The organism is Arthrobacter ruber, from assembly GCF_002954225.1.
Lineage (GTDB): Bacteria > Actinomycetota > Actinomycetes > Actinomycetales > Micrococcaceae > Arthrobacter_D > Arthrobacter_D ruber.
Genome location: NZ_PPTH01000007.1, coordinates 1 through 52,781, shown reverse-complemented (window position 1 = coordinate 52,781; position 52,781 = coordinate 1). Strand labels below are relative to the sequence as shown.

The following is a 52,781-nucleotide window of genomic DNA, read 5'->3' as shown; positions in this document are numbered from 1 at the left end:
GCGGAGGCCGCACGGGTCCCGCCGGGCGGGATGACGGACGGCCGGCGTCCACGCGCGGCGGACGCGGTGCTCCTGCAGCCGAGGCGCCCCGGACGGGCGGGCACACCGCGGCCGCACCGGCGTCGCGGGGCGGCGTCGCGGTGGCCGAGGCGCCCGCCGTCGCCGAACGCACGGGCGAGAAGGCATGGGCCTTCGGCAGTATCGAGCGCGAGGTCTCGCGCATCGTTGCCGGCCACCGCGTGACGGGCTTCCCCGCCGTCGTCGACGAGGGCACCTCCGTTGGCCTGAAGGTCTTCCCCGACGCGGGGCAGCAGGCGACGGTCATGCGCGCCGGCGTCATCCGGCTCCTGTCGCTGCGCATCCCGAGCCCGGCGAAGTACGTGCTGGAACACCTCAGCAACACCGAGAAGCTGACGTTCAGCCAGAATCCGCACGGCAGTGTCGCGGAGCTGATCCGTGACTGCTCGCTCGCCGCGATCGACAAGCTGGTGCCGGAGGAGCTGCCCTGGACGGAGGAGGCCTTCGACCGGCTGTACGAGGAGGTCCGGGCCGAGCTCATCGACACCGTGTTCACCGTGACGGCGACGGTCGAGCGCGTGCTCTCCAGCACCCGTCGGATCCAGAAGCAGCTCAAGGGCACCACGAGCCTCGCGCTGATCACGTCGCTCAACGACGTCCGGAGCCAGCTCGAACACCTCGTGTACCCCGGGTTCGTGGCGGCGACGGGCTATGCGCAGCTGGCCCACCTCCCCCGGTACCTGAGGGGCATCGAGGTACGGCTCGAGAAGCTGCCCACGAACGTGCAGCGCGACGGTCTCGGCACCGCGGTGATCCAGCGGCTGGAGGACGAGTACGACGACGCCGTCGCGTCCCTCGCCGCCGGCCGGCACCGCCCCGCGGCACTCAGGCGGGTCCGCTGGATGATCGAGGAGCTGCGCATCAGCCTGTTCGCGCAGGACCTCGGCACGGCCTACTCCGTCTCGGAGAAGCGCGTGCGGACGGCCCTGAACGAGGCGCTCGCCGCGACGCGGTAGGGGCCGCTACCCCGGCACGTGGGCGCCGTGCCCGGCGTCCCGCAGGGCCGCGCGCAGCTCCTCGGCCACGCGGTCCATGGTGGCGGGATCCGGGGCGACGTCGACACGCTTGACGTCGAAGTCCTGCGGCGACTGCGTGGGCCACACGTGCACGTGCAGGTGGGGTACCTCGTAGCCTTCGAGGAGTACGCCCACGCGCCCGGCGCCGAACGCCTGCTCCTGGGCCCGGCCGATCGTCTGCGCGACAGCCATGACCTTCGACAGCGTGTCGGCGTCGGCGTGCAGCCAGTGCTCGATCTCCCGGCGCGGCACCACGAGCGTGTGGCCCGGCGTGATCGGGGCGATGGTCAGGAACGCGACGACGTCGTCGTCCTGCCAGACGAAACGGCCGGGCACCTCGCCCTCGATGATCCTCGTGAACAGCGTGGGCATCGTTCCTCCTGGGATGTCGGCCGGGGTTCCGGGTACAGGTTCGGGTGCGGTGTCGGCGGACGTCGCGCGCGGTGGGACGCCGTCCGCTGACGCGCCGGTGAGTCGGGCACCGCTGCGCAGGGGTGGCGGCGAGGGACGTCCTGGGGTCATGCCCCGACGCTACCCGAGCAACTCCCGGGCGGACCAGTTCCCCGTCCGTCCGGGAGCCGGAGGTGCCGGCCCGGCCGTCAGGCCCCCGTCGCGACGGGCAGCCCTTCCGTCGTGGACCACTGCGACCACGAGCCCGGGAACAGGGAGGCATCAATGCCTGCGATGTCGAGAGCCACGATCTCGTGGGCGGCGGTGATGCCCGAGCCGCAGTAGACCGCGACGTGGCCGCGGTCGGCGCCGAGGGCACCGAAGCGGCGCCGGAGCTCGTCGGCGGAGCGGAACCGGCCGTCCTGACCGAGGTTCTCCGCCGTCGGGGCGCTGACGGCACCCGGGATGTGCCCGGCGATCGGGTCGACGGGTTCCTGCTCGCCGCGGAATCGTTCGCCGGCCCGTGCATCGAGCACGACGTCGACGGTCGAGGCGTCGAGGAGATCCGGGACCGAGACCACGGGCATGTGCCCCGCCGAGAGGTGCACCGAGCCGACGCAGTGCCGCTCCTCCCCGCCCTCGACGTCGAAGCCCGCGGCACGCCATGCCGCCAGGCCGCCGTCGAGCAGGCTGACCGACGCGAAGCCGGCATTGCGCAGCAGCCACCAGAGACGGGCCGCGGCGAGGTTGCCGGAATCGTCGTAGGCCACCACGGTGTCGCCGTCGTTCAGTCCCCACTGCCGTGCCGCTTCCTGGAGGGCATCGGCGTCCGGCAGCGGATGACGGCCCAGCCCGGGACCGCCGGGAGCGCAGAGCTGAGTCTCCATGTCCACGTACACGGCGCCGGGGATATGGGCCGCTCGGTAGTGGTCGTGACCGTGCGCGTCACCCAGCGTCCAGCGCACATCGAGCAGGATCGTCTGCGCGCCGGAGGTCATCCGGCCCTGCAGTTCCTGCACATCCATCAGAGTCTTCATCGAGATCTCCTGTCGGGACGGGCGGCCGGACCACGGCGGTCGCCGTGGCCGGCCCTGATGCAGGCCAGTCCACCACACGGCGCTTTCCGCACCAAGGACCCCGTACGCCGGAGCCCCGCGGCGCTTCGCGCCGCCGCGACCGTGTACGTCAGAGCTCGACGGTCTCCCCCGTGGCGAGATGCCGGAAGGTCGTGCCGTAGCGTTCCCCGAGACGCGTGACGTGGCCCTCGACGATACCCAGGCCCGCCGCGTTCAGCAGCGCGTCGTGGATCTGGAACGCGCTGGGCGCCCCGACCGAGATCACGAAATCCACCACCTCCGCCAGCTTGGACCAGGGTGCATGGACGGGCACGAGCAGTGTCTCCACGTCGACGCCCTCCGGGACGACGAACGAGTCGCCCGGGTGGTAGAGCGTCCCCGCGACGAGGAAGCCCACGTTGGCGATCACCGGGACCAGGGGGTGGATCAGCGCGTGCTGGCCGCCGAACGTGCGGATGTCGAAGCCCGCGGCAGCGAACTCCTCACCGCCCGCCACGGCGTGGATCCGGTCCCCGGCGGCGTCACCCAGGCCGCGGGTCACGGCGTCGGCGACGCCCGGCGGACCCCAGAGCTGCACCGACACGTCCGCGGCCAGGACGGCGACCACGCGGTCGACGTCGATGTGGTCGGGGTGCTCGTGCGTGACGAGGACGGCGTCCGCGCCCTCGAGGGCCTCCTCGACCTCGGAGAACGAACCCGGATCGATGGCGAGCACGGACCCGTCCTGGTCGAGCCTCACGCACGAGTGCGAGTACTTGGTCAGCAGCATGCGCCCAGACTACCCGCGGGCGCGCTGATAATCTTGACTCTGGTCCAGGGCACCGCCAGCGCCCGCGGGAGGGGTAGAACATGACGCCTGAGGCGACATCCGAAGCAGTATCGACGCCGGGCACAGCCGGAGCGCAGCCCGTCCGCAAGGGGTCGGAGCAGCGCGTGACGCGTCAGCGCCGCGCCGTCAGCGCCGCCCTCGACGACCTCGACGACTTCGTCAGCACGCAGGAGCTCCACCGCCTGATCCATGATCGCGGGGAGTCGGTCTCGCTCGCGACGACCTACCGGATCCTGCAGTCCATGGCGGACGACGGCCTCGTGGACGTGCTGCGCAGCGGGGACAACGAGGCGGTCTACCGTCGCTGCGCCGTCGAGCACCACCATCACCACCTGCTGTGCAGGAACTGCGGCAGGGCCGTGGAGATCGAGGCGCCCGCCGTCGAGCAGTGGGCCGCGCGGATCGCCGCCGAGCACGGCTTCACCGACACCGCCCACACCGTCGAGATCCACGGCCTGTGCCCGGAATGCTCGGCCCTGGCCGCCCGTCCCTGAGGGCGGCCCCCGGGTAGCATCCGGGCGATGACCGGTAGACGAGCCGGAGCGGACGCCTGTCAAGGGACCGCTGCCGGCACCTGCCCTCCCCCGACGGCAGTCCTCGCCCTCGGCTACGCTGAACCACGTGATACCTCCCGAGAACCCGGTCCCCGCCGCAGCGGATCGGGCCCCGGTGACGTCCGGGACGGACCACGACGCCGGCCACGTGACCCACCTCGACGCGCTGACCGACGCCGTCCGACGGTACCGGGACGCCGAGGGCGCCATGCGCGGCCGGAGCCGGGAGTCCATGCACCTCGGCAGGACGGACATGACGGCGCTGCGGCTCCTGCTCCGGGCGGGCCGATCCGGACGGCCCCTCAGCGCGGCCGCGCTCGCACGCGAGCTCGCGATCTCCACGGCGGCGACGACCGTCCTGGTCGACCGCCTCGAGAAGAGCGGCCACGCGGAGCGCCGCCGGAGCGCCACCGACGGGCGGGGCGTGGAGATCTGGCCCACGGCCTCCAGCGACGAGGAGGTCCGCTCGACCATGGGCGCACTGCACGAGCGCATGAAGGAGATCACGAACGCGCTGTCCCCCGAGGAGACCGCGGTGATCCACCGCTTCCTCGGGGACCTCGGGGTCGCGGTATCGGCGCTGGACTTCCCGTTTCCCGCCGCTGGAGGCTGAGGACCGGTACACCGGGTCGGTCGAACTCCAGGACCGATCCCGGGTAGCTAGAGAGGTTGACTACTAGATGCCCTAAGCTGTACTCATGATGACCTCGGACGCCCCGCAGGGAGCGGGTTACTGGTACCCGCCGTCCCGTGAGGCCGTGCCCGGCCGCGGTGCCACGGGCGTCGACGTCCTCAACGCCCTGAGGGCGTACCGCGTCCTGGAGAGCGACCTGCGCCGGCGCCTCAGCCAGAGGCTCAGTATCAACGAGACGGACCTCAACGCCCTGCGCCACCTGTTCGCCGCCTGGCAGCGCGACCAGACGGCGAGCCCGAAGGACCTCGCGCTCGCCCTGGGGATCTCGAGCGCGTCGACCACGCTCGTCATCGACCGGCTCGAGAGGGCGGGGTTCATCCGGCGCCGCCGCCACACCGTCGATCGCCGGGCCGTGATCCTCGAAGCCGGGGAGAAGGCGACGGCGGAGTTCCGCGCCGCCTTCGACATCGAGAAGCGCGGCGTGCTCGCCGCGGCGGACGGCCTGACCGACGACGAGACCGAGACGGTCACGCGGTTCCTGCGCAGCATGGAACAGGCCATCGCCGCCGCCGTCGACCAGTCGGATCGCTCCCCTGAGCCCTAGCCCCCGGCCGGCGCCGCCACCGGTTCGGCGGACGAAGCACCGGGCCTCCGCGATCCCCGCCTCGTCCTCCGCGCACCGACGAGGCGGCACACCAGGTAGATCACGAACGAGATCGTGGTGACATAGGGGCTGATAGGGATCCGTCCGCCCAGTGCCAGGAGGATGCCGCCCACCACCGAGGTGCAGGCGAACAGGACGCTGAGCACGACCACGAGCCCGGGCGCCGCCGTGACCTTGAGGGCAGCCGCGGCGGGCGTGATGAGCAGCGCGAGGACCAGCAGGGCGCCGACCACCTGGATGGACAGCGCCACGGAGATCCCCAGCAGCACCATGAAGAGGATCGAGAGCGCCCGGACGGGAACGCCGCGCGCCTCGGCGAGGTCGGCATCGGCGCTCGCGAAGGTGAGCGGACGCCAGATCGCGGCCAGGGCGAGGATGACGACGACGGCGCAGCCCACCAGGAGGTTCAGCTGCACGTCGTCGACCGAGACGATCTGCCCGGTCAGCAGGCCGAACTTGTTGGCTGCGCGCCCCTCGTACAGGGCGAGGAACAGGATGCCGAGGCCCAGACCGAACGGCATGACGACCCCGATGATCGAGTTCTGGTCGCGCGCCCGCATGCCCATGAGCCCGAGGACGAGCGCGGCGAGGACCGAGCCCACGAGGGAGCCGGCCACCACGTTGGCGCCGACGAGCAGCGCGAAGGCCGCCCCGGCGAAGGAGAGTTCGGCGATGCCGTGCACGGCGAAGGCGAGGTCGCGCATCATGACGAACGTCCCGATGAGCCCACCCAGCAGTCCGAGGACCGCCCCGGCGATCAGCGAGTTCCGGACGAGGGGCAGCAGCTGCGCGTAGTTGTCGAACGTGAAGACGGCGCCGACGATCTCGGAGAAGTCCATGGTCAGGCGCCCTCGTGGTGATGGGTCGTGGCATCGGGCAGGCCGACCACCACGATCCGGCCGTTGCTGTGGAGGACCTCCACGGGGCTGTCGTAGAGATCGGAGAGCACCTCGCTCGTCATGACGTCGGCGGGGGCACCGACCCGGAACCTGCCGCCGGCGAGGTAGAGGACGCGGTCGACGTAGTCGATCACCGGATTGATCTCGTGGGTCACGAAGACCACCGCGCTGTTCCGCTCGTGGCACTGCCGGTTGATGAGCGAGCTCACCGCCTGCTGGTGGTTGAGGTCGAGTGACAGCAGCGGTTCGTCACACAGGAGCACGGTGGGCTCGGTCGCCAGGGCCTGGGCCGCGCGCAGTCGCTGCTGCTCACCGCCGGAGAGCAGTCCCACGGGGGCGTCGGCGTAGGCCTCGGCACCGACGTCGCGCAGGAGGCGGTCCACGCGCTCGCGGTACGCCCTGCCCCGCGTCCGCAGCCCCCACCGGTGACCGTCGACGCCGAGCCCCACGAGGTCGCGTGCGCGCAGCGGTGTCTCGGGCGGGAACGACTTCTGCTGCGGGATGTAGCCCAGGCTCCTGCTGCCGCGCGTGACGGGCCGGCCGTCGACGGTCGCGGTGCCGGCGGTGAGCGGCTGGAGGCCGAGCAGGACCTTCAGGAGGCTCGTCTTGCCCGACCCGTTGGGGCCCAGCACGGCCAGGAACTCGCCGGGCCGGACGTCGAGGTCCAGCCCCTCCCACAGGGTCCGCTGACCGAAGGAGAGCGCTGCGCCCCGCAGGCGGACAGCCGGCGGACGTGCCGACACGTCCGGTGCGGGCGCGTGCCGGGGCGTCGTCGAGGTCATGCGGGGCGGTTTCCAGTCTGTCGGGTGCAGGGTGGTACAGGGCGGTGCGGGGGTGCTGCAGGGGATCGGGTGCCCGGATCCTCAGGACCCGAGCGCGGCCTCGATGCTATCCGTGGAAGCCGTCATCCATGAAACGTAGTCCTCCCCGTCGGGCAGCGTCTCGGTGAATCCGAGGACGGGGAGTCCCGCGTCCTCGGCGACGGAGCGCACCGCCTCGGTCTGCGGTCCCTCCGTCTGCTCGTTGTAGGCGAGGAAGGTGAGTGTGCCGCCCGCGACGAGCGTCGTCATCTCGTCGAGGACGGCGACGGGGACGTCGGTCTCCTCCTCGATGGCCTCGCCGAACTCCTCCGGCGTGACGTCCTCGAGGCCTGCGGCCTCCAGGAGGTAGGCGGGCACGGGCTCCGTCACGGCCACGGTGCCGCCGGGGCCGTCCGCCTTCAGCGCCGCGAGACGGTCCTGGACCGGCTGCAGAGCGGCGATGAACGCATCGGCCCGCTCGCGGTAGGCGTCGGCACCGGCCGGGTCGAGCCGGCCGAGCTCCCCGGCGATGGCGTCGGCGAGCGCGACCATGGCGGGCGGGCTGTACCAGACGTGCTCGTTGAAGGCGCCGTGCGCGTGGCCCTCCCCGGCGTGTCCCTCTGCGGATTCCTCGGCGTGTTCCTCCGATTCCTCGGCGTGCTCCTCCGATCCCTCGAGGCCCGACAGCTCGACGGCGTTGAGCACGGACTCCACGCCCGTCTCCTCGGCGAGGCGCCCGAGGAACGGGTCGTAGCCTCCCCCGTTCTCGATCACGAGATCCGCCTCGGACACGGACAGCTTGTCCTGGACGGTGGCCTCGTACGAGTGGGGGTCCTGGCTGAGGCTGTCCACGATCGCGGTGACCTCCACCTCGTCGCCGGCGATCGTCGCGGCGATGTCCCCGTACACGTTGGTGGAGGTGACGATGCTCAGCCCACCGTCCTCGGCGGCGCCGGGCGCCTCCGAGGCGCCCTCCCCGCAGGCGGCCAGACCGAGCGCTGAGGCGACCAGGAGAGCTGGCACGGCGAGACGGCGGGAGAAGGACATCGGTACCTCGATCAGACTAATGAGAACTGTTTACGTTAGCCACACGAGCATAGCTGAAACGCGAACGGTTCGCATCGTGCCGGAGCGGCGACTCAGGCCATCGAGGCTGCGGTGCTGCCCCCGCCCTCCCCTGTCCTGCGGACTCCCTGGTTCTGGGTGGCGTCCCGGATCTCGCCGATGAGCTGCTCGATCACGTCCTCGAGGAAGAGCACGCCGCGGGTGGAGCCGTCGGGGCCCAGCACGCGCGCCAGGTGGGAACCGGTCCGCTGCATCACCGCGAGGGCGTCCTCGATCTCGTCCCCGAGTGAGAGGTTCACCAGCGTGCGGACCTTGTTCTCCGTGATGGGCCTGCGGTACATGGACTGCGGCATGGACATGATGTCCTTCAGGTGCATGTAGCCGGTCAGGTTCCCGCCCTCGTCCACCATCACGAACCGTGAGAACCCGGTGCGGCCCACGGCGCGCTCGAAGTCCTCCGGGGTGGCGTCGGTGCGGACCGTCACGAGTTCGCCGAGGGGGACCATCGTGGTCTCGGCCGTCTGCCCGGAGAACTCCAGGGCGCTGGTGATCAGGCCGGACTCGTCGTCCACGAGTCCGCTCCTGGTGGACTCCTCGACGATCGACTGCACCTCCTCGAGCGTGTACGTCGAGGAGACCTCGTCCTTCGGTTCCACCCTGAGGGCGCGGAGGATGTGGTTGGCGGTCCAGTTCAGCGTGGAGATCACCGGGTTGACCACCCGCGCGATCATGACCAGCGGCGGAGCCAGCAGGAGCGCCGCCCGGTCGGCGACGGAGACCGAGATGTTCTTGGGCACCATCTCACCGAACGTCACGTGCAGGAACGTCACCAGGAGCAGGGCGAGCGCGAAGGCGACGCCGCCCACGAGCCCTTCGGGGAGCCCGACGGCCTCGAGGGGTACCTCGAGCAGGTGGTGGATGGCCGGCTCGGCGACCTGGAGGATCAACAGCGAGCAGACCGTGATGCCGAGCTGTGCGCAGGCGAGCATGAGGGACACATGCTCCATGGCCCAGATGGTGGTCCTGGCCCTCTTCGATCCCTCGTCCGCCAGGGGCTCGATCTGGCTCCGGCGCGCGGACATGATCGCGAACTCCGCGCCCACGAAGAAGGCGTTGCCCATCAGGAGGATGACGAGCCAGACGATTCCTGCCCAGTCGCTCATCGCGCGTCCTTCCGGGTCGTGGTGCTGCCCGCGAAGGCGGGGCGGGCCGTGGCAGGGGGGACGGCGTCATGGGAGCCGGTGCCCAGGGGAACCGACTGGTGCTCCGGCACCACGGCCTCGTCGACCTGCCCGGCGTCCTCTCCCTCGGGGACGGGCGCCGGTCGGAACTGGAGGCGGTCGATGCGACGGTTGTCCATGCGCTCCACCGTGAGGGTCCCGGCAGGCACCTCGACGGTGTCACCCGGAGCCGCGACGCGCCCGAGCTCGGCCATGATGAACCCGGCCACCGTCTCGTACCCGGCTTCGTCCGGGACGACGAGGCCGGGGATCTGGACCGTGACCTCGTCGGGACGCAGGAGGCCCGGGAAGAACCAGTCCCCCGCTGCGCTCTGCAGCACCCCGGGCTTGAGCTTGTCGTGCTCGTCCTTCACCTCGCCGACGATCTCCTCCACGAGGTCCTCGAGCGTGGCGACGCCGGCCGTGCCGCCGTACTCGTCCAGCACGACGGCGAGCTGGAGGTTGGCCTCCCGGAGCTCGCTGAGCAGCGAGTCCAGGTGCACGGTCTCGGGCACGCGCAGCACCTCGGTCATGATGGTCCCGGCGGGCAGTTCCGCGCGCTTGTGGCGCGGCACGGAGACGGCCTTCTTGACGTGCACCACGCCCCGGATGTCATCGGCGGACTCGCCGATGAGGGGGAAGCGCGAGTAGCCGGTCCGCCGAGCGGCCTCCACGACGTCGGCCACGGTCTGCTCGGAATCGATGACCTCCATGCGGATGCGCGGGGTCATGACGTCGGCCGCCGTGCGCTCGGAGAAGCTGAACGTCCGGGCGAGGAAGTCGGCGGTGCCCTGGTCCAGCGTGCCCATCTCCGCGGAGCGGCGTACGAGCGAGGAGAGCTCCGACGGCGTCCTCGCGCCCGAGATCTCCTCCTTGGCCTCGAGGCCGAAGACGTTGAGCACCTTGTTGGAGAAGCCGTTGAGCACTACGATGGCCGGCTTCAAGACGGCGGTGAAGACGAGCTGCGGACGCGCGAGCGCCCTGCCGACCCGGAAGGGCAGGGAGATGGAGAGGTTCTTGGGGACCAGCTCGCCGATGAGCATCGAGAGCAGGGTCGCCAGGATCATCGCGATGACGATCGAGGTCGAGGCGGTCAGCGCCTCCGAGAGTCCGAGGGCCGCGAGCGGGGTCTCCAGCAGCCGTCCGACCGACGGTTCCATGACGTAACCGGTCAGCAGCGTGGTCAGGGTGATGCCCAGCTGGCAGCTGGACAGCTGCGTGGAGAGCGATTTCAGGCATCGGAGCAGGGGCTCGGCCTTCGTGTCGCCCTCGTCGACGGCGCGCTGCACATAGGTCTGGTCGAGCGCGACGAGGGCGAACTCGACCGCCACGAAGAAGCCCGTCCCGAGGACGAGCAGCAGGCCGAAGGCCAGGTAGATCCACTCCACCGCTACCTCACCTCCCCGGGACGCCCGGGCAGGGCAGGCAGCGGGCCGCGTCTGAGGGGGTCCGCGGCGTCGGAGGAGAGGGCTGCTGCGTCGGAACCGGCATCGGCCGGGCGTTCCGCATCACAGGCAGGCAGCTGATGGGCAAGAGGTGAGGGTATGCCGGCGTCGAGCCGGCCCCTGGAAGGACTGTCCATAAGGTGTCCCAGTTTACCGGCTCGCGCCCGCCGCGGGCGGAGGACTTCCGCCGGGTCCGCCGCAGGCGCAATCGGACCCGGCCCCTGCGCCCTACCAGCTCTGCTGGAGCGGCCGCCCCTCCTCGTAGCCGGCGGCCGACTGCACGCCCACCACGGCGCGCTCCCGGAACTCGGCCAGCGACGCCGCGCCCGCGTAGGTCATGGAGCTGCGGACACCGGCGGTGATCGAGTCCAGCAGGTCCTCGACGCCGGGACGGGCGGGGTCGAGGTACATCTTCGACGTGGAGATGCCCTCCTCGAACAAGCCCTTCCGGGCGCGCGCGAAGACGTCGTCGCGCCGGGTCCGGTTCTGGACGGCGCGCGCCGACGCCATGCCGAAGCTCTCCTTGTAGCGGCGGCCGTTGCTGTCGGTCTGCAGGTCGCCCGGGCTCTCGTAGGTGCCGGCGAACCAGGAGCCGATCATGACCTGGCTCGCGCCGGCGGCGAGGGCCAGGGCCACGTCGCGCGGGTAGCGGACGCCGCCGTCCGCCCAGACGTGGGCGCCGAGTTCGGCGGCCGCCTGCGCGCACTCGTGGACGGCGGAGAACTGCGGGCGTCCGACGGCCGTCATCATGCGCGTGGTGCACATGGCGCCGGGGCCGACGCCCACCTTGACGATGGACGCCCCCGCGGCGACGAGGTCGCGGACGCCGTCGGCGCTCACCACGTTGCCGGCCACGATGGGGACCTTCGGATCGAGTCCGCGCACCACGGCGAGGGCGTCGAGCATCTTGCGCTGGTGGCCGTGCGCGGTGTCGACGACGAGGACGTCCACGCCGGCCTCGAGCAGCGCGGCCGCCTTGGCCCCGACGTCGCCGTTGATCCCGACGGCGGCGGCCACGCGGAGCCGGCCGGAGGCATCGAGCGCGGGATCGTAGATCGTGGAGCGGAGCGCTCCCGTGCGGGTGATCACGCCCTGCAGCACGCCGTCCCGTGCCACGGGGGCGAGCGCAGTGCGCGCGCCGTCGAGGTCCTCGAACGCCTTCTGCAGCGCGGCGGCGGGGTCGTCGTCGAACATGGACGCCTCGAACGCGGCCGGGGCGGCACGCATCACCGATTCGAGCGAGGCGAAGCGGTCCACCTCCTCGCAGTCCGCGGCCGACACCACGCCCACGCACGACCCGCCGTCGTCGACCACGAGGACCGCTCCGTGCGCGCGCTTGTGCATGAGGTGGAGCGCGTCGATCACGGTGTCGCCGGGCTGCAGCTTGAGGGGCGTCTCGAAGACGGGGTGCCGGCCCTTGACCCAGGAGGTGACCTCGGCGATCACCTCGACCGGCACGTCCTGGGGCAGCACGCCGATGCCGCCGCGGCGGGCGACGGTCTCGACCATGCGCCGGCCGGTCACGGCCGTCATGTTCGCGACCACGAGCGGGATCGTGGTGCCCGTGCCGTCGTCGGAGGAGAGGTCGACGTCGAACCGGGAGACCACCTCGGACGCGCTGGGCACGAGGAAGACGTCCGAGTAGGTGAGGTCGGTGGTGGGCGGGGTGAGAAAGCGCACGGTTCTCCCTGGATCGACGGCCGGAGGGGCAGCCTGGTGGACGGCCGGGTATACGGCCGCGAAGAGTCTAGTGCGTCGCCCGCCGCGGAGCACATCCGCCGGGCGTACGCAGTATCGCACGGCGCACCTCCGGGCGACACGCCTGATTGGATGTTGCCTACTCCTGTCACTACACTTGGACAGGGTCCAGACACGGCTTTCCGCCGAACGTGCCGCCCGCACCGCGCTCAGGGCAACTTACGGAAGAGGCGTATACCAAGTGCCAGAACAAACCAGCCACCGTCTACCTGAAGAATTCGGCGGGAACGAGTGGCTTGTTGATGAACTCTACGAGCAGTTCCAGAAGGACCGCCACTCGGTCGACAAGAAGTGGTGGGACCTGTTCGAGTCGTTCGACGCGGAGAAGTCGCCGGCCGGGAACGGCCGCCACGCACCCGACCAGGCCACCGCGCCGGCGCCCGCTGCTCCGGCGGCGCCTGGGAACAGCGGCACCTCGGCCACCGTGGACCCCCGCCCCGCGACCAAGGAGCTCCCGGTCGTGAAGGCCGAGGCTCCCGCGCCGAAGGCGTCGGGTGAGAGCCCGGCCAGCACGCAGCAGAACGGCAGGCCCCCCGTCGCGAAGGAACCGGCGAAGAAGCCGGAGACGCCGCGGGAGGACAAGCCCGCGCCGAAGCCCATCCCGGCAGAGCTGCCCGCCTCGGACCGCAACGGCGAGATGGAGGAGAACAGGGTCAGCGTGCTGCGCGGCCCGGCCAAGGCCATCTCCACCAACATGGAAGCCAGCCTGAGCGTCCCCACGGCGACCAGCGTCCGCGCCATCCCGGCCAAGCTGCTGATCGACAACCGCGTGGTCATCAACAGCAACCTCGCCCGGGCCCGCGGCGGCAAGGTCTCCTTCACGCACCTCATCGGCTACGCGATCATCCGGGCCCTCGCGCAGTTCCCCTCGCAGAACGTCTACTACGACGTCGTCGACGGCAAGCCCTCGGCCATCCAGCCTGCGCACGTGAACTTCGGCCTCGCGATCGACATGCCGAAGCCGGACGGCACGCGCTCGCTCGTGGTGCCGAACATCAAGAAGGCCGAGACCATGAACTTCTCGGAGTTCTGGCACGCCTACGAGGACCTGGTGAAGAAGGCCCGTGCGGGCAAGCTGGGTGCCGACGACTACGCCGGCACCACGGTGTCCCTGACTAACCCGGGCGGCATCGGGACGGTCCACTCCGTCCCCCGCCTCTCCAAGGGCCAGGCCTGCATCATCGGCGCCGGTGCCCTCGAGTACCCCGCCGAGTTCCAGGGTTCGAGCGAGAAGACCCTCGCCAAGCACGCGATCAGCAAGACCATCACGCTCACCTCGACCTACGACCACCGTGTCATCCAGGGCGCGGGCAGCGGCGAGTTCCTGCGCATCATCCACCAGCTGCTGCTGGGCGAGCAGGGCTTCTACGACGAGATCTTCGAGTCCCTCCGCATCCCCTACGAGCCCGTGCGCTGGAGCGCCGACATCCAGGTCGACCCGATGGACCAGATCAACAAGGTCGCCCGGATCCAGCAGCTCATCCACGCCTACCGTGTGCGCGGACACCTCATGGCGGACACGAACCCGCTCGAGTACGTGCAGCGCAAGCACGCCGACCTCGACATCCGCACGCACGGACTCACGCTGTGGGACCTCGACCGCGAGTGGCCCACCGGCGGCTTCGGCGGACAGCCGATGCTGAAGTTCCGCGACATGCTCGGCGTCCTGCGAGACGCCTACTGCCGCACCACGGGCATCGAGTACATGCACCTGCAGGACCCGGCCGAGCGCCAGTGGTTCCAGGACGAGCTGGAGCACCCCTACTCCAAGCCCAGCCGCGAGGAGCAGCTGCGCATCCTGCACAAGCTGAACTCCGCCGAAGCCTTCGAGACCTTCCTGCAGACCAAGTTCGTGGGCCAGAAGCGCTTCTCCCTCGAGGGCGGCGAGTCCCTGATCCCGCTGCTCGACGCCGTGATCTCCGGTGCGGCGGACGACGGCCTGGACGAGGTGGCCATCGGCATGGCCCACCGCGGACGGCTGAACGTGCTGACGAACATCGCCGGCAAGACCTACGCCCAGGTGTTCCGCGAGTTCGAGGGCACCCAGGACCCCCGCTCCGTACAGGGCTCCGGCGACGTCAAGTACCACCTCGGCACCGAGGGCACCTTCACCTCCGACGCCGGGAACGAGACCAAGGTCTACCTCGCGGCGAACCCGTCCCACCTCGAGGCCGTCGACCCCGTGCTCGAGGGCATCGTCCGCGCGAAGCAGGACCTCCTCGACCAGGGCGACACCTTCCCCGTGCTGCCGATCCTCATCCACGGCGACGCCGCGTTCGCCGGCCAGGGCGTGGTGGCGGAGACGCTGAACCTGTCGCAGCTGCGCGGGTACCGCACCGGCGGCACCATCCACGTGATCGTGAACAACCAGGTGGGGTTCACCACGAGCCCCACGTCCTCCCGGTCCTCGGTGTACTCCACGGACGTCGCGAAGATGGTCCAGGCCCCCGTGTTCCACGTGAACGGCGACGACCCGGAGGCCGTGGTCCGTGTGGCCCAGATGGCGTACCAGTTCCGTCAGCGGTTCAACAAGGACGTCGTCATCGACATGGTCTGCTACCGCCGCCGCGGGCACAACGAGGGCGACGACCCCTCGATGACGCAGCCCATGATGTACAACCTCATCGAGGCCAAGCGCTCGGTCCGGAAGCTCTACACCGAGGCCCTGATCGGTCGCGGCGACATCACGCAGGAAGAGGCCGAGCAGGCCCTGCGCGACTACCAGGAGCGCCTCGAGCGTGTCTTCGCGGAGACGCATGCCGCCCAGACCTCGCCCATCCCCGTCATCACCAAGGACCCGAAGGCCGTGTCAGACCTCGAGCGCCCCTACGCGCAGCAGGCCGAGGGCGGGGAGAACAAGGCGCCGCAGACGGCGATCAGCCCCGAGACGCTCGCCCGGATCGGCGCGGCGCACACCGCGATCCCCGAGGGCTTCACGGTGCACCCGAAGCTCAAGGCGCTGCTCGAGAAGCGCGAGCAGATGTCCCGCGAGGGCGGCATCGACTGGGGCTTCGGCGAGATCGCGGCGTTCGGTTCGCTGCTCATGGAGGGCGTGCCCGTGCGGCTCGCCGGCCAGGACTCGCGCCGCGGCACCTTCGTGCAGCGCCACGCCGTGTTCCACGATCGCGCCACCGGCCACGAGTGGCTGCCGCTGGACGACCTCAGCGACGACCAGGCGAAGTTCTGGGTCTACGACTCCCTGCTCAGCGAATACGCCGCGATGGGCTTCGAGTACGGCTATTCCGTGGAGCGCCCCGACGCACTCGTGATCTGGGAGGCGCAGTTCGGCGATTTCGTCAACGGCGCGCAGACCATCATCGACGAGTTCATCAGCTCGGCGGAGCAGAAGTGGGGCCAGCGCTCCTCCCTCGTCCTCATGCTTCCCCACGGCTACGAGGGCCAGGGTCCCGACCACTCCTCGGCGAGGATCGAGCGCTTCCTGCAGATGTGCGCCGAGGAGAACATGGTGGTGGCCAACCCGAGTTCGGCCGCATCCCACTTCCACCTGCTGAGGCGGCACGCGTACAACCGTCCGCGCAAGCCGCTCGTGATCTTCACGCCCAAGCAGCTGCTGCGCCTGAAGGCCGCGGCGAGCCCGGTCGAGGACTTCACGCAGGGCACCTTCCGCCCGGTCATCCCCGATACGCTCGAGACGCCCGGGAACGACGTCGAGCGGGTGATCCTCGTGTCGGGCCGGCTGTACTACGACCTCCTGTCCTCGCGGCAGAAGCTCGACGACGCACGGACCGCCATCGTCCGCGTCGAGCAGCTCTACCCGCTCCCGCTGGACGGGATCCACGCCGCCCTGGCCGCGTACCCGAACGCGGAGATCGTGTGGGCGCAGGACGAACCGGCCAACCAGGGACCGTGGCCCTTCATCGGACTGAACCTGCCGCAGGAGCTGGACCGGCGTATCCGCCTGGCCTCGCGCCCGGCGTCGGCGTCCACCGCCACGGGTTCCGCGAAGAACCACGCGGTGGAACAGGAACTCCTCATCAAGAGGGCTTTCGGCCGCCAGTAGCAAGCCGTCAGTATGATGTCGGGTGGGGCTCCGGCCCCACCCGACGTTTTTAAGGCGGGAACGGGACCCTGCCGTCACGGCACCCCGGCTCCGCCCAAACCCATCCGACTCCGTACGACGACCAGCACACCGAGGGACCAGTGGAACAACGCAGAATCCGGCTAGCAGCAGTGGGCGACGAACTCCTCGCGGGGCTCGGTGATCCACGGGCGCTCGGCTGGCTCGGACGCGTGATGGCCCGCACCCGGCCCGACGGCGCCTCCCTGGAGGCCTACAGCCTCGCGGCCCCCGGGGAGGGGACCGAGTCCCTCGCCAACCGCTGGCTGCAGGAGGCGGGGCGGCGCTTCGGCGACGGTTTCGAGAACCGCCTGGTGATCGGCCTCTCGGACCGGGACCTCGACCTCGAGCTGTCCACGGCCAGGAGCCGTCTCAACCTGGCGAACATCCTCGACGGAGCCTCGCAGATGAGCGTCAAGGTGCTCGTCGTGGGCCCTCCCCCGGGTCTGGATCCCGAGCGCAACCGCCGCCTGGCCGATCTCTCGGCCGCCTTCGGCGACGTCACCACGCGCCGCAAGCACGTCTTCGTGGACACGTTCACCCCGCTGCTGGCCCACGAGCAGTGGCGCCACGACCTCGCGTCGAACGGCGGCACCCCGGGCCAGGCCGGCTACGGCCTCATGGCATGGCTCGTGCTGCACCGCGGCTGGTTCCAGTGGCTGGACGTGCCGGCACCAGAATAAGGCACCAGCACGCCGGAAAGCCCCGGGGACACGGTCCTCCCGGGGCTTTTCGTTTGCGCAGCGACCTTATGTTTCACCGAGGTAACGAATGGGTTAGGAATGGTTCGCTGAGTGTCCGGAGGCAACGAACCTTCGCTATGCTGGCCCAGTGTGATTGCCGTCACTGCAGCAATCCGCCTCGTGGGGCATCCCTTGGCCCCTCGCGCCAAGCACAGTAAGGACTATCTCAATGCGTAATAAGCGCGCTACGACGCTCGCCGCACTGTCCATCGGAGCGCTCATGCTGAGCGCCTGTGGATCGGCGGGCGGGACGGCCGAGAGCCCGGCATCGGAAGGTGCCACGGAGAACCTGGCGACGACGATCAACATCGCGATCAGCCAGGCACCGACGGGTTACAACGGCAACACCGCCGCCACCAACTCCGTGTACAACGGCTACGTGAGCAACCTGACCACGAGCGGCTTCGCGGCCTTCACCGCGGCCGGCGAGCTGGAAGCCAACCCGGACTTCGGCACCTACGAGAAGGTCAGCGACGACCCGCTGACGATCAAGTACACCATCGACGAAGATGCTGTCTGGTCCGATGGTGTCCCGATCGACTACGACGACCTCCTGCTCACCTGGGCCGCCATGTCCGGCACGAACCCCAGCGGTGTCACGGATCCCGAGACGGGCGCCGAGTCGGACCTGTTCAAGGCCTCGTCCACCAACGGCTTCGCCCAGACCAAGATGATCGAGGGTGAGCCGGGCGACAAGGAGTTCGAGCTCGTCTTCAACGAGCCGTACGCCGACTGGGAGGCACTGCTCACCGGCGACCTGATCGTGCCCGCGCACATCGCGGCCGAGCAGGGCGGACTGTCCACCGAGGGTGACGGCGCCGCGCTCGTCGATGCCATCCAGAACAAGGACGTCGCCGCGCTCACGCCGGTGGCGGAGTTCTGGAACACGGGCTGGGACTACGAGGCGGATCTCCCCACCCTCCCGGACCTCGCACTGCTGCCCTCCTCCGGCCCCTACAAGCTGGACAACGCCACCAACGGCACGCTCACCCTCGTCAAGAACGACAAGTACTGGGGCGAGGAGCGTGCCGGCAAGACCGACACCATCGTCTTCAAGACCATCGTCGACGAGGAGGCCGTCCAGGCCCTGCAGAACGGCGACGTGGACGTCATCGACCCGTCCAGCCCCTCCGTGGACACGAAGGCCGCCCTCGAGCAGATCGGTGAGACCGTCACGGTCGACACCGGGACCTCGCTGACCTTCTCGCACATCGACCTCGACCAGCGCCCCGGCGCCGTCTTCGAGGACGTCAAGGTGCGCCAGGCCTTCAACGCCTGCACGCCCCGCGCCGACATGGTCGACAAGTTCGTGACCCCGATCGACCCCGAGGGGACGGTCATGAACCTGCGCGAGTACCAGCCGGGCCAGCCCGACTACGAGACGGTCCTCGACGGCGCCGAAGCCGCCCAGGGTGACGGTTCCGCCGACATCGAGGGGGCCAAGAAGCTCCTGGCCGAGGCCGGCAAGACCGAGCCCGTGAAGGTCAGCCTCATGTACGCCGCCACGAGCCAGCTCCGCGCCGACATGGTGGCCCTCGTCAAGGACTCCTGCGACAAGGCCGGTTTCGAGATCGTCCCGCAGCCCGAGGCCGAGTGGAGCGCCAAGCTCTCCCAGCCCGGCGCCTGGGACGCCGTCCTGTTCGGCTGGGCCGGATCCGGTCTGGTCGCCTCCGGTCAGTCGATCTACGTGACCGGTGGCGAGCAGAACTTCGGTGGCTACACCGATCCCGAGGTCGACCGCCTGTGGACGGAGATCGCCACCACCACTGACGCCGACAAGGTGCCTGCGCTCAAGACCGAGCTCGAGCAGCGCCTCGCCGAGACCCAGTACAACGTGGTGCTCTACGCCAACGCCGACATCATCGCGCACTCCTCGAAGCTCGAGGGCGTGGAGATGAACCCCACGCAGACCGGCATCACCTGGAATGCCTACAGCTGGACGAAGCAGGCCTGATCGCTCTCTCCGGATCACGCATGAGGACGGGCAGGCCCTCGGGCCTGCCCGTCCCTGTGCCCGGCCGCGCGCCAGCCAGCACCGTTTCCTAGGAGCCCCCACGTGTTCTACTTCATCGCCAAGCGATCCGTCATCTCGTTCTTCATCATGCTCGCAGCGACCACGCTGATGTACTTCCTCACGATCTCCTCCGGCGATCCCTTCGAGGACCTCGGGGAGACCAACGGACCGGAGAAGGCCGCCACGATCGCGGCCCGGACCGAGGCCATGAACCTCGACGTCCCCCCGATCCCCCGCTACTTCCTGTGGCTGCAGGACGTGGGCCACTGCCTCGTCCCCGGCGGCATCAGCTGCACCCTGGGCCAGGACCGCACCGGCGCGGCCGTCCTCCCGCAGCTCGAGAACGCGATGGGCTCCACGCTGCGACTCGTCGTCGTGGCGACCGTCCTCGCCCTCATCCTCGGCGTGGTCGTGGGCATCGTCACCGCGATCCGCCAGTACAGCGTGTTCGACTACTCGGTCACCTTCCTCTCCTTCCTGCTCTTCTCGCTCCCCCTGTTCTGGCTCTCGACGCTGCTCAAGCAGTACATGGCGATCGACCTCAACACGTGGCTCGCGAATCCACAGTTCTCGTATCTGACCATCGCCCTGATAGGGGTGATCGCCGGTGTCGTCTGGGCGGTCGTCGTCGGCGGCGACCGCCGACGCCGGCTGATGGTCTTCGGGGTCGCGGCCGTCGCCACGGCACTCGCCCTGTACCTCCTGCTCGTCACGGGCTGGTTCACCAAGCCGGGCTTCGGCCTCCTCGGGATGCTCGTCTCCGCGGCGGGTGTCGCCGTCCTCTGGACGGCCCTGCTCGCCGGGTTCCGGCGTCGCCGGGTCCTGCACGCGGCGCTCGCCGCCGCCGCGGTCAGCTTCATCGGCTATCTCGTCTCGATCCCGCTGCTGGAGAACCCCAACTGGTTCATCGTGCTGGCGCTCGTCGTCGTGACCGCCGTCGTGGCCTACCTCGTGGCCGGTGTGGTCGGTGGACCGTTCCGCGCGCAGGCCGCCAAGATCGGTGCCGTCATCGCGGTATCGGTGGGCCTCCTGATCGTGGTCGACCGCCTCCTCCAGGCGTACCCGACGCTGTCCGCGAAGGCCGGTGGCCGGCCCATCCCGACGACAGGCTCGCAGTCGGCGAACCTGGCGGGGACGTTCTGGGAGATCAACCTCGACTTCGCGCTGCACCTCATCCTGCCGACCATCGCCCTGACGCTGATCTCCTTCGCCACCTACACGCGCTACACGAGGGCCAGCCAGCTGGACGTCATGAACCAGGACTACATCCGGACGGCCCGCGCCAAGGGTCTCAGCGAGCGCACCGTGCTCGTGAAGCACGCCTTCCGCAACGCGATGATCCCCATCACCACGCTCATGGCGTTCGACTTCGCCGGCGTCCTCGGCGGCGCCGTCATCACGGAGCAGGTCTTCGGCTGGAACGGCATGGGCAAGATGTTCGTCGACGGCATCGACCACGTGGACCCGGGGCCCGTCATGGCCTTCTTCCTCGTCGTCGGCACGGCGGCCGTGCTGTTCAACATGCTCGCCGACATCGCCTACGCGTTCCTCGACCCGCGCATCACCCTGAGCTAGGACCCATCATGACCAGAAACGATTCCCCGCGGGACGACTCCCGCGCGTCCGTCGAGCTGTCGGAGATGACCCTGCAGAGCCAGGACACCGACATCGCGACGGCGACCCCCACTCGGGAGCAGACCGACCGCATCCGCACCACCGAGGCGAAGAGCCAGGGCCGCCTCATCAGGGAGCGCTTCTTCCGGCACAAGGGCGCCCTCGCCGGCATCGCCCTGCTGGCCCTGATCTTCCTGCTCGCCTTCACCTCGATCGGCTTCGCCGGCATCCCCGGGTGGTGGAACAAGGACTACGACGTCCTCGCGGACCGGTTCAACGAGGGCCGGCCGACCCTGACGCTGTGGCCCTTCAGCCTCGGCGAGCACCCCTTCGGCCAGGACGTCCTCGGCCGCGACTACTTCGCCCTGACGATGCGCGGCACGCAGACCTCGCTCATCATCGCGTTCATCGTGGGCCTCGTGGCCATGGTCATCGGCACCACGGTCGGCGCGATCGCCGGCTACTTCCGCGGCTGGACCGAGGCGTTCCTCATGCGGATCACCGACGTCGTCATCACCATCCCGACGGTCGTCATCGCAGCCGCGGTCGCCGGTATCGTCGCGAAGCACGGCATCATCCCCTTCGCCCTGTTCCTCGGCGCCGTGACATGGACCGGGCTGGCCCGGCTCGTCCGCGGCGAGTTCCTGTCGCTGCGGGAGAAGGAGTTCGTGGAGTCCGCGAAGTCCGTGGGTGCGAGCTCGGCCCGCATCATCTTCCGCCATATCCTCCCCAACACGGTGGGCGTGATCATCGTCTCGACGACGCTGGCCATCTCGAGCGCGATCCTGCTGGAGACCGCCCTGAGCTACCTGGGTCTCGGCGTCACGGCGCCGGACACCTCGCTCGGCAAGGCCATCAACGACAACCGCTCGGCCCTCACGGTCCGGCCGTGGCTGTTCCTGTGGCCCGGAGCGTTCATCATCGGCATCGCCCTCGCCGTCAACTTCATCGGTGACGGCCTGCGTGACGCGTTCGACCCCAAGCAGACAAGGGTGAAGCAGTAATGAGCACCAGTTCCGTCATCATCTCCGACGAGCAAGCGCCGGTCGGCAACGGCCCCATCCTCGCGGTGAAGGGCCTCGGCGTCGAGTTCAACGTCGACAACGAGTGGGTCATGGCCGCCGAGGACGTCTCCTACGAGATCCACCCCGGGGAGATCCTCGCGATCGTGGGCGAATCAGGATCGGGCAAGAGCATGTCCTCCATGGCCCTGCTGGGCCTCCTCCCTCGCAACGGGCGGTCCTCGGGCAGTGCGAAGATGCTCGGGAAGGAACTGATCGGAGCGTCGCAGAGCACGCTGCGGCGCGTCCGGGGCAACGACATCGCCATGATCTTCCAGGAGCCCATGACCGCCCTGAACCCCGTGCTGACCGTCGGCGAGCAGATCCGCGAGGCCGTCGAGCAGCACACCGAGCTCTCCCCCGCCCAGGCGAAGAAGCGTGCCATCGAGCTGCTGCGCATGGTCGAGATCCCGGAGGCCGAGCGCCGCTACGACTCCTTCCCCCACCAGTTCTCCGGCGGCCAGCGCCAGCGCGCCATGATCGCCATCGCCCTCGCCAACGACCCCATGCTGCTCATCGCGGACGAGCCGACGACGGCGCTGGACGTCACCGTGCAGGCCGAGGTCCTCGACCTCATGCGCAAGCTCAACAAGCGCCTCAACAGCGCCGTGCTGCTCATCACCCATGACATGGGCGTGGTGGCCGATCTCGCCGACCACGTGGTCGTCATGGAGCGGGGCCGGATCGTGGAGGCGGCGCCCACCGCGCAGCTGTTCGCGGCGCCGGCCGAGGCCTACACCAAGCAGCTCCTCGGAGCCGTGCCCCACCTCGGCTCGAAGGTGGGCGGCGTCCTCAGCGACGTCGAGGTGGTCGACGGGCACGCGAGCATCCACGAGGAGTACGCGGAGGCGGCGCTGCGAGCGCAGGCCACGCACACCGCGTCCGGCGTCGTGCCCGCCCTCGAGCTCACCGACGTGGACATCGAGTACCCCGGCCGGTTCCGCCAGCCGGCCTTCAAGGCGGTCTCGGGGGTCTCGCTCACCATCAACCCGGGCGAGGTCCTGGGCCTGGTGGGTGAGTCGGGCTCGGGCAAGTCGACCATCGCCCGCGCGGTGACCGGCCTGATCAAGACCTCCGGCGGCAAGGTCCGGATCGGCGGCACGGACATCACGGACCTCAGCGCGCGGCAGCTGCTGCCGCTGCGCAAGAAGTTCGCGATCGTGTTCCAGGACCCGGCGGCCTCCCTCAACCCGAGGCTCTCGATCGGCGAGAGCATCGGCGAGCCACTGCTCCTGCACGAGAAGCCGGGCCGCGCCGAGCTGGACAAGCGCGTGGCGGCCCTGCTGGAGGACGTGCAGCTGCCGGTCGCGTTCCGCAACCGGTACCCGCACGAGCTCTCCGGTGGACAGCGCCAGCGCGTGGGCATCGCCCGCGCCCTGTCGCTCCGCCCGGACCTCCTCGTGGCCGACGAGCCGACGTCGGCCCTCGACGTGTCGGTGCAGGCGAAGGTCCTGGAGCTGCTGCAGGACCTCCAGCGGGAACGGGGCTTCGCATGCCTGTTCGTGAGCCACGACCTCGCCGTCGTCGAGCTGCTCGCGAGCCACATCGCGGTGCTGAACAAGGGCATCCTCGTGGAACAGGGCAGCACCGAGCAGATCTTGAAGTACCCGCGCGATCCCTATACGCGCCGCCTGCTCGCAGCGGCGCCGGTGCCGGACCCGGCGCATCAGGCGCTGCGCCGGGAGCAGCGCTCCGCCCTCATCGCGGCGGGCGCCGTCGACTAGCGACGCCGCACCACGGGAAGGGATCCTCCGCGAACGGAGGGTCCCTTCCCGTGTGTCCGGGGACTGCTCAGTGGCGGAAGACGATCTTCCCGAACACGTCCCCCTCGAGCATCCGCCGGAAGCCCTCCGCCGCGTCGTCGAGCGGCAGGACGGTGTCGATGACGGGGCGCACACCCGTGGCCACGAGGAAGCGCGTGAGCCGCTCGAGTTCCTCCCGCGTGCCCATCGTCGAACCGAGCACGCGCAGCTGGAGGAAGAACACCCGGTTGAGGTCCGCGGAGGGGGCCGGCCCGCTCGTCGCACCGCACGTCACGACGGTCCCCCCGGGGACGAGCGACTTCAGGGAGTGCGACCAGGTGGCCTCGCCGACGGAGTCGAAGACGACGTCGACGCGCTCGGGCAGCCGGGCACCGGCGTCGAAGGCCTGCTCGGCGCCGAGCTCCAGCGCCCTCTCCCGCTTGGCGGCGGTGCGGCTCGTCGCCCACACACGGAAGCCCGCCGCCGCGGCGAGCGCGATCAGCGCGGACGCCACGCCGCCGCCCGCACCCTGCACCAGCACCGTGGACCCCGGTGCCGCCGGGGAGACGGTGAACAGCATGCGGTACGCCGTGAGCCACGCCGTGGGCAGGCATGCCGCCTCCTCGAAGGACAGCTCCGCGGGCTTCGGCACCAGGTTCCGCCCAGGAACCCACACGTAGTCCGCCATCGTGCCCGGATGGCGTTCGGAGAGGAGGGAGCGCTTCGGATCGAGGGTCTCGTCGCCGCGCCACTCGGGCGAGGACACGACGCCGTGCACGATCACCTCGTTGCCGTCGTCGTCGATCCCCGCGGCGTCGCACCCGAGGACCATCGGCAGTCGGTCCTCCGGCAGTCCCACGCCCTTCAGGGACCACAGGTCGTGGTGGTTCAGGCAGGACGCCACCACCCTGACCCTTCGGAAGCCCGCCGGGGCCTCCGGTACCTGGAGGTCACCGACGGTGAGGCCGGCGAGCGGATCGTCCGGGGACTGGGTGGCTGCGTAGGCGGCGCGCATGCATAAGCTCCTTCGATCATGGATGGTCGTGCTCATCCTAAGCACGCCCTCCAGGGGCGGGCCTGTTTAGGCGGGGCAGGTCGCCGTATGGGAGACTGGGGAGCAGTTCTGCACGACTGCAGTGCCTGAAGAAGAAGGAGGCAGCCATGAGCAAGCGAGCACGCAAGCGCCGCGACCGGAAGCGTGGAGGCGCGAACCACGGTAAGCGCCCCAACACCTGAGTCCAGGCGTCATCAACGAAAGAACCTCCGGCCCAGCGGGCCGGAGGTTCTTTCGTTGATACAGCTCTCGTCCCGGTGGGCCGTCAGTGGTCCACGGACTGGAGGTGGCTGATGCGGTCGAGGATGCTCGCCTTCAACGTGGTCGGCGCAACCTCGGTGCACGAGCGCTTCACGACCGACCGGATCACGCACTCGAGGTCGTGTTCCTCGGCGCACTGCGGGCAACCGTCGAGGTGGTCCTTGATCTCCACCAGGTCCTGATGGGACAGGGCCCCGTCCAGGTACTCGTAGAGCCGTTCGATCCGCGAGTCGGCGCAGTCGCCGAGACTTCCGCAATCACTCATTTCTTCATCTCCTGTTCCTTGCCCCCTGCACCTGCGGCGACCGGGGTCTTGGCACCAGCTCCTCTGGTGGCACCGAGGCCCCGCTCGTGTGCGTACTCGGCGAGCAGTTCCCGCAGGAGCTTGCGGCCGCGATGCAGCCGGGACATGACGGTCCCGATGGGCGTGTTCATGATTTCCGATATTTCCTTGTACGCGAACCCCTCGACGTCGGAGAAGTACACGGCGAGCCGGAACTCCTCGGGGATCGCCTGCAGGGCGCTCTTGACGTCGGAATCCGGCAGGTGGTCCAGGGCCTCCGCCTCGGCGGACCGCAGGCCCATCGAGGTGTGCTCGGCGGCCTTCGCGAGCTGCCAGTCCTCGATGGTGTCCGAGTGCGACTGCAGGGGCTCGCGCTGCCTCTTGCGGTAGAGGTTGATGTAGGTGTTCGTGAGGATGCGGTACAGCCACGCCTTCAGGTTGGTCCCGGGCTTGTACTGGTGGAAGGCCGAGAACGCCTTGGTGTAGGCCTCCTGTACCAGGTCCTCCGCGTCGCTGGGATTGCGCGCCATGCGCATCGCGGCGGAGTAGAGCTGGTCGACGTACTGCATGGCGTCGCGCTCGAAGCGGGCCTTCCGGTCGGCTTCCGACTCGGTGGACACATCCAACTCTGCATCTTCGGCCTGATTGCTGCCTGCGGGGGCTGTAGTATTCATCGTCCTGAAGTCTACGCGCCGGAGCTGCCGCGGCCCCGTGGGACCGTCACGCTTGACCGTCGTCGAGAGCTGGAATCCGGGTCTGTCGACCGTAGCGGTCTGTCCACCTGTCATGTGCGTGGGTACCCCTTCACCGTCGTCTGCGTCACCCCTGGTCCAACCTCCTCCGGGGTCCTTCTATTCCTGCCCCGGATCCCCGGCCGCCGCCGGTGGGCCCCGGGACGGGACGTCACCCGGTCGGCGGCGAAATCCGCCCTCGTTGCGGCGACGCACAGCAGGCGGGTCCCCGCAGGAGCCGCTTCCGGATCGCCCCGCCCGATGCGGCATGTAAAACTAGACCCAGCGTGCTTAGTAATTGCTCGGAAGTACAGACCCGACGTCCGGCGGAACCGCCGGCAACCAGGAGGCAGTTGTGACCCTTGTCCGCGTAATCGCCCGACCCCTGCTCGCCAGCAGCTTCGTGTTCTCCGGCGTCGACCGGCTCCGCACCGCGGGCGCCACGGCCCCGCAGCTCAAGCCGGTCCTCGCCGGCGTGACGAAGGTGGTCCCGTCCGCCGCCGCGCTCACGAGCAACGAGAAGCTCGTGGGCCAGGTCCTCGGGGCCACGCAGATCGGTGCGGCGCTCCTGCTCGGCATCGGCCGGTTCTCCCGCGTCGCAGCCCTGCTGCTGACCGTGACCGCCACCGTCAACGCCCTGGTGGACTACCGCTCGGCGGACGCCTCCACGCCCGAGGGCAAGAAGGCCCGCCGCGCGCAGCTGCTCAAGCACCTCTCGCTCATCGGTGCCGTCCTGCTCGCCGCGGTGGACACCAACGGCCGTCCGGGCATCGCCTGGCGTGCCGAGCACCTCGCCCTGGACGCGAAGAAGAACGCCGCCGGCTTCGGCAGGGACGCCCGCAAGCAGCTGAAGAAGGCCGACAAGGCCGTGCGCAAGACCGCGTCCGACGTCGTCGGTTCCTAAGCGACATGACCGTTACCTCAGGCGGGGTGTCCGACCACATCCTGTGGCGGGCGCCCCGCCTGACGCGTCCCGTGGACGCCGAGATCTCGGTGCCCGGGTCCAAGTCCCTCACCAACCGCTATCTGGTGCTCGCGGCCCTCGCCGACGGTCCGTGCCTGATCCGCCGCCCGCTGCACTCCCGTGACTCCGCGCTGATGGTCCGGGCCCTGCGCTCGCTCGGCGCCGTGGTCGAGGAGGTGCCGGGCGACGGCGGCTTCGGGCCGGACCTGCACGTGACGCCCCTGCAGGCCGGGCCGGGCACCGCAGCAGACCGCGCCGTCGACTGCGGGCTCGCGGGCACCGTCATGCGCTTCGTCCCGCCCCTGGCCGGGCTCGTGACCGGCAGCACCCGGTTCGACGGCGACCCCCACGCGCGGCGCCGCCCGATGGGCAGCATCATCGCGGCCCTGCGTGGCCTCGGCGTCGCCGTCGACGACGGCGGGGCGGGGTCGCTGCCGTTCACCGTCGAGGGCGAGGGGAGCGTGCGCGGCGGACACCTCGTGATCGACGCGTCCGCCTCGTCGCAGTTCGTCTCGGCGCTCCTGCTCGTCGGGGCCCGGTTCACCGAGGGCCTGCACCTCGAGCACGTGGGCAAGCCCGTGCCCAGCCTCGACCACGTGAGGATGACCGTCGAGACGCTGCGGTCCCTCGGTGTCGCCGTCGACGACTCCGTGCCGGACCACTGGAACATCCCCCCGAGCCCCATCGCGGCCTTCGACGTCGCCGTGGAACCCGACCTCTCCAACGCCGGACCGTTCCTGGCCGCGGCCGTGGTCACCGGCGGCACCGTCCGCGTGCGGAACTGGCCCTCGGACACCACCCAGGTGGGTGACGCGTGGCGGCGCATCCTGCCGCTGATGGGCGCGACGGCGACCCTGGACGACGGCGTCCTGACGGTGACGGGCGGCCCGTCCGTCTCTGGCGGCACCTTCGCGGACACCTCCGAACTCGCCCCCACCGTCGCGGCGCTGTGCGCACTGGCGGACGGCCCCTCGACCCTCACTGGCATCGCGCACCTCCGCGGACACGAGACGGACCGGCTCGCCGCGCTCGTCGCGGAGATCAACGCCCTCGGCGGCGATGCCGAGGAGACCGCGGACGGCCTCGTGATCCGGCCGGCACCCCTGCACGGCGGCGTGTTCCACACCTACGACGACCACCGCATGGCGACCGCCGGCGCGATCATCGGACTGGCCGTGGACGGCGTGGCCGTGGAGAACATCGGCACCACGGCCAAGACGCTGCCCGAGTTCCCCGGGCTCTGGGCGGCCGTGACCGGCACCGAGGACACCGCGGGTCCCGGCTCCACGGAGCACGAGGACGGACGCGGGCGCGGAACGGCGGCCCGGGCATGAGCGAGGCCGGCAACCGCCGCGGGTCACGGTCCTGGGACGAGTCCGACGTCCGGATCCGCCCCAACAAGAAGGGGTCCCGCCCCCGCACCAAGACGCGTCCCGCCTACGACGACGCCGTGACGGGACGCGTGGTGACCGTGGACCGCGGCCGCTATACCACCGTGGTCGACGAGGACACGCCCGACGAACGCATCGTCATCGCCGCACGCGCGCGCGAACTGCGGCGCAACGCCGTCGTCGCCGGCGACCTCGTGGCGCTGGTCGGCGACCTCTCCGGCGGCCCCGACTCCCTGGCGCGCCTGGTGCGGATCGAGGACCGGCACACCGTCCTGCGCCGCAGCGCCGACGACACCGATCCGGTGGAGCGCGTCGTCGTCGCCAACGCCGACCAGCTGGTCATCGTCGTCGCCGCCGCCAACCCCGAACCGCGGACCGGCTTCATCGACCGCGCCCTCGTGGCCGCCTACGACGCCGGGATCGAGCCGCTGCTGTGCATCACCAAGGCGGATCTCCGCGACCCGGCGCCGCTCCTCGCCAACTACGAGCACCTCGACCTGCGCGTGATCATCAGCAGGACGGACGAGGCCGTGGGGATCGAGGCCACCTCCGACGACGGCGAGTCGGCCCGCCTCTCGCACGGCGCGGTCGATGCCCTGCGGGACGAGCTCGACGGGCAGGTCAGCGTACTGCTCGGCCACTCCGGCGTCGGGAAGTCGACCATGGTCAACGCCCTGACAGGATCCACGCGTGCCACGGGCGGCGTCAACGCCGTCACGGGCAGGGGACGCCACACGTCGTCGTCGGCCCTGGCCCTCAAGGCGGCGGACGCCGCACCCGGCACCTGGATCATCGACACCCCCGGCATCCGGTCCTTCGGCCTCGCGCACGTCGACGCCGACCGCATCCTGAAGGCCTTCCCCGACCTGGAGCCGGGAACCGACCGCTGCGAGCGCGGATGCCGGCACGACGACAACGCCGTGGACTGCGGGCTGGACAGCTACGTGGCGGAGGGGCTCGCCGGCGAGTCCGGCCCGGTGCGGCTCGCCAGCCTGCGCCGCCTGCTGACTGCCGGGACCGCGGAACCGCGGGGCAACGCACACGACGCCAAGGAGCTCGGCCAGCAGTGAGGCCGGCCCCCGATGTCAGGGATCCCGGCCGGGCCTGTTAGAGTGAACGAAGTTGTTGTTTGCGCATTACATCTCTAAGCCTTGACCCTCCACCTGGAGTTCGACAGCTTTTTTGATAAGCGGTCAACGAACACCACGATGAGCCCCCGAACGTCGGGGCGCTCCCCCAGGTAAGGATGTACAGCATGGCTACTGGCACAGTGAAATGGTTCAACGCCGAAAAGGGCTTCGGCTTCATCGCTCCCGAGGACGGCGGCGCTGACGTGTTCGCCCACTTCTCCGCGATCAACTCGAACGGCTACCGTTCCCTCGAGGAGAACCAGAAGGTCAGCTTCGAGACCACCCAGGGTCCCAAGGGTCCCCAGGCCGAGAACATCTCCGTTCTCTAACTTCCTCCGTGCCGCCCTGCGGCGACGGACCGAGAGCCACCGTGCGGCGCGAGCCCGCGGTGGCTTTCTGCTTGTCCGGCCCGATCCTGCCCCGCCCCCGCCCCCGCCCCGCGCACGGGGCGCCTGATGCGCCCGCCCAGACGATAGGTTGATCGGTATGAGTTTCTCGCAGGGCTACAACGACGACCTCCGCCTCGCCCACATCATGGCGGACTCGGTCGACGACCGGACCATGTCGCGCTTCAAGGCACTCGACCTCCGTATCGAGACCAAGCCGGACCTCACCCCCGTCACGGACGCCGACAAGGGGGCCGAGGAGGCTATCCGCGGGCAGCTGTCCAGGGCCAGGCCCCGCGACGCCGTCCTCGGCGAGGAATTCGGCAGCACAGGCTCCGGCTCGCGTCGCTGGGTCATCGACCCCATCGACGGCACCAAGAACTTCGTCCGGGGTGTACCGGTGTGGGCCACCCTGATCTCACTGATCGACGACGGCCGGCCCGTGGTCGGCGTCGTGAGCGCACCGGCGCTCGGCAAGCGCTGGTGGGCCGCCGAGGGCACCGGCGCCTACACCGGCAAGTCCCTCGCCGCCGCGCAGCGCCTCCGGGTCTCCAACGTCTCGCGGCTCGAGGACGCCTCGCTGTCCTACTCCAGCCTCTCCGGCTGGAGGAAGCGCGGCGCACTGGCCGAGTTCGTCAACCTGACGGACCGCGTGTGGCGTACCCGCGCCTACGGCGACTTCTGGTCCTACTGCCTCGTGGCCGAGGGCGCCGTCGACATCGCGTGCGAACCCGAGCTCAACCTGTACGACATGGCGGCCCTCGTGCCCATCGTGACCGAGGCGGGCGGCCGCTTCACCTCGCTCGAGGGCGAGGACGGGCCTCACGGCGGCAACGCCCTCGCGACCAACGGCTCCCTGCACAGCGAGGTCCTGCGGACCCTCAACCCGGACGTGGATGACCTCCTCTAGCGGTACGGGTACGCCCCAGGGCGGCCCGTGGTGACGGGCGGACCGCGGTTCGACGACCAGCGCCGTCGCGCCCTGGCCGGCGCCTACCTGACCGGGGCCGGCCAGTACGACCGCGTGCGCCCAGGCTACCCGGCGGGGATCGCCGACTGGGTCGTCCCGCCGCGGGCCCGGCAGGCCGCCGACATCGGGGCGGGGACCGGCATCTTCACCGGCCTGCTGGCCGACCGCAGCCTCGAGGTGACCGCCGTCGACCCGTCGGAGGACATGCTGGCCGTCCTCGCCACCCGCCTTCCGGGAGTCCCCGTCCTCGAGGGCACGGCGGAGCACTCGCACCTGCCGGACGCCTCCATGGACCTGCTCACCCTGGCCCAGACCTGGCACTGGTGCGACCACCCGGCGACGGTCCGGGAGGCCGCCCGGGTGCTGAGGCCCGGTGGCCGGCTGGCCGTGCTCTGGAACCAGCTCGACGTCTCGCTGCCCTGGGTCCACCGCCTCTCCCGCATCATGCACGCGGGTGATGTCTTCTCCCCCGCCTACCGTCCCTCCTTCGGTCCGCGGTTCGCACCCCCCGAGGACGTGCTGGTGCGCTGGACCCAGGAGCTGAGTGTCCCCGACGTCGTCGACCTCGCCCGCTCGCGCAGCTACTACCGGCGCGCCACGCTCACACTCCGACGCCGCGTCGAGGCGAACCTGCACTGGTACCTCACCGACTACCTCGCGTTCACCCCGGAGGCCTCCCTGCGCCTCCCCTACTACACGCACGCCTGGCGTGCACCCCTGCTTCCCACCTAGATTTCGGTGCGGCTAAACCTTATCTTTAGGTGTGCCTCAAAAACCGCGGCAGGGATCGGTGCGGGCGTCTCTCGCCGGATGCCTCGTCCTGCTCGCGGCGCTGTGCGGGTGCGGTGCCTCCCCGGCGGACCCTCCGGAGGCCGCGGATGCCGACGGGCGTCCCCTGGTCCTGACCACCTTCTCCGTGCTCGCGGACCTCGCCGACACCGTAGGCGGCGGGCACGTGCGCGTCGAGTCGATCACGAAGATCGGCGCGGAGATCCACGGGTACGAGCCCACACCGTCGGACCTCGTGCGTGCACAGGACGCCGACCTGATCCTCGACAACGGACTGGGCCTCGAACGGTGGTTCGAGCGCTTCCTCACCGCCGTGGACGCCCCCCGCGCGGTGCTGTCCGACGGTGTGGAGCCCGTGGCGATCCGCTCGGGCGACTACAGCGGCCGCGCCAACCCGCACGCGTGGATGTCCCCGCTCGCCGCACAGACCTACGTGGACAACACGGTGGAGGCCCTCTCGGAACTGGTCCCGGAGCATGCGGCCGACTTCGCGGAGAACGGGCGGCTCCTGAAGGACCGCCTCGCGGAACTGCTCACGGAGTTCCGCGCCCGGATCGCGGGTGCCGGGGTCCCGGCACTCGTGACCTGCGAGGGCGCCTTCTCCTACCTGGCCCGCGACGCCGGCCTCGCCGAGGCGTTCATCTGGCCGGTCAACGCCGACTCCGAGGGCACCCCCCGACAGATCCGCGACGTCATCGGCTTCGTCGAGGAGCACGGCGTGCCGACGGTCTTCTGCGAGTCGACGGTCGACGCCTCCGCCCAGGAGCAGGTGGCCCTCGCCACCGGGGCGGAGCTCGGCGGGATGCTCTACGTGGACTCGCTGTCCGCGCCGGACGGTCCCGTGCCGACCTTCCTGGACCTGATCCGCCACGACCTGGCCACCATCGCGGAAGGACTCGCACCATGACCGCACTCCACGCCGACGCCGGCGTCCCCGTGCTCGACGTGCGGAACCTCGGCGTCCGCTACGGCGAGGTCCACGCGCTCGACGACGTCTCGATCACGCTGGCGGCCGGCAGGATCTGCGGGCTCATCGGTGTCAACGGCTCGGGGAAATCGACGCTCTTCAAGGCGCTCATGGGACTTCTGGCCCCGCGCGAGGGCAGCGTGGAGCTCTTCGGGACGACCACCGCGCGCGCCAGGAAGCAGGGCCTGGTCGCCTACATGCCGCAGGCGGAGGAGGTCGACTGGACCTTCCCGGTGTCCGTGGCCGACGTCGTCGCCATGGGTCTGTACGGGCGCCTCGGCGCCTCCCGCCGCCTCAGGACCGCCGAGCATGCCGCCGTCGGCGACGCGCTGGAGCGCGTGGGACTGGACGGGCTGAGGAAGCGGCAGATCGGCCAGTTGTCCGGCGGGCAGCGCAAGCGCGTGTTCATCGCCAGGAGCATCGCGCAGGACGCCCGGCTGCTGCTGCTCGACGAACCGTTCGCGGGCGTGGACCAGGCCAGTGAGCACACCATGACCGGGTTGCTGAAAGGGCTCCGTGACGAGGGGCGGTCCGTGCTCGTCTCCACCCACGACCTCGCCGGCGTCCCCGACCTGTGCGACGAGGCCGTTCTCCTGCACCGGCGGGTGCTGGCCTCCGGCGACCCGTCCGCCGTCCTGACGCACGGCAATCTGGCCCTCGCCTTCGGGGCCGCGCCCGCCGCCCCCCTCCCGGACGGAGGGTCCTGACGTGGACGTCCTCGCCTTCCTGCTCGAGCCGCTGCAGTACGGCTTCCTCACGCGGGCCCTCGCCGTGACGGTCGCCGCCGCGGTCGTGGCCGCCGTCCTCTCCTGCTGGCTCATCCTCATGGGCTGGTCCCTCATGGGCGACGCCGTCTCGCACGCCGTCCTGCCCGGGGTGGCCCTCGCCTACATCCTCGGGATCCCGTTCTCGATCGGCGCCTTCGTCTTCGGTGCGGGCGCGGTGGCCCTGATCGGGATCGTCAGGTCCACCACGAAGCTGAAGGCCGACACCGTGATCGGGGTGGTCTTCACCGCACTGTTCGCCTCGGGGCTGGCCATCGTCTCGGCGACGCCGTCGCAGGTCGACCTCATGCACATCCTGTTCGGCAACGTCCTCGGGGTGTCCGCGGGCGACGTGTGGCAGGTGCTGATCCTCGGGGCCGTGACCCTCGCCGTCCTGCTGTTCAAGCGGCGCGATCTGACCCTCCTGGCCTTCGATCGCACGCACGCCCACGTGATCGGCCTCAACACCCGGCTGCTCTCGGCACTGCTGCTGGGACTGCTCGCCCTCACCGTCGTCGTCGGCCTGCAGGCGGTGGGGATCATCCTCGTCGTGGCCATGCTCATCACGCCCGGGGCCACCGCCTTCCTGCTCTCGCGCAGCTTCGACCGCATGCTGGGAATCGCCGTCGTCCTGACCGTCACGGCGTCCGTGGCCGGGATCTATGCCAGCTACTACCTGGACATCTCGACCGGCGCGGCCGTGGTGCTGTGCCAGGCGCTCGTGTTCACCGCCGTCTATCTCTTCGCCCGACCCGACGGCGTCCTGTGGCAGGCCCGACGCCGTGCGGCGGCGCGCGCAGGCTCCGGGCGGCTGGCCGCCCCCCGGTCCGCGGCCTGATGGCGGGCCGCAGGGGCGCCGTCCTCAGCATCGAATCGACCAGCGTGCAGGACTACGTGAAGGCCATCTACGCCTTCACGGAGTGGCAGGACGCCGCCGTGACCGCGTCCCGGCTGGCAGCACGACTGTCCGTCGCCAACTCCTCGGTCACCGGGATGGTGGCCAAGCTCGTGGACCTCGGTCTCGCGGAGCACCGCAAGTACGGTCCCATCAGCCTCACCACCTCCGGTCGGGCGCTCGCCCTGGCGATGGTCCGTCGGCACAGGCTCATCGAGACGTTCCTCGTCACGGAACTCGGCTACGGCTGGGACGAGGTGCACGACGAGGCCGAGCAGCTCGAGCACACGGTCTCCGATGCCTTCGTCGCGCGGCTCGACGCGAAGCTCGGCCGTCCGCCGCGCGATCCCCACGGGGATCCCATCCCGGCGGCCGACGGCTCCGTCGCGTACCCGCCGGCGTATCGGCTCGACGGCGTCGACGACGGCCATGCGGGCCGGCTCGTGCGGGTCAGCGACGAGGACCCGGGCGTGCTGCGCTTCCTCGACCGGCACGGGATCGGCCTCGACGCCCACCTGCTGGTACGGCACGGTGCCGGCTCGCCGGTCGAACTGCTCCTCGGTCCGTCCGCGCCCGCCCTGCCCGTGGACGCCGCGCTCACCCGTGCGCTGTGGATCGGGGGCAGTGTCCCGCACGAGGGGTGCACGCTCCGGAATCCGCTGTAGGTCGGCGGCGTTCCCCGCGTCATGCGCGCCGTGGCGTTCCCTGACTCAGGGCACCCGCTCCTAGACTGAGCGGGATGTGCGGCTCGATCCTGCCCCCGACGTGATTGGAGTTCCCGATGACCACTCTCGGCCTTGAGGAGGAGTACCTGCTGCTCGAACCGGTGTCCGGGTTGCCCGCCCACCGTGCCACGGAGGTGCAGGAGCTCCTCGAGGCGGTCCCGGGGATCAGCGAGGACGAGATCCAGCGCGAGCTCCTGTCGTGCCAGATCGAGACGGCGACGCCCGTGTGCGAGACCCTCGGGCAGGCCGAGGAGTCCCTCCGGACCTTCCGCCGCACGTTCGCGGACGCTGCCGGACAGGCCGGGACGATCGGTGCCGCGACCGGGACGGCCCCGTGGATCCGTCAGGCCTACCCCGAGCTCACCGACAAGCAGCGCTACGAGGACCTGCGGGCCACCGCACCCGGCATCGTGGGCGACCAGTTCGTCAACGGCCTGCACGTGCACGTCGGCGTCCCCGACCAGGAGCGTGGGGTGCAGGCCCTGAACCGCATCCGCCCGTGGATCCCCCTGCTCACCGCCGTCGGCGTGAACTCCCCCTACTGGCTGGGCAGGGACAGCGGGTTCGGCAGCTGGCGGGTGGTGCACTACCGCCGCTGGGCCGTCCAGGGCGTGGCTCCCTACTTCGCGGACGCCGCGGACTACGAGCGCCGCATCAGCGCCATCAGCGCCACCGGCGCGATCCTCGACCGCGGGGTCCTCACCTGGGTGGCAAGGCTCTCCGACCGCTACCCCACCCTCGAGCTGAGGGCGTGCGACGTGCAGCTCGAGGCGGAGGACTCCGTCCTGCTCGGGGCGCTGACGCGGGCGCTCGTGGTCACGGCACTGAAGGACGCCGAGGCGGACACCGCGCCCCTCGTGCCGGATCCCGAACTGCTCGACGCCGCCCTGTGGCAGGCGGCGCGGGACGGCATGGAACGCCACCTCGTGGATCTGGCGACGGCGGAGCCCGTGCCCGCACGCCGGCACCTCGCGGCCTTCCTCGACTACGTCGGCGCCGCGCTCGAGGCCGAGGGCGATACCGCGTGGGTCCGGGCGGGACTCGAGACCATGGCGGAGCGCGGTACGGGTGCGGAGCGCCAGCGGCGTGCCATGCGCGACGGCGGCCTGGAGTCGCTGCTGTCCCTCTACGGGCGGACGCTCACCTCCCGGCCGTGACCGGGTCGGTCGGGCGGGCGGAGCGAACGGATCAGGGAAGACCGGCGTCGATCCCGGCGCTCACGGCGTGGAGCTCGATGAGCAGGGTCTGCTCGGGGAGCAGCACGGGCGCCTGGAGGCCCACCTGCGCCAGTGTCCGGCCGGTCAGGCGCAGCGGTGCACCGTCGAGCGCCGCCTGCAGCCAGGCGAGCGGCGACTGCCCGTTCCCGGGATGCCCCTCCTCGGGTACTGCCGGCCGCACCGCGTAGAGCGTGTCCGGGTCGAGCCCGGGGAAGGTCAGCGGACCGGGCGGGTAGCTCGCGCTCGAGCCCGTGAGGGAGTACCCGAAGAGCGCCCGCCGGCCGTCCTCCGAGACGATCCCCCGCAGGTCCATCGCAGCGTCGGTCAGGTCGGCATGCACGACGGCGCCGCGGTGCAGGTCCGCGCGCCACGCCCGGTGGAGTCCGACGTACCGGCCGAGCACCTCGTACTCCCCGTCCGTGAGGTCGGAGATGTCCCACTCGATGCCGTAGTGCCCGAAGACAGCGGTACCGGCCCGGAACGGCAGGGTGTGGGCGCGGCCGGTCGAGTGCGAGACCGGGCCGCCGACGTGCATGCCCAGAAGCTCCGGCGGCACGACGAGTCCCGTGTACTTCTGGTTGACGAGCCGCTCGATCGGGTCGATGCAGTCGCTCGTCCAGATGCGGTCCGTCCGGGCGAGGATGCCGAGGTCCACGCGGGCCCCGCCCGAGGCGCAGCTCTCGATCTCCAGCCCGGGGTGGCGCCGCCGCAGCTCGTCGAGCAGCCGGTACAGTGCCTCCACGTGCCGGTGCACGGCGGCGTGTCCCGTCCGTGCGTCCGCCGCCTCGAGCAGGTCCCTGTTGTGGTCCCATTTCACGTAGGCGATGTCGTTGGAGGACAGGATGTCGTCGAGGCGTTCGAGGATGTAGGCGTAGGCGTCGGGATTCCCGAGGTTCAGCACCTGCTGCTGGCGCCCTGGCAGGGGCAGGCGTCCCTCGGGCTGCAGGATCCACTCCGGATGGGCCCGCGCGAGGTCCGAGTCCGTGTTGACCATCTCGGGCTCGAACCACAGGCCGAACTCCATGCCGAGTCCCCGCACGTGGTCGATGATCGAGGCCAGCCCCGCAGGCCACACCGTCCCGTCGACGTACCAATCGCCGAGGCTCGAGGTGTCGTCGCGCCGCCCGCGGAACCAGCCGTCGTCGAGGACGAAACGTTCGACGCCCAGGGAGGCGGCCCGATCCGCGAGGGCCAGCAGGCGCGGCAGATCGAGGTCGAAGTACACCGCCTCCCAGGTGTTGAGGGTCACCGGTCGGGGGCGCTGCGGGTGTGACCGACGCGAGCGCAGGTCGCGGTGGAAACGGCCGGCGAGCTCGTTCAGCCCGTTCCCCCACGAGCCGAGGGCCTCCGGCGTGGCGTAGCTCTGCCCGGGGGCCAGCAGGACCTCCCGCGGCGAGAGCACCTCCCCCGCGGCGAGGAACGCCGGGCCGGCGGGATTCTTCTCCGCCAGGACCTGCTGGTTGCCGCTCCATGCGAGGTGGATGCCCTGCACCAGACCGTGCTCGAAGCCGAAGCCGTGTGCCCCGGCGGCCAGGAGCACCGTCGCGTCCGCCCCGGGGCGTCCACGTCGACTCGTTCGCGCGTAGGTGCCGGCGGTTAGGGCGTGACGCTGCGGCGAGCGCTCACGGAGGTGGCGGCCCGTCGTGTCGAGGACCTCGGCCGCGGTGTGGTGCAGCGGGAAGAAGAGCGCGAGCGACCGCACCTCGTAGTCATCGTCGCCCGTGTTGGTGAGCACCAGGCGCTGCGTGAGCAGGCCCGATGCTGTGAGGCCCACGTGCGCGCTCAGCGCGAGTCCGGCGTCGTCGTCGCGCGCCCCGATGACCACCGCTGCCGCCCCGGGAGAGCGATCCACCGAGGTGACGGTGAAACGCGGATAGAGGTGCGCACCCGAGCGGTCGCCGGTCAGGCCGGGGGTGCCCTGCCAGCCGGTCGACTCGAGGGGCAGGAGGGTGAGCCGCGCCGGGACGTCGATGCCGCCGGAGACGCGCTGTGGACGCTGCGCCGCCGTGAGTGCCTCGAGCTCCTCCCCCGCGAGTTCGCCGAGCTGCGGGCCCCAGTAGGTGAGGACGGGCAGACCGGAGGGATGGGGCTCGAGCACCACGCTGGTGCCGCCTCGCGCGAGGTGGAGGGGTTCGAAGGTCATTGATTATTTCTATCGCGAAAGTAATGACCGGGCAACGCGTCTAGCGCTCGCGGGTGTCCCGCCGCAGCAGGCCGAGGATGAGGCACAGCAGGCCGAGGATGAGGGGTATCAGCGTGTAGAGCGTGTGCGTGCCGCCCAGGTAACTCATGACGAAGATGTAGATGAATGTGCCGCCGACGAGGAGCCAGCCGAGCACGATCAGAGCCCGGCCCCTGTGGGGCGGCGGCACTGGCGGGAGCCACGACGGCGGCCTGTCGGTCCAGCTCATTGCCCCAGTGTAGTTCGCGCGGGCGCCCCGTCGGGGACCGGTCAGTAGGACGGCGCCGCCGGGATGGACATGTAGTGCTCGAGCGTCGGTAGTCCGTGGGCGCGCATCTCGGAGGAGATGGTGGTGCCGACGTAGCGCAGGTGCCAGGGCTCGTACGCGTACCCGGTCACCGTGGTCTGGCCCTGCGGGTACCGGATGATGAATCCGTATCGCCAGGCGTTCTGGGCTGCCCATGCCCCCGCCGGCGTACCCGCGAAGCATTCCTGCAGTCCGCACGCCCCGTCGCCGTTGCCGATGTCGATGGCGAGGCCGGTCTGGTGTTCGCTGTGTCCGGGGCGTGCCGAGATGAGGTCCGCCGTCGCCCGCCCGTACTGGTTGACGTAGGAGGCATAGAGGGAGGCCTGCGTGTCGTACGACCGGTAGCCGCTGACCGGCACCATCGCGACCCCTCCGGCCCTCGCATCGGCGAGCAGCCGGGTGAACTGCTGCGCCGCATCGCTGCGCAGCAGGGGACCCTCCACCCCCACGAGGGGACCGGGCGTGTAGCGTGCGGGGTTCAGTGGACGTTGCTTGTTGACGACGACCACGGACGACGACGCGACGTCGATGTCGCGGGCGATCCGCGCTCCGCCTCCCGGAGACCACGAGATCACCCCGCGCTGGTACGACTGATTGCACGCGCCGCCGGCGCACTCCTCGTTGGTCACCGGGTAGCCGAGGGCGCCGTTCTCGAAGTTGGTGNCCTCGTTGGTCACCGGGTAGCCGAGGGCGCCGTTCTCGAAGTTGGTGGAGGCCCACGCCGCCCGGATCGCGCCGATGGAGATCCTCGCCCCGGTCGGCGGCGACCAGATGATCGCCCCGCCCTGGTAGTTCTGGTAGCAGCCACCGCCGCGCAGTCCGCAGACCTCGTTCGTGGTCGGGTAGCCGAGCTGTCCGTTCTCGAATCCGGAGAGCGCCCAGGCTCCGCGGATCGCGCCGACCGAGATCCGCGCTCCGGTCGCCGGCGACCAGATGATCGCCCCGCCCTGGTAGTTCTGGTAGCAGCCACCGTCACGCAGCCCGCACACCTCGGATGTGGTCGGATAGCCGAGCGGTCCGTTCTCGAAACCGAACGCACGCCACAGCCCGCGGATGGCACCCCACGACGTCTGCGCTCCCGTCGACGGCGACCACACGATCGCGCCCTGCTCGTAATTGCGGTAGCACCCGCCGGCACGCAGTCCGCAGGTTTCAGGAGACGTCGGGGCGCCGAGGCGTCCGGCTGCGCCACCGAGCTGGGCATATTTCGCGTCGATGGCCGTCACGGCATGGCTCGGGGGCGCCGTGATGACGGAACCCGCCAGGAGGAGCACGGAGACCAGCACGGCGAGCAGGTACGCGACAGTGCGCCTCATGACGTCCCCCGGAACTCGGTGATCTGCTCAAGGGTAGACTCGCCGGCCGCGCTGGACAAGGGCGATGCCGCCCGCGACGCACACGACGAAGCGCCCCACCGGATACCGGTGGAGCGCTTCGTGGGTGGTGGAGATGGCGGGAATTGAACCCGCGTCCGATGCAGTGTAGTCAGGGCTTCTCCGGGCGCAGTTTGCGTCGGTTTTTCTCGGCTTCAGCCATCGTGCAAACTAGTGGCTGCCAAGCCCAGTTGTATAAGAGTCCCCCCGGTCCCTACAACGAGGACCGGGAGCAGTGGCCCTCTAAATGACGCCAGTATCCGGGGCGAGAGCAAACCCGGGCTGACGGACTAGTCAGGCTGCTTAGGCAGCGAGAGCGAAGTCAGTGCGCTTTTGTTCGGCACTTATTGTTTTACAAGGAGCGTTTACGAGATAACCCTGTATCCTCGGCCCGCTTCCCCTGTCGCGACTAACATCGTCGAAACCTGTCATCCCCATGTTCAGTTATCAAGTGATTCCTGGATCGGACGGCCCACCGGCCTGCCGACTCCAGCAGTCTACCGCACGTCCGGCCCTGCCGTAGGGGCTTCGCTCCCGGAGGACGAGGGCGGGCCTACCGCGTGAGCGTGAGGCCCAGGATGACGATCGGCGCCTGCCAGAGCCGGACGACGACGAAGGCGAGGGTCACGAAGGCGATCCCGAGGGCTGCGAGGGCGGTGGTCGCCGCCTGCTTCCGGCGGAAGCTCCACCAGAAGATGGCGACATTCAGGACCAGCAGCACGGGTGAGATCCAGACGAGCAGCTGTGCGAAGTAGACGTAGACCAGGAAGACGAACGGGATCAGCGAGAGGATGCCGACCGGCACCACCACGAGCAGCAGGATCAGATCGACGAGCGCACCCACCGTCACCCACCACGGACGCCGGTACGCCAGTTCGGAGGCCTCGGGCTCCTCTTCCTCCTGGGCTTCCCAGAAGACGTCGCTCACGCGCCGAGGTTCTTCTCGCGCATTGCGCGCAGCGCCTCCCTGTTGTCCTGCTTCTCCCGCAGTGTCTGGCGCTTGTCGTAGTCGCGCTTGCCCCGGGCCACCGCGATCTCCACCTTGGCCCTGCCGTTGAGGAAGTACAGCTGGAGGGGCACGAGGGTGAACCCGGACTCACGGATCTTCTGGGAGATCTTCGTCAGTTCCTCGCGGTGCAGGAGCAGCTTCCGCCTGCGCCGGGCGGCGTGGTTGGTCCAGCTGCCCTGCGAGTACTCGGAGATGTGGATGCCCTCGAGCCAGAGCTCGTCACCGTAGAAGATCGCGTAGCCGTCGATGAGCGAGGCGCGCCCAGCACGCAGGGATTTCACCTCGGTACCCATGAGCGCGATGCCGGCCTCGTAGGTGTCGAGCACGGCGTAGTCGTGGAAGGCCTTCCGATTGGTGGCCACTACTTTCCGGCCACTTTCCTTCGGCACGGCGACTCTCCTTCTTGCGGCACTGCTGCGGACGGCGGTCCGCGGGTGGACAGTGCCTTCCATCCTACGACCTAGAACAATCCGATCGGGTCCACGAGCGTGCCGTTGAGCATCGTCTCGAAGTGCAGATGGCAGCCCTGCGAGTTCCCCGTGGTGCCCGTATGACCGATGAGCTGACCCGCGCTCACGCGCTGGCCCGCCGAGACCAGGAAGCTCGTGAGGTGGTAGTAGTTGGTCGCGAGCGCGTTGCCCCCCACCACGCCGTGGCTGATGACGATCCGGTTCCCGGCACCCGGAAGGACGTTCGAGTCCGCGTACCAGACCTCCCCCGCCGCCGGCGCGTAGAGCGGGGTCCCGCAGCCCACGCCGTAGTCGATGCCGGTGTGCACGTAACCGCCGGTGCCGTTGAAATCGATGGTGCCGACCGGCGTCGCGCGCCACCCGAAGCCGGAACTGATCGGCGCGTTCACCGGGGCGCGCAGGCCGAACGCACTGGGACCGGAGGGCGCCGACACGGGTGCCGGTGCAGGTGCAGGCGGGATCACGGGCGCCACGGGCGCGACCACCCGGGGTTGCACGGGGGCCGGAGCCGGGCGATTGGCCGCCGCGGCCTCGGCTTCGCGTCGCGCCGTCTCCGCGGCGGCGGCAGCCTGGGCTTCCGCCTGGAGTCGGGCCTGCTCTGCCGCGGCCGCCGCCTCCGCCTCGGCGCGCAGGCGCTCCTGCTCGGCCTTCTGCCGCTCCTGCTCGGCTTTCTGCCGCGCCTCCTCCGCCTTGCGGGCTTCCTCGATCATGCGGCGCTGGCGCTCGGCGATGTCGGCGTTGACCTGCTGCTGGGCCGCCTCGACGCCGGCGAGTTTCGCCTCGATGACAGGCTTCTGCTCCTGCAGCTTGGCGGACAGCGCCGAGGTGTCGGCCACGAGCCTGTCCACCTTGCCCTTCTCGGCGGCGGCCGTGTCGCGTGCCGACTGCTCGGCCGCGAGGGCGGCGTCGGCCTTCTCCTTCAGCCTGGTGATCTCGGCCTCGACGGCGACCAGGCGTGCCTGGCTGTTCGCGTTGGTCGCGTTCTGCTCCGACAGCCGCTCCATCGCGGCGTTCTGGCTGCGCAGGGCCTGGTCCACCATATCCATCGACTCCGTGAAGTCCTCGACGTTCTCGGCGCCCATGAGCAGGGACACGTTCGTGGGGACCCCACCGCTCTTGTACGCCTCCGTGGCGATCCGGCCGATCACCTCCCGGGTCTCGTCCATCTTCTGCTGGTCGGAGCGCAGTTCCTCGGCGATCTTGTTCCGGGTCTCCTGCGCGAGGTCCACGCGGACCGCGAGGGCCTCGGCGTCGTTCGCGGCCGTGTCGACCCTGCCCTGCGCGTCGGCGAGCGACTGCTGGGCGGCGGGCAGCTGGCCCTGATAGGTCCTCAGTGCTCCGATGGTCTCCGCGATGTCGGAGTCGAGGTACTCCATGGACTGCTGGACCTCGGCCACCTCGTTCTCGAGGGCGCTCTTGCGGTCCTCGAGCTCGTCCGCGACCACGGGCGTGCTGAAACCGAGGGCGAGTGCGACGACGAGGGCGATGGAGCTGCCCGCCGTACCGCGGACCACGAAGGCCCGCCTGTCCTGTCGGGCCCACCAAGTTTTTGCCGGGCGCACCCGTCCCGTGGCAATCAGCGGCATCATCTAGACCTTCACGTATCGACGGAGGGTGAGCAGGGAGGAGAGTCCTGCGAGGACTGCCCCGAGCAGGACCAGTGCCGGGACGAGGATCAGGACCTGCTGGGACGAGATGAACGCCGTCTGCGGGAAGGTCTTCACGAGCCATCCGTCGATCAGGAAGCGCGAGGCGCCCCACAGCGTGGCCGACGCGAGGACCGCGCCGATGACGGCGGCGATCACGCCCTCCAGGATGAACGGCAGCTGGATGACCGCCTTCGAGGCTCCCACGAGCCGCATGATCCCAGTCTCCCTGCGCCGGCTGAAGGCCGAGAGGCGGATGGTCGTCGCGATCAGCAGGATGGCGCAGAACGTCATGATGCCCGCGATCACGAGCGCGACGACGGAAGCCCAGTTCATGTAGCGGAAGATCGCCTCGAGGAAGTCCCGCTGGTCGCTGACCGCCTCCACGCCCGGTTCCGAGGAGAAGGCCTCGTTGATGACCTCGTACTTCTCGGCGTCGACGAGGCTGACGCGGAAGGACTCGGGGAGCTGGTCCGCGGTGACCGAGTCGACGATGGGCGAGTTGGCGAACTGGTCGCGGAAGTGGCCCAGCGCCTCCTCCTGCGACTCGTAGGTCACGGTGTCGACGTAGGGGGCGAACTGCTCGGACTCGAGCCTGGCCTGGATCGCCGCCCGCTGATCCTCCGTCACGGGCCCCGCGGCACAGCTCGTCTCCGAGGAGTTGTCGACGCAGAGGTAGATGGTCACCTGGACGCGGTCGTACCAGTAACCCTTCATCTGCCCGATCTGCAGCTGGAAGAGGCCCGCGGCTCCCACGAAGGTGAGGGAGATGAAGGTCACGAGGATCACGGAGGTGACCATGGACAGGTTGCGGCGGATGCCCGAACCGATCTCGGACAGGATGAACGCTAGCCTCACCCGGCCATCGCCCCTGCCTCGCCCACGTAGATGCCCTGGGCGTCGTCGCGCACCACGGAGCCGCTACGGAGTTCGACGACGCGCTTGCGCATCGTGTTGACGATGTCGTCGTCGTGCGTGGCCATGACCACCGTGGTGCCGTTCTGGTTGATCCTGTCGAGGACCTTCATGATGCCCATGGAGGTGGTCGGGTCGAGGTTGCCGGTGGGTTCGTCGGCGAGCAGGATGCCGGGTCGGTTGACGATCGCGCGCGCGATCGCGACGCGCTGCTGCTCGCCGCCGGAGAGTTCGTGCGGCATGCGGTTGTTCTTGCCCTCGAGGCCCACGGTCGCGAGGACGTCGGGGACCGTCTCCCGGATGACAGCGCGGCTCCTGCCGATCACCTGCATCGCGAACGCCACGTTGGAGAAGACGGTCTTGTTCGGCAGCAGGCGGAAGTCCTGGAACACGACACCGATCCCGCGGCGGAGGCGGGGCACGCGCCAGCTCGGGATGTTGGCGACGTTCTGGCCGGCCACGTAGACCGCGCCCCGCGACACCCGGTCCTCCTTGAGCACCAGGCGGATGAAGGTCGACTTGCCGGAGCCCGAGGCGCCCACGAGGAAGACGAACTCGCCGCGGTCCACGTCGAGCGAGACGGCATCCAGGGCAGGGTGCGACTGCTGGTCGTAGGTCTTCGTGACGTTGTCGAATCTGATCATGATCACTCTTCGCCCATGACGTGCGCCGGGCGCGGGCATTTGCTGGGGGAAGGGAGCCGCGGCTCCTCGACTATAACGACCACCCCATGCGACGCCCACTACCCCCGGAGGTGTGTCGCACGCAAGGGCCGGAGCACAAGACGAGTGCTCCGGCCCTGTATTCGCGTAGTCCTACGCGACGTCGTTGCGGTTGTTCGTCCGCCAGCGGATGCCGGCATCGATGAAGTCGTCGATCTCGCCGTCGAACACCGAGGAGGTGTTGCCGACCTCGTGGTTGGTCCGGAGGTCCTTGACCATCTGGTACGGATTGAGCACGTAGGACCGCATCTGGTCACCCCAGGACGCCTTGACGTCACCGGCGAACGCCTTCTTCTCCGCGTCCTCCTGCTCCTTCTTCAGCAGCAGGAGCCGGGACTGGAGCACGCGCATCGCGGCGGCGCGGTTCTGGATCTGCGACTTCTCGTTCTGCATGGACACCACCACTCCTGTGGGCAGGTGGGTCAGGCGGACGGCGGAGTCGGTGGTGTTGACCGACTGCCCGCCCGGTCCGGACGAACGGAACACGTCGACGCGGATCTCGTTGTCCGGCACCTCGATCACATCCGTCTGCTCGATGAGCGGGATGACCTCGACGGCGGCGAAGGACGTCTGCCGGCGGCCCTGGTTGTCGAAGGGACTGATGCGCACGAGGCGGTGGGTCCCGGCCTCGACGGACAGCGTGCCGAACGCATAGGGCGCCTTCACCTCGAACGTGGCCGACTTCAGGCCCGCCTCCTCGGCGTAGGAGGTGTCGAGGACCTGCGTCGGGTAGCCGTGGCGCTCGGCCCAGCGCAGGTACATGCGCAGGAGCATCTCGGCGAAGTCGGCGGCGTCCACTCCCCCGGCGCCGGAGCGGATGGTGACCACGGCCTCGCGCTCGTCCCACTCGCCCGCCAGCAACGTCACGATCTCGAGGTCGTCGAGGGACTTGCCGAGCGAGATCAGTTCCTTCTCTGCCTCGGCGAGGGAGTCCTCGTCGGCCTCGTCCTCGGCGAGCTCCACGAGCACCTCGAGGTCGTCGATGCGGCTCTCGAGGGTTTCGAGGCGTTCGAGCGCGGACTGCCGGTGGGACAGCTTCGAGGTCACCTTCTGCGCCGCGGCGGGATCGTCCCAGAGGTCCGGTGCGCCGGCTTCCTCGCTCAGTTCGTCGATGTCCTTCCGGATGCCCTCGACGTCGGAGACCTGCTCGATGGACTGGTACTTGGCCCGGAGGGCGCGGATCTCTGCGGGAAAATCAGTGGCTGCCATGGTCCTTCCAGCCTACGTCATCGATTCGGCGGGGCCGCGAGCGTCGAGGTTCCCCTGGCGCATCGACGCTTCGGCTACCGAAGCGGCGTCAGCGGGTCAGTTCGGCGCGGGCATCGGCCCGGGCCACGATCGGGATGCCCGCGGGGACGAGGACGTTGACGATCGGCGGGCGCACGACGGCGGCGAGGACCACCCGGGCCGTCCGTCCGTCGGGTGCACCGGTGGCCGGGTCGATGGAGAGCTGCTGGAACCGGCCCTCGGCGCCGACCGCGGCGAGGTAGCCGGCAGCGGCGTCCTCGACGCCCGAGTCCTGCAGCATCGGAAGGGGGCCCGCCGCGCCCTGCACGCCGGTCCCGACATCGATGCTGTAGCTGTCAGCAGCTGCGAGCGCGGCGCCGTCGGCCGCCGACAGCAGCTTCTTGTGCTCGATGTAGACGGCGGATACAGCCAGCACGACGGTGACGACGAGCAGGGAGATCAGCAGGTACCCGATGACGAGGACGCCGACCTGTCCCTCCTCCCGGCGTCCGGCCCGCGTCCCGCTCGAGGGTTCCGCGTCCAGTACCGAGTTCGGTCCTCGCTGCCCGGACCGCCCGCGCGTCGGTCCAGAGGCGCCCGTCGTCTGCATCAGCCGAACCGTTCGACGATCTGGGCGGATTCGGCATCGACGGTCGCCGCTGACGGGTAGGAACCTGCGACGGCGGGAATCAGAGGAAGGGGCACCTCGAGACGTACGACCACGGTCACACGTGAGCCTGGTGTCAGGCATTCCGCGCTGCACATGATCTCCACGGCCGCCTGCTCCTCGGTGAATCCGAAATCCGAGAGCGCGAGGCGCACGGCCTGCCGGGCCCTTGCGTCCGCCTCCTGCCGGGTCGGTGCGTCCACGTAGACCTTTGCGGCCTGATCGGCCGCACCGACCACGGCGAAGGAGCCGGCCTGTACTTGCCCGACGGTCAGCACCAGGTAGACGACGGGCACCAGGAGCAGGACTCCCAGGAAGACGAACTCGACGACGGCGCTGCCGCGCTCGCTGCCCACGCCGCGCCACACGGGCGGCCACCGCCCGACGCGTGGGCCTCGCCCCGCGTCATCCCCGTTAGAACAGTCGCGGGCCGGCGGGTCCCACCCGTCACGACCGGAGGGCGGCATGGCCGCGCACCTCCATGACGCCCGCGGGACCGATGAGGCCGATGACGGGTAGCGGTGCACTGACGATCACCTCGAGCGTCCGGACACCTCCGACCGTGCTCTCGCGGACGGAGATGTCGGAACCGTAGGAATCGGCGAGGGAACCCCGGATCAGTTCCTCGGCGCGCAGCACCGCGTCCTGTGGACCGCGGTCCGCGAGCGTGCCGTACCGGGCTCCCGAGGAGGCGGCGTCGATCAGGGTATTGCGCACATGGAGGACGAGCGTCAGCTGGATGATCGCGATGAAGATGACGGTCAGGAGGCCGCCGATCAGCGCGAAGTCGACGACGGCGGCGCCTTCCTCCCTGTCGCGATAGTGCCCGTCCCGCGCCGGCATTCCTGCGCCCTGCATCGCCTAGGGCGAGACCTGGTCGATCGCCTGATTGAACAGGCCCTCGAGGGCCGGGCCCGCGATCGCGAGCAGCGCGGCGACGAGGACCGCCGACATGAGGGTGATCATGACCCACCCGGGCACGTCTCCCCGTTCGGGGTCGTCCGGGGCTCCTCTCCGCTCCGTGGTCGTCGCGAGGAGAAACAGGATGATGCGGTGCAGGTAGGCCATGATTCTCATGAGTTCCCCCTTATATAAGGTGCGTGGTCAGAAGCCGAGGTTGATCAGGGCGATGCCGGGATAGACGGCGAACAGGACGGTCAGGGGAAGGACGCCGAAGACCAACGGCACCATCATCGCGATCTCCTTCCTGCCCGCGGATTCCATCAGTTCCCGCTTTGCCAGGTCGCGGACGTCCTGCGCCTGGGCGCGCAGGACGTCCGCCAGCGGGGTTCCCCGTTGAACGGCAACCGTGATGCCGTCCACGAACCGCGCCAGCGGGGCCAGGCGTGTCCGGTTCGAGAACTCCTGCAGGGCCTCCACGAGAGGCTTACCGGCCCGGGTAGCGGCAAGGACGAGGGCGAACTCCCCCGCCAGCTCTCCGGTCGCGGTCCGGCAGATGCGTTCGAGGGCGCCCGTCGTACTCTCACCGGCGGACACCGCGAGCGCCATCAACTCGGCGAGACTCGGGAACTCGGCCAGCATGCGGGCCTCCCGACGACGGATGTCGGTAGAGAGGACATACTCGCGAGCGATGAAGCCCATGACGGCGCATCCGAGGATGATGACGACGGCCAGGGCCACGTTGACCGAACCGGACGCGGCCAGCAGCACCATGACCAGCGTGGACCCGGCGAGCCCTCCCGCGGCCCAGAGCAGCTGCTGGGCCCTGAAGTCCGTGGTGGACTGGCCGCGACCCGCCTGCGCGAGCCTGCGCGCGAGCGAGGCGGCGGCCGGGTTGAAGCGGTGCGACCATCGCACCGCGTCCATGAGGAGAGGTCGCAGGATGCGTTCGAGGGGGCCGAACGGCGTGACGTTGGCAGGGGCGTCCGCGAGCAGCCGGGACCGGACGTCCACGGCGCGCAGTTGGGGTGCGATGCGCTGGGTGAGGGTCACCGGCCGCATCACCGGCAGCCGGACGAACACCAGCCACAGCCCCACTCCTAGAAAGAGGCCGGACAGTGCTGCCAGGGCCGTGGCTGGAGTCATCGGAGGACCCTCGCGTCCTCGGGCAGCGCACCGATGCGCAGCATGACCCGATAGCAGACCACGGAGATCAGGAGCCCGCCGAGCAGGACGACAGCACCTCCCGGGGAGTTGTAGGCGCGCACGGCCTCCGGGCGGGTCGCCAGGAGGAGCAGCACGATCCAGGGTGCGGCCACGGCCAGCCGGGCCGCGTTGATCGTCCACGACTGCCTGGCTTCGAGTTCACTGCGGGTCCGAGCCGCGTCCCGTAGGAATTCGGACAGCGTCCCGAGGAGCTTGCCCAGATCCGACCCACCTACCTCGCGTGTCATCCGCAGTGCTTCGACGATGCGATCGGCGACCGGATCCGCCAGGCGCTCCTTGAGCTGGTTGAGAGCATCATCGAAGCGCCCTCCCGCCCGGTAGTCCACACCGAAGGCGCGGAAGGCACTGCGCAGCTCCACCGGCCCCTTCTCCCCGAGCTGGATGAGCGCTTCCGGCAGGGAGAGCCCGGCGCGGATGGCGGACCGGAGGTGATCCACGACATCGGGCCACAGTTCACGAAGCGAGGCAGTACGTCTGGCGGCACGCCACCGGACGACCGAGAAGGGCAGGAACCCGCCGAAGAGTGCGAAGCACAGCGCGATCGGCGCGGATCCCGTCAGCACGAAACCGATGAGCAGGACGACGACTCCCACGGCCCCGCACGAGGCGAGCAGACCGTTCGCCGAGACGCGCTCCACCCCGGCGCGCAGGAGAAGGTCCTCGAACAGCCGTCGTCGTGCCGGCACCCTGCGCCGCACGGCCGGGCGCTCCCAACAGGACTCCCAGACGAGGAAGAGGCCCGCGCCGAGGGCGACTCCGAGCGCGGTGCTCACGCGCGGGCTCCGAGCAGGGACGCGACGTCGACGCCGGCGGCCGCGAACTTCTCCTCCGCAGGCATACCGCTGGCAGTCACCTCCAGGGTTCCATCGATTTGGCGGAACACGTGGGAGGACTCGATGACGCCGTTTTCCACGCGCCGCCCCAGCGCCATGATCTCCGTGACCATGCGCCGGCCTCCCGGAAGTCGTGCGCAGTGGACCACGAGGTCTACACAGGACGCGACGGTCGGCACCACGAAGCTGCTCGAGATGTTCTCACCCGCCAGGAGGGGCAGCGTGCAGATCTTCGTGACGGCGTCATGCGCGCTGTTCGCATGGACACTGCACATACCTGGCAAACCACTGTTGAGCGCGATCAGCATGTCGAGGCTCTCCGCCTCCCGGACTTCACCGACGATCAGCCGGTCGGGGCGCATCCTGAGGGCTTCCTTCACGAGGCGGCGTAACGGGATCTCCCCGACACCTTCGAGATTGGGCTGCCGGCACTGGAGACCGACGACGTCGCGGAGGGGAAGCTGCAGTTCGAAGATCTCCTCGACCGTGATGACCCTTTCCCGGGGGCCGATGGACGCGCCGAGGCAATTGAGCATCGTCGTCTTTCCCGCCTGAGTAGCGCCGGAAACCAGGATATTGAGCCCGCTGGCGACGGCCGCTCCGAGGAACCGGGCCGCCTGGGGGCTGAGGGATCCCAGCTCCACGAGGTGCTCGAGCCGCGAGGCACGCGCGATGAACTTCCTGATGTTCACCGACCAGTGCTTGCGCGTCACGTCCGGGATCACCACATGAAGGCGCGATCCGTCGGGAAGTGAGGCATCGACGAACGGCGAGGAGAGGTCCAGGCGACGCCCGGAGGACTTCAGCATCTTCTCGACGAGGTCCCGTATCTGCTGGTCCGTCAGCGACAGAGCCGTGAGTTCGGATTCGCCGTTTCGCGCGATATACACCTCGGAGGGAGCGTTGATCCAGACCTCCTCGACGGTGGGGTCGTCGAGCAACGGCTGCAGAGCACCGAACCCGGCTACGGCGTCGTAGACCTGCTTGCGAGCGGTATCGAGTCTGCCCAGCGGCGGCAACACCCCCAGGACGGAGCGCTCCTCGTAGTCCGCCACGGCGTCGTCGACCAGGTGCTGGATCTCGATGACCTGCCGCGCTGGGTCGAGGCCGCGCCGACGGATGAGTTCGCGTACCTCCCCCTCGACCATGCGCACAGCATCCATCGACATCCCCCATTGGTGGTCGCCACGCTGCCATCGGCGCAGTGGCGGTGCCATAAGAGCCCCTGCCGCCCCTTACCATACTGAAGGAGATGCGGCCCGACCAGACCGCGGAGGGATCTGTGGACAACTGTCGGGTATACGGCGGCCACCTACCTGGCCCTCCCGCGCCCTGGCGACACGCCGGGCCAATAACCGGAATACGCGCAGGTTTTGCCTAAGATTCCACTTTCACTTCTGAAACGTTCGTCACATCTACATCACGTGGATAGTCTCGTCGGGATCTCACTTAGCTGGCTGAAATGCCCGGATCCCGCTGGAGAAACCCTTGACCTTGCCCTCCCCCGCCCGGCTCTTATGCGCCGCCCTACTGTCCTTCGGTCTCATGGGCAGTGCGGTTCCCGCTCTCGCACTCGACACGGCACCGACGGCGCCGACCACGTCTCCTAAGGCGACGCCTGCGCCGACGTCCGCACCGACGGCTCCGGCCACGTCGCCCGCCACCGCCGAACCGGCTCCTGCCGTTGCGACCGCCGACGCCCTTCCGACCGCGCCTGCGACCACTCCGGCACCGGCTGCTGAGGTACCGGCTCCAGATGAGATCACGTCCTTCGTGCCGGATCTCACCTGGAATCCGCTCGACGACCCGAATTCCAACGCCCGGTACGGGGAGCACTTCGCTCAGCCGATTACTCCCATGAAAGCGGCGTCGCCGCTCAGCCTGGACGGCAGCGAAGGCAACGCAGCCATCGCGCCGAGGTCCGGCACCTTCAAGGTCACCCTGGTCACCGTGCAACTGTCGGGGAAGTCAGTTGCAGATACCGATGCGATCAACATGGGTGCTGCGCGTAATTCGATCACGAGCGCCCACAACTACTGGAACTCTGCCTCTGCGGGGCGACTGTCCATGACGACGGTGAGCGAACGCCGCCATGTCTCCTCGGCCAAGATCACGGACTCCTACGGCACCATCATGGCGACCGTGACGAGGGAACTGGGCTGGCAGTACAAGCCATACGAGTCGCTGGTGGTCTTCGTGCCCCATGCCGATCTGAACTACAACGGCTCCTGGGGCATCCTGGGAGGGGGATTCACGGACAGCGCCACCAGCGGACGCGTGATCATGCCCTACCCGTCGGCACTCACGAACAACGTCGTGACGCATGAGTTCGGCCATGTGCTCGGTCTGCACCACGCGAACTCACTCGCCTGCAGCAACGCCCGCTCCGACGTACCCCGATCGGGTGCCTCCTGGGCCGATCCGGCCTGCTACTCGGCTGAATACAGCGACACCACGGACCTCATGGGGTACGCCCAAGTGAGCTCCCCCAGGATCAACGCGTTCCTCTGGGAGTACGGCGGATTCGGTCTTGGTAACGAGATACGCAATGTCGGTACGCCGAGCGGTCCGAGCCAGCACACCCTGAAGGCGTGGGCCGGCGCAGGTGCCGATCGTGCTATCAAATTCACCGACCCGGTAAGCAAGGAGGTTTACTACCTGGAGCTGCGCCTCCCTGTTGGCGATGACACAGTGTCGGCGAAGAACGGCAACAAGGGTGTCAAGATCACCAAGAAGGACATCCTCGGCTGGTCTGGAAATGCCTCGATCGTGCTGACCCCCAACAGCCGTAATTCAGGATGGGGAAATACCTCTCTGGCTTGGCAGGCTGGTCAGACTTTCACCACGCACGCAGGAACGAAGGTACGGATTGACTCCATTGGTATATCCGATGCTCGCGTCACCATCGAGCCTCTTCAGTCGGGGGCTGCGTTGGCGGGGTCGGCGATCGGTGCTGTGGCGGCGCGTACTCCTGAGCTCGGTGCCGCGACCTCGGGCGTGGTGTGCGGTCTCGTCGCGGGCGGCTGCTACCAGAACTTCCAGGGCGGAGCGGTCACCTGGACCGCTGGCTCCGGAGCCCACGCGACCATCAACGGC

50 protein-coding genes, 1 other RNA gene and 1 pseudogene are annotated in these 52,781 nt (G+C 69.6%); 23 read left to right on the top strand and 29 right to left on the bottom strand.

What is annotated here, in order from left to right; genetic code table 11:
• On the top strand, positions 1-1,034 hold a 1,034-nt coding region (locus tag CI785_RS00770; RefSeq protein ID WP_157940096.1), incomplete at its 5' end, for a DUF3418 domain-containing protein.
• A 6-nt stretch (positions 1,035-1,040) separates the two neighbouring features.
• On the opposite strand, the gene CI785_RS00765 is transcribed toward CI785_RS00770, so the two are convergent.
• The 3 genes from CI785_RS00765 to CI785_RS00755 all read right to left on the bottom strand — a co-directional run bounded on the left by CI785_RS00765 (position 1,041) and on the right by CI785_RS00755 (position 3,329).
• On the bottom strand, positions 1,041-1,466 hold the full coding sequence (locus tag CI785_RS00765; RefSeq protein WP_105030199.1) for an HIT family protein: 426 nt from the start codon (positions 1,464-1,466) through the stop codon (positions 1,041-1,043).
• Between the two features lie 227 nt (positions 1,467-1,693).
• Positions 1,694-2,521, bottom strand: coding sequence for a sulfurtransferase (locus CI785_RS00760; protein WP_105030198.1), 828 nt, complete (start codon positions 2,519-2,521; stop codon positions 1,694-1,696).
• Between the two features lie 148 nt (positions 2,522-2,669).
• On the bottom strand, positions 2,670-3,329 hold the full coding sequence (locus CI785_RS00755; protein ID WP_105030197.1) for an MBL fold metallo-hydrolase: 660 nt from the start codon (positions 3,327-3,329) through the stop codon (positions 2,670-2,672).
• Positions 3,330-3,409: 80 nt separating this feature from the next.
• On the opposite strand from CI785_RS00755, the gene CI785_RS00750 reads away from it, so the two are divergent.
• The 3 genes from CI785_RS00750 (at position 3,410) to CI785_RS00740 (ending at position 5,181) form a co-directional block, all read left to right on the top strand.
• Entirely contained in the window at positions 3,410-3,883 is a 474-nt protein-coding gene (locus CI785_RS00750) for a Fur family transcriptional regulator (RefSeq protein ID WP_105030196.1), read from the top strand.
• Between the two features lie 127 nt (positions 3,884-4,010).
• The gene (locus tag CI785_RS00745; protein ID WP_157940095.1) at positions 4,011-4,556 is read left to right on the top strand and encodes a MarR family winged helix-turn-helix transcriptional regulator; all 546 of its coding nucleotides are present in this window, start codon (positions 4,011-4,013) and stop codon (positions 4,554-4,556) included.
• Between the two features lie 85 nt (positions 4,557-4,641).
• Entirely contained in the window at positions 4,642-5,181 is a 540-nt protein-coding gene (locus CI785_RS00740) for a MarR family winged helix-turn-helix transcriptional regulator (RefSeq protein WP_105030194.1), read from the top strand.
• On the opposite strand, the gene CI785_RS00735 is transcribed toward CI785_RS00740, so the two are convergent.
• The 6 genes from CI785_RS00735 to guaB1 form a co-directional block, all read right to left on the bottom strand.
• The gene (locus CI785_RS00735) at positions 5,178-6,080 is read right to left on the bottom strand and encodes a metal ABC transporter permease (RefSeq protein ID WP_105030193.1); all 903 of its coding nucleotides are present in this window, start codon (positions 6,078-6,080) and stop codon (positions 5,178-5,180) included. The genes CI785_RS00740 and CI785_RS00735 overlap by 4 nt on opposite strands.
• Before the next feature lie 2 nt (positions 6,081-6,082).
• Positions 6,083-6,922, bottom strand: coding sequence for a metal ABC transporter ATP-binding protein (locus CI785_RS00730; RefSeq protein ID WP_105030192.1), 840 nt, complete (start codon positions 6,920-6,922; stop codon positions 6,083-6,085).
• An 81-nt stretch (positions 6,923-7,003) separates the two neighbouring features.
• Positions 7,004-7,987 (bottom strand): metal ABC transporter solute-binding protein, Zn/Mn family, encoded by a 984-nt coding sequence (locus CI785_RS00725; RefSeq protein ID WP_105030191.1) that lies wholly within the window; start codon positions 7,985-7,987, stop codon positions 7,004-7,006.
• A gap of 92 nt (positions 7,988-8,079) precedes the next feature.
• Entirely contained in the window at positions 8,080-9,168 is a 1,089-nt protein-coding gene (locus CI785_RS00720; protein WP_105030190.1) for a hemolysin family protein, read from the bottom strand.
• The gene (locus CI785_RS00715) at positions 9,165-10,613 is read right to left on the bottom strand and encodes a hemolysin family protein (RefSeq protein WP_105030189.1); all 1,449 of its coding nucleotides are present in this window, start codon (positions 10,611-10,613) and stop codon (positions 9,165-9,167) included. Before CI785_RS00715 ends, CI785_RS00720 begins: the two co-directional genes overlap by 4 nt.
• Before the next feature lie 285 nt (positions 10,614-10,898).
• Entirely contained in the window at positions 10,899-12,350 is a 1,452-nt protein-coding gene (gene guaB1, locus CI785_RS00710) for a GMP reductase (protein ID WP_105030188.1), read from the bottom strand.
• A gap of 259 nt (positions 12,351-12,609) precedes the next feature.
• Here guaB1 and CI785_RS00705 point away from each other — a divergent pair, with 259 nt between their 5' ends.
• The 6 genes from CI785_RS00705 to CI785_RS00680 all read left to right on the top strand — a co-directional run bounded on the left by CI785_RS00705 (position 12,610) and on the right by CI785_RS00680 (position 23,662).
• Positions 12,610-16,449, top strand: a complete 3,840-nt coding sequence (locus CI785_RS00705; protein WP_105030187.1) for a multifunctional oxoglutarate decarboxylase/oxoglutarate dehydrogenase thiamine pyrophosphate-binding subunit/dihydrolipoyllysine-residue succinyltransferase subunit — start codon at positions 12,610-12,612, stop codon at positions 16,447-16,449.
• Between the two features lie 140 nt (positions 16,450-16,589).
• Positions 16,590-17,189, top strand: coding sequence for a GDSL-type esterase/lipase family protein (locus tag CI785_RS00700; protein WP_105030186.1), 600 nt, complete (start codon positions 16,590-16,592; stop codon positions 17,187-17,189).
• 229 nt (positions 17,190-17,418) lie between these two features.
• On the top strand, positions 17,419-19,203 hold the full coding sequence (locus tag CI785_RS00695; protein WP_105030185.1) for an ABC transporter family substrate-binding protein: 1,785 nt from the start codon (positions 17,419-17,421) through the stop codon (positions 19,201-19,203).
• 102 nt (positions 19,204-19,305) lie between these two features.
• The gene (locus CI785_RS00690) at positions 19,306-20,838 is read left to right on the top strand and encodes an ABC transporter permease (protein ID WP_105030184.1); all 1,533 of its coding nucleotides are present in this window, start codon (positions 19,306-19,308) and stop codon (positions 20,836-20,838) included.
• An 8-nt stretch (positions 20,839-20,846) separates the two neighbouring features.
• A complete protein-coding gene (locus CI785_RS00685; protein WP_240614921.1) occupies positions 20,847-21,881 on the top strand; it encodes an ABC transporter permease in 1,035 nt (344 codons plus the stop codon).
• A complete protein-coding gene (locus CI785_RS00680) occupies positions 21,881-23,662 on the top strand; it encodes an ABC transporter ATP-binding protein (protein WP_105030183.1) in 1,782 nt (593 codons plus the stop codon). Before CI785_RS00685 ends, CI785_RS00680 begins: the two co-directional genes overlap by 1 nt.
• A 67-nt stretch (positions 23,663-23,729) precedes the next feature.
• On the opposite strand, the gene CI785_RS00675 is transcribed toward CI785_RS00680, so the two are convergent.
• Complete coding sequence (locus CI785_RS00675) at positions 23,730-24,695, bottom strand: zinc-binding dehydrogenase (RefSeq protein WP_105030182.1); 966 nt, start codon at positions 24,693-24,695, stop codon at positions 23,730-23,732.
• A 146-nt stretch (positions 24,696-24,841) separates the two neighbouring features.
• On the opposite strand from CI785_RS00675, the gene CI785_RS17715 reads away from it, so the two are divergent.
• Complete coding sequence (locus CI785_RS17715; protein WP_369299106.1) at positions 24,842-24,916, top strand: 50S ribosomal protein bL37; 75 nt, start codon at positions 24,842-24,844, stop codon at positions 24,914-24,916.
• Between the two features lie 83 nt (positions 24,917-24,999).
• Here the strand turns inward: CI785_RS17715 and rsrA are convergent, their stop codons facing one another.
• Both rsrA and CI785_RS00665 read right to left on the bottom strand, forming a co-directional pair.
• Positions 25,000-25,260, bottom strand: a complete 261-nt coding sequence (gene rsrA / locus CI785_RS00670; RefSeq protein ID WP_105030181.1) for a mycothiol system anti-sigma-R factor — start codon at positions 25,258-25,260, stop codon at positions 25,000-25,002.
• Entirely contained in the window at positions 25,257-25,952 is a 696-nt protein-coding gene (locus tag CI785_RS00665) for a sigma-70 family RNA polymerase sigma factor (RefSeq protein WP_240614920.1), read from the bottom strand. The genes rsrA and CI785_RS00665 overlap by 4 nt, the downstream gene beginning before the upstream one ends.
• Positions 25,953-26,364: 412 nt before the next feature.
• On the opposite strand from CI785_RS00665, the gene CI785_RS00660 reads away from it, so the two are divergent.
• The 11 genes from CI785_RS00660 to CI785_RS00610 all read left to right on the top strand — a co-directional run bounded on the left by CI785_RS00660 (position 26,365) and on the right by CI785_RS00610 (position 36,147).
• Entirely contained in the window at positions 26,365-26,913 is a 549-nt protein-coding gene (locus tag CI785_RS00660; RefSeq protein WP_105030180.1) for a DoxX family protein, read from the top strand.
• A gap of 5 nt (positions 26,914-26,918) precedes the next feature.
• Entirely contained in the window at positions 26,919-28,307 is a 1,389-nt protein-coding gene (aroA, locus tag CI785_RS00655) for a 3-phosphoshikimate 1-carboxyvinyltransferase (protein WP_105030179.1), read from the top strand.
• The gene (gene rsgA / locus CI785_RS00650) at positions 28,304-29,434 is read left to right on the top strand and encodes a ribosome small subunit-dependent GTPase A (protein ID WP_105030178.1); all 1,131 of its coding nucleotides are present in this window, start codon (positions 28,304-28,306) and stop codon (positions 29,432-29,434) included. Before aroA ends, rsgA begins: the two co-directional genes overlap by 4 nt.
• 185 nt (positions 29,435-29,619) lie before the next feature.
• Complete coding sequence (locus tag CI785_RS00645; RefSeq protein ID WP_105030177.1) at positions 29,620-29,823, top strand: cold-shock protein; 204 nt, start codon at positions 29,620-29,622, stop codon at positions 29,821-29,823.
• A 157-nt stretch (positions 29,824-29,980) separates the two neighbouring features.
• Positions 29,981-30,790: a histidinol-phosphatase gene (hisN, locus tag CI785_RS00640; protein WP_105030176.1), complete on the top strand. Its 810-nt coding sequence runs from the start codon at positions 29,981-29,983 to the stop codon at positions 30,788-30,790.
• Between the two features lie 30 nt (positions 30,791-30,820).
• Positions 30,821-31,582, top strand: a complete 762-nt coding sequence (locus tag CI785_RS00635) for a class I SAM-dependent methyltransferase (RefSeq protein WP_240614919.1) — start codon at positions 30,821-30,823, stop codon at positions 31,580-31,582.
• A 58-nt stretch (positions 31,583-31,640) separates the two neighbouring features.
• On the top strand, positions 31,641-32,546 hold the full coding sequence (locus CI785_RS00630; RefSeq protein WP_240614918.1) for a metal ABC transporter substrate-binding protein: 906 nt from the start codon (positions 31,641-31,643) through the stop codon (positions 32,544-32,546).
• A complete protein-coding gene (locus CI785_RS00625) occupies positions 32,543-33,313 on the top strand; it encodes a metal ABC transporter ATP-binding protein (RefSeq protein ID WP_105030173.1) in 771 nt (256 codons plus the stop codon). The genes CI785_RS00630 and CI785_RS00625 overlap by 4 nt, the downstream gene beginning before the upstream one ends.
• Before the next feature lies 1 nt (position 33,314).
• On the top strand, positions 33,315-34,208 hold the full coding sequence (locus tag CI785_RS00620; protein ID WP_105030172.1) for a metal ABC transporter permease: 894 nt from the start codon (positions 33,315-33,317) through the stop codon (positions 34,206-34,208).
• Positions 34,208-34,930: a metal-dependent transcriptional regulator gene (locus CI785_RS00615; protein WP_105030203.1), complete on the top strand. Its 723-nt coding sequence runs from the start codon at positions 34,208-34,210 to the stop codon at positions 34,928-34,930. Before CI785_RS00620 ends, CI785_RS00615 begins: the two co-directional genes overlap by 1 nt.
• A 116-nt stretch (positions 34,931-35,046) precedes the next feature.
• Positions 35,047-36,147 carry a carboxylate-amine ligase gene (locus tag CI785_RS00610; RefSeq protein ID WP_105030171.1) on the top strand — a complete coding sequence of 367 codons (1,101 nt, stop codon included), beginning with the start codon at positions 35,047-35,049 and terminating at the stop codon, positions 36,145-36,147.
• A 31-nt stretch (positions 36,148-36,178) separates the two neighbouring features.
• Here CI785_RS00610 and CI785_RS00605 read toward each other — a convergent pair whose 3' ends face one another.
• From CI785_RS00605 to CI785_RS00525, 17 genes are all read right to left on the bottom strand, one after another.
• Entirely contained in the window at positions 36,179-38,350 is a 2,172-nt protein-coding gene (locus CI785_RS00605) for an alpha-galactosidase (protein WP_105030170.1), read from the bottom strand.
• Between the two features lie 40 nt (positions 38,351-38,390).
• Positions 38,391-38,618 carry a hypothetical protein gene (locus CI785_RS00600; protein ID WP_157940094.1) on the bottom strand — a complete coding sequence of 76 codons (228 nt, stop codon included), beginning with the start codon at positions 38,616-38,618 and terminating at the stop codon, positions 38,391-38,393.
• A gap of 41 nt (positions 38,619-38,659) precedes the next feature.
• Positions 38,660-40,012: a D-alanyl-D-alanine carboxypeptidase family protein gene (locus CI785_RS00595; RefSeq protein ID WP_105030168.1), complete on the bottom strand. Its 1,353-nt coding sequence runs from the start codon at positions 40,010-40,012 to the stop codon at positions 38,660-38,662.
• Positions 40,013-40,137: 125 nt separating this feature from the next.
• Positions 40,138-40,505: a transfer-messenger RNA gene (ssrA, locus tag CI785_RS00590) on the bottom strand.
• 117 nt (positions 40,506-40,622) lie between these two features.
• The gene (locus CI785_RS00585) at positions 40,623-40,997 is read right to left on the bottom strand and encodes a hypothetical protein (RefSeq protein WP_105030167.1); all 375 of its coding nucleotides are present in this window, start codon (positions 40,995-40,997) and stop codon (positions 40,623-40,625) included.
• Entirely contained in the window at positions 40,994-41,467 is a 474-nt protein-coding gene (gene smpB / locus CI785_RS00580) for an SsrA-binding protein SmpB (RefSeq protein ID WP_105030166.1), read from the bottom strand. The genes CI785_RS00585 and smpB overlap by 4 nt, the downstream gene beginning before the upstream one ends.
• A gap of 71 nt (positions 41,468-41,538) precedes the next feature.
• Positions 41,539-43,137 carry a peptidoglycan DD-metalloendopeptidase family protein gene (locus tag CI785_RS00575; protein ID WP_338064863.1) on the bottom strand — a complete coding sequence of 533 codons (1,599 nt, stop codon included), beginning with the start codon at positions 43,135-43,137 and terminating at the stop codon, positions 41,539-41,541.
• Positions 43,138-44,052: a permease-like cell division protein FtsX gene (ftsX, locus tag CI785_RS00570; protein ID WP_105030165.1), complete on the bottom strand. Its 915-nt coding sequence runs from the start codon at positions 44,050-44,052 to the stop codon at positions 43,138-43,140.
• Entirely contained in the window at positions 44,049-44,753 is a 705-nt protein-coding gene (gene ftsE / locus CI785_RS00565; protein WP_105030201.1) for a cell division ATP-binding protein FtsE, read from the bottom strand. Before ftsE ends, ftsX begins: the two co-directional genes overlap by 4 nt.
• Before the next feature lie 171 nt (positions 44,754-44,924).
• Positions 44,925-46,040: a peptide chain release factor 2 gene (gene prfB / locus CI785_RS00560; RefSeq protein WP_105030164.1), complete on the bottom strand. Its 1,116-nt coding sequence runs from the start codon at positions 46,038-46,040 to the stop codon at positions 44,925-44,927.
• A gap of 88 nt (positions 46,041-46,128) precedes the next feature.
• Positions 46,129-46,668 (bottom strand): pilus assembly protein TadG-related protein, encoded by a 540-nt coding sequence (locus tag CI785_RS00555; protein ID WP_105030163.1) that lies wholly within the window; start codon positions 46,666-46,668, stop codon positions 46,129-46,131.
• Complete coding sequence (locus CI785_RS00550) at positions 46,668-47,081, bottom strand: hypothetical protein (RefSeq protein WP_105030200.1); 414 nt, start codon at positions 47,079-47,081, stop codon at positions 46,668-46,670. The genes CI785_RS00555 and CI785_RS00550 overlap by 1 nt, the downstream gene beginning before the upstream one ends.
• 91 nt (positions 47,082-47,172) lie before the next feature.
• The gene (locus tag CI785_RS00545; protein ID WP_240614917.1) at positions 47,173-47,568 is read right to left on the bottom strand and encodes a TadE family protein; all 396 of its coding nucleotides are present in this window, start codon (positions 47,566-47,568) and stop codon (positions 47,173-47,175) included.
• 18 nt (positions 47,569-47,586) lie between these two features.
• Positions 47,587-47,793 carry a hypothetical protein gene (locus CI785_RS00540; RefSeq protein ID WP_240614922.1) on the bottom strand — a complete coding sequence of 69 codons (207 nt, stop codon included), beginning with the start codon at positions 47,791-47,793 and terminating at the stop codon, positions 47,587-47,589.
• A 36-nt stretch (positions 47,794-47,829) separates the two neighbouring features.
• Positions 47,830-48,771 (bottom strand): type II secretion system F family protein, encoded by a 942-nt coding sequence (locus tag CI785_RS00535; RefSeq protein ID WP_105030160.1) that lies wholly within the window; start codon positions 48,769-48,771, stop codon positions 47,830-47,832.
• Positions 48,768-49,625, bottom strand: a complete 858-nt coding sequence (locus tag CI785_RS00530) for a type II secretion system F family protein (RefSeq protein ID WP_105030159.1) — start codon at positions 49,623-49,625, stop codon at positions 48,768-48,770. Before CI785_RS00530 ends, CI785_RS00535 begins: the two co-directional genes overlap by 4 nt.
• Positions 49,622-50,848 carry a TadA family conjugal transfer-associated ATPase gene (locus tag CI785_RS00525; RefSeq protein WP_105030158.1) on the bottom strand — a complete coding sequence of 409 codons (1,227 nt, stop codon included), beginning with the start codon at positions 50,846-50,848 and terminating at the stop codon, positions 49,622-49,624. Before CI785_RS00525 ends, CI785_RS00530 begins: the two co-directional genes overlap by 4 nt.
• A 610-nt stretch (positions 50,849-51,458) precedes the next feature.
• On the opposite strand from CI785_RS00525, the pseudogene CI785_RS17400 reads away from it, so the two are divergent.
• Positions 51,459-52,781: pseudogene (locus tag CI785_RS17400) on the top strand (hypothetical protein); the annotation flags it as partial.

Bases quoted from the DNA above. Each gene is read 5' to 3' on its own strand.
- CI785_RS00765 (WP_105030199.1), bottom strand. From the start codon at position 1,466: ATGCCCACGCTGTTCACGAGGATCATCGAGGGCGAGGTGCCCGGCCGT.
- CI785_RS00760 (WP_105030198.1), bottom strand. From the start codon at position 2,521: ATGAAGACTCTGATGGATGTGCAGGAACTGCAGGGCCGGATGACCTCC.
- CI785_RS00755 (WP_105030197.1), bottom strand. From the start codon at position 3,329: ATGCTGCTGACCAAGTACTCGCACTCGTGCGTGAGGCTCGACCAGGAC.
- CI785_RS00750 (WP_105030196.1), top strand. From the start codon at position 3,410: ATGACGCCTGAGGCGACATCCGAAGCAGTATCGACGCCGGGCACAGCC.
- CI785_RS00740 (WP_105030194.1), top strand. From the start codon at position 4,642: ATGATGACCTCGGACGCCCCGCAGGGAGCGGGTTACTGGTACCCGCCG.
- CI785_RS00735 (WP_105030193.1), bottom strand. From the start codon at position 6,080: ATGGACTTCTCCGAGATCGTCGGCGCCGTCTTCACGTTCGACAACTAC.
- CI785_RS00730 (WP_105030192.1), bottom strand. From the start codon at position 6,922: ATGACCTCGACGACGCCCCGGCACGCGCCCGCACCGGACGTGTCGGCA.
- CI785_RS00725 (WP_105030191.1), bottom strand. From the start codon at position 7,987: ATGTCCTTCTCCCGCCGTCTCGCCGTGCCAGCTCTCCTGGTCGCCTCA.
- CI785_RS00720 (WP_105030190.1), bottom strand. From the start codon at position 9,168: ATGAGCGACTGGGCAGGAATCGTCTGGCTCGTCATCCTCCTGATGGGC.
- CI785_RS00695 (WP_105030185.1), top strand. From the start codon at position 17,419: ATGCGTAATAAGCGCGCTACGACGCTCGCCGCACTGTCCATCGGAGCG.
- CI785_RS00685 (WP_240614921.1), top strand. From the start codon at position 20,847: ATGACCAGAAACGATTCCCCGCGGGACGACTCCCGCGCGTCCGTCGAG.
- CI785_RS00680 (WP_105030183.1), top strand. From the start codon at position 21,881: ATGAGCACCAGTTCCGTCATCATCTCCGACGAGCAAGCGCCGGTCGGC.
- CI785_RS00675 (WP_105030182.1), bottom strand. From the start codon at position 24,695: ATGCGCGCCGCCTACGCAGCCACCCAGTCCCCGGACGATCCGCTCGCC.
- rsrA (WP_105030181.1), bottom strand. From the start codon at position 25,260: ATGAGTGATTGCGGAAGTCTCGGCGACTGCGCCGACTCGCGGATCGAA.
- CI785_RS00665 (WP_240614920.1), bottom strand. From the start codon at position 25,952: ATGAATACTACAGCCCCCGCAGGCAGCAATCAGGCCGAAGATGCAGAG.
- aroA (WP_105030179.1), top strand. From the start codon at position 26,919: ATGACCGTTACCTCAGGCGGGGTGTCCGACCACATCCTGTGGCGGGCG.
- rsgA (WP_105030178.1), top strand. From the start codon at position 28,304: ATGAGCGAGGCCGGCAACCGCCGCGGGTCACGGTCCTGGGACGAGTCC.
- CI785_RS00645 (WP_105030177.1), top strand. From the start codon at position 29,620: ATGGCTACTGGCACAGTGAAATGGTTCAACGCCGAAAAGGGCTTCGGC.
- hisN (WP_105030176.1), top strand. From the start codon at position 29,981: ATGAGTTTCTCGCAGGGCTACAACGACGACCTCCGCCTCGCCCACATC.
- CI785_RS00625 (WP_105030173.1), top strand. From the start codon at position 32,543: ATGACCGCACTCCACGCCGACGCCGGCGTCCCCGTGCTCGACGTGCGG.
- CI785_RS00615 (WP_105030203.1), top strand. From the start codon at position 34,208: ATGGCGGGCCGCAGGGGCGCCGTCCTCAGCATCGAATCGACCAGCGTG.
- CI785_RS00610 (WP_105030171.1), top strand. From the start codon at position 35,047: ATGACCACTCTCGGCCTTGAGGAGGAGTACCTGCTGCTCGAACCGGTG.
- CI785_RS00605 (WP_105030170.1), bottom strand. From the start codon at position 38,350: ATGACCTTCGAACCCCTCCACCTCGCGCGAGGCGGCACCAGCGTGGTG.
- CI785_RS00600 (WP_157940094.1), bottom strand. From the start codon at position 38,618: ATGAGCTGGACCGACAGGCCGCCGTCGTGGCTCCCGCCAGTGCCGCCG.
- CI785_RS00575 (WP_338064863.1), bottom strand. From the start codon at position 43,137: ATGATGCCGCTGATTGCCACGGGACGGGTGCGCCCGGCAAAAACTTGG.
- ftsE (WP_105030201.1), bottom strand. From the start codon at position 44,753: ATGATCAGATTCGACAACGTCACGAAGACCTACGACCAGCAGTCGCAC.
- prfB (WP_105030164.1), bottom strand. From the start codon at position 46,040: ATGGCAGCCACTGATTTTCCCGCAGAGATCCGCGCCCTCCGGGCCAAG.
- CI785_RS00555 (WP_105030163.1), bottom strand. From the start codon at position 46,668: ATGCAGACGACGGGCGCCTCTGGACCGACGCGCGGGCGGTCCGGGCAG.
- CI785_RS00545 (WP_240614917.1), bottom strand. From the start codon at position 47,568: ATGCCGGCGCGGGACGGGCACTATCGCGACAGGGAGGAAGGCGCCGCC.
- CI785_RS00540 (WP_240614922.1), bottom strand. From the start codon at position 47,793: ATGGCCTACCTGCACCGCATCATCCTGTTTCTCCTCGCGACGACCACG.
- CI785_RS00535 (WP_105030160.1), bottom strand. From the start codon at position 48,771: ATGACTCCAGCCACGGCCCTGGCAGCACTGTCCGGCCTCTTTCTAGGA.
- CI785_RS00525 (WP_105030158.1), bottom strand. From the start codon at position 50,848: ATGGATGCTGTGCGCATGGTCGAGGGGGAGGTACGCGAACTCATCCGT.